Origin of the sequence: Aeromonas sp. 603079 (genome assembly GCF_049172135.1) — a bacterium.
Lineage (GTDB): Bacteria > Pseudomonadota > Gammaproteobacteria > Enterobacterales > Aeromonadaceae > Aeromonas > Aeromonas veronii.
Genome location: NZ_JAAKPX010000011.1, coordinates 1 through 57,671, shown reverse-complemented (window position 1 = coordinate 57,671; position 57,671 = coordinate 1). Strand labels below are relative to the sequence as shown.

44 protein-coding genes and 2 pseudogenes (1 of these 46 running past the window's edge) are annotated in these 57,671 nt (G+C 56.5%); 26 read left to right on the top strand and 20 right to left on the bottom strand.

What is annotated here, in order from left to right; translation table 11 throughout:
* Positions 1-405 (top strand): annotated as a pseudogene (locus G5287_RS09910) (IS5 family transposase); its annotated part reaches 447 nt to the left of the window's first position; the annotation flags it as partial.
* A 220-nt stretch (positions 406-625) separates the two neighbouring features.
* Positions 626-1,804 (top strand): acyltransferase family protein, encoded by a 1,179-nt coding sequence (locus G5287_RS09905; RefSeq protein ID WP_216953306.1) that lies wholly within the window; start codon positions 626-628, stop codon positions 1,802-1,804.
* 63 nt (positions 1,805-1,867) lie between these two features.
* On the opposite strand, the pseudogene G5287_RS09900 reads toward G5287_RS09905, so the two are convergent.
* Both G5287_RS09900 and G5287_RS09895 read right to left on the bottom strand, forming a co-directional pair.
* Positions 1,868-2,502, bottom strand: a pseudogene (locus G5287_RS09900) (integrase core domain-containing protein); the annotation flags it as partial.
* 175 nt (positions 2,503-2,677) lie between these two features.
* Complete coding sequence (locus G5287_RS09895; protein WP_421231224.1) at positions 2,678-4,033, bottom strand: 8-oxoguanine deaminase; 1,356 nt, start codon at positions 4,031-4,033, stop codon at positions 2,678-2,680.
* 1,264 nt (positions 4,034-5,297) lie between these two features.
* On the opposite strand from G5287_RS09895, the gene G5287_RS09890 reads away from it, so the two are divergent.
* Positions 5,298-6,944, top strand: a complete 1,647-nt coding sequence (locus G5287_RS09890; protein ID WP_421208739.1) for an AAA family ATPase — start codon at positions 5,298-5,300, stop codon at positions 6,942-6,944.
* Positions 6,941-8,110, top strand: a complete 1,170-nt coding sequence (locus G5287_RS09885; RefSeq protein ID WP_421231223.1) for a hypothetical protein — start codon at positions 6,941-6,943, stop codon at positions 8,108-8,110. The genes G5287_RS09890 and G5287_RS09885 overlap by 4 nt, the downstream gene beginning before the upstream one ends.
* Positions 8,111-8,276: 166 nt before the next feature.
* On the opposite strand, the gene G5287_RS09880 is transcribed toward G5287_RS09885, so the two are convergent.
* On the bottom strand, positions 8,277-8,918 hold the full coding sequence (locus tag G5287_RS09880; RefSeq protein ID WP_043849439.1) for a hypothetical protein: 642 nt from the start codon (positions 8,916-8,918) through the stop codon (positions 8,277-8,279).
* 118 nt (positions 8,919-9,036) lie between these two features.
* Entirely contained in the window at positions 9,037-10,413 is a 1,377-nt protein-coding gene (cysS, locus tag G5287_RS09875) for a cysteine--tRNA ligase (RefSeq protein ID WP_421231222.1), read from the bottom strand.
* A 212-nt stretch (positions 10,414-10,625) separates the two neighbouring features.
* Here cysS and G5287_RS09870 point away from each other — a divergent pair, with 212 nt between their 5' ends.
* From G5287_RS09870 to G5287_RS09855, 4 genes are all read left to right on the top strand, one after another.
* Positions 10,626-11,123: a peptidylprolyl isomerase gene (locus G5287_RS09870; RefSeq protein WP_005337417.1), complete on the top strand. Its 498-nt coding sequence runs from the start codon at positions 10,626-10,628 to the stop codon at positions 11,121-11,123.
* A complete protein-coding gene (locus G5287_RS09865) occupies positions 11,113-11,910 on the top strand; it encodes a DUF4269 domain-containing protein (RefSeq protein WP_421208742.1) in 798 nt (265 codons plus the stop codon). The genes G5287_RS09870 and G5287_RS09865 overlap by 11 nt, the downstream gene beginning before the upstream one ends.
* On the top strand, positions 11,907-12,662 hold the full coding sequence (lpxH, locus tag G5287_RS09860) for a UDP-2,3-diacylglucosamine diphosphatase (RefSeq protein ID WP_421231221.1): 756 nt from the start codon (positions 11,907-11,909) through the stop codon (positions 12,660-12,662). The genes G5287_RS09865 and lpxH overlap by 4 nt, the downstream gene beginning before the upstream one ends.
* Before the next feature lie 299 nt (positions 12,663-12,961).
* A complete protein-coding gene (locus G5287_RS09855) occupies positions 12,962-16,384 on the top strand; it encodes an ImpA family metalloprotease (protein WP_421231220.1) in 3,423 nt (1,140 codons plus the stop codon).
* 177 nt (positions 16,385-16,561) lie between these two features.
* Here the strand turns inward: G5287_RS09855 and nrfD are convergent, their stop codons facing one another.
* The 4 genes from nrfD to pdsA all read right to left on the bottom strand — a co-directional run bounded on the left by nrfD (position 16,562) and on the right by pdsA (position 19,635).
* Complete coding sequence (gene nrfD, locus G5287_RS09850; protein WP_323912213.1) at positions 16,562-17,515, bottom strand: cytochrome c nitrite reductase subunit NrfD; 954 nt, start codon at positions 17,513-17,515, stop codon at positions 16,562-16,564.
* 69 nt (positions 17,516-17,584) lie between these two features.
* Complete coding sequence (gene netC, locus G5287_RS09845; RefSeq protein ID WP_323912211.1) at positions 17,585-18,253, bottom strand: Nrf-like electron transfer protein NetC; 669 nt, start codon at positions 18,251-18,253, stop codon at positions 17,585-17,587.
* The gene (gene nrfB, locus G5287_RS09840; protein ID WP_005346804.1) at positions 18,250-18,870 is read right to left on the bottom strand and encodes a cytochrome c nitrite reductase pentaheme subunit; all 621 of its coding nucleotides are present in this window, start codon (positions 18,868-18,870) and stop codon (positions 18,250-18,252) included. The genes netC and nrfB overlap by 4 nt, the downstream gene beginning before the upstream one ends.
* A 153-nt stretch (positions 18,871-19,023) precedes the next feature.
* A complete protein-coding gene (gene pdsA / locus G5287_RS09835) occupies positions 19,024-19,635 on the bottom strand; it encodes a periplasmic diheme shuttle PdsA (protein ID WP_216953317.1) in 612 nt (203 codons plus the stop codon).
* Between the two features lie 246 nt (positions 19,636-19,881).
* Between pdsA and G5287_RS09830 the strand changes: the two genes are divergently transcribed.
* Genes G5287_RS09830 through G5287_RS09820 form a run of 3 tightly spaced genes read left to right on the top strand, consistent with a single transcriptional unit; the run spans position 19,882 to position 24,993 of the window.
* Positions 19,882-21,966, top strand: coding sequence for an OmcA/MtrC family decaheme c-type cytochrome (locus G5287_RS09830; RefSeq protein WP_421171940.1), 2,085 nt, complete (start codon positions 19,882-19,884; stop codon positions 21,964-21,966).
* A 55-nt stretch (positions 21,967-22,021) separates the two neighbouring features.
* Positions 22,022-22,996 (top strand): DmsE family decaheme c-type cytochrome, encoded by a 975-nt coding sequence (locus G5287_RS09825; RefSeq protein ID WP_216978493.1) that lies wholly within the window; start codon positions 22,022-22,024, stop codon positions 22,994-22,996.
* Positions 22,997-23,007: 11 nt separating this feature from the next.
* Positions 23,008-24,993 (top strand): MtrB/PioB family decaheme-associated outer membrane protein, encoded by a 1,986-nt coding sequence (locus tag G5287_RS09820; protein WP_216978494.1) that lies wholly within the window; start codon positions 23,008-23,010, stop codon positions 24,991-24,993.
* Between the two features lie 391 nt (positions 24,994-25,384).
* Here the strand turns inward: G5287_RS09820 and G5287_RS09815 are convergent, their stop codons facing one another.
* The 8 genes from G5287_RS09815 to G5287_RS09780 all read right to left on the bottom strand — a co-directional run bounded on the left by G5287_RS09815 (position 25,385) and on the right by G5287_RS09780 (position 31,723).
* Positions 25,385-26,140: a substrate-binding periplasmic protein gene (locus G5287_RS09815; RefSeq protein WP_216953321.1), complete on the bottom strand. Its 756-nt coding sequence runs from the start codon at positions 26,138-26,140 to the stop codon at positions 25,385-25,387.
* 127 nt (positions 26,141-26,267) lie between these two features.
* A complete protein-coding gene (locus tag G5287_RS09810; RefSeq protein WP_216953322.1) occupies positions 26,268-27,023 on the bottom strand; it encodes a substrate-binding periplasmic protein in 756 nt (251 codons plus the stop codon).
* A 120-nt stretch (positions 27,024-27,143) separates the two neighbouring features.
* Entirely contained in the window at positions 27,144-27,890 is a 747-nt protein-coding gene (locus tag G5287_RS09805) for a substrate-binding periplasmic protein (RefSeq protein WP_421231219.1), read from the bottom strand.
* Between the two features lie 71 nt (positions 27,891-27,961).
* Positions 27,962-28,480, bottom strand: a complete 519-nt coding sequence (locus G5287_RS09800) for a GDYXXLXY domain-containing protein (protein WP_227342433.1) — start codon at positions 28,478-28,480, stop codon at positions 27,962-27,964.
* A complete protein-coding gene (locus G5287_RS09795) occupies positions 28,477-29,481 on the bottom strand; it encodes a DUF4401 domain-containing protein (RefSeq protein WP_421208748.1) in 1,005 nt (334 codons plus the stop codon). Before G5287_RS09795 ends, G5287_RS09800 begins: the two co-directional genes overlap by 4 nt.
* Entirely contained in the window at positions 29,474-30,412 is a 939-nt protein-coding gene (locus G5287_RS09790; RefSeq protein WP_421231218.1) for a DUF2157 domain-containing protein, read from the bottom strand. Before G5287_RS09790 ends, G5287_RS09795 begins: the two co-directional genes overlap by 8 nt.
* A gap of 164 nt (positions 30,413-30,576) precedes the next feature.
* Positions 30,577-31,134 carry a TMEM165/GDT1 family protein gene (locus G5287_RS09785; protein WP_005337386.1) on the bottom strand — a complete coding sequence of 186 codons (558 nt, stop codon included), beginning with the start codon at positions 31,132-31,134 and terminating at the stop codon, positions 30,577-30,579.
* A gap of 259 nt (positions 31,135-31,393) precedes the next feature.
* Complete coding sequence (locus G5287_RS09780; RefSeq protein WP_421171944.1) at positions 31,394-31,723, bottom strand: translation initiation factor; 330 nt, start codon at positions 31,721-31,723, stop codon at positions 31,394-31,396.
* Positions 31,724-31,842: 119 nt separating this feature from the next.
* Between G5287_RS09780 and G5287_RS09775 the strand changes: the two genes are divergently transcribed.
* From G5287_RS09775 to G5287_RS09765, 3 genes are all read left to right on the top strand, one after another.
* Positions 31,843-32,070 (top strand): FeoA family protein, encoded by a 228-nt coding sequence (locus G5287_RS09775; RefSeq protein WP_005337384.1) that lies wholly within the window; start codon positions 31,843-31,845, stop codon positions 32,068-32,070.
* Between the two features lie 128 nt (positions 32,071-32,198).
* Complete coding sequence (gene feoB / locus G5287_RS09770) at positions 32,199-34,472, top strand: Fe(2+) transporter permease subunit FeoB (protein ID WP_266135580.1); 2,274 nt, start codon at positions 32,199-32,201, stop codon at positions 34,470-34,472.
* A complete protein-coding gene (locus G5287_RS09765; RefSeq protein WP_005350974.1) occupies positions 34,469-34,708 on the top strand; it encodes a FeoC-like transcriptional regulator in 240 nt (79 codons plus the stop codon). Before feoB ends, G5287_RS09765 begins: the two co-directional genes overlap by 4 nt.
* A gap of 99 nt (positions 34,709-34,807) precedes the next feature.
* On the opposite strand, the gene G5287_RS09760 is transcribed toward G5287_RS09765, so the two are convergent.
* Positions 34,808-35,458, bottom strand: coding sequence for a DUF2913 family protein (locus G5287_RS09760; protein WP_421171945.1), 651 nt, complete (start codon positions 35,456-35,458; stop codon positions 34,808-34,810).
* A 98-nt stretch (positions 35,459-35,556) separates the two neighbouring features.
* Positions 35,557-36,852: a DEAD/DEAH box helicase gene (locus G5287_RS09755; RefSeq protein ID WP_421231217.1), complete on the bottom strand. Its 1,296-nt coding sequence runs from the start codon at positions 36,850-36,852 to the stop codon at positions 35,557-35,559.
* Positions 36,853-37,133: 281 nt separating this feature from the next.
* Between G5287_RS09755 and G5287_RS09750 the strand changes: the two genes are divergently transcribed.
* From G5287_RS09750 to G5287_RS09730, 5 genes are all read left to right on the top strand, one after another.
* Positions 37,134-37,760 (top strand): O-methyltransferase, encoded by a 627-nt coding sequence (locus tag G5287_RS09750; RefSeq protein WP_323071141.1) that lies wholly within the window; start codon positions 37,134-37,136, stop codon positions 37,758-37,760.
* 32 nt (positions 37,761-37,792) lie between these two features.
* Positions 37,793-38,188 carry a nuclear transport factor 2 family protein gene (locus tag G5287_RS09745; protein ID WP_041208475.1) on the top strand — a complete coding sequence of 132 codons (396 nt, stop codon included), beginning with the start codon at positions 37,793-37,795 and terminating at the stop codon, positions 38,186-38,188.
* Positions 38,189-38,458: 270 nt separating this feature from the next.
* Entirely contained in the window at positions 38,459-39,232 is a 774-nt protein-coding gene (locus G5287_RS09740) for an amino acid ABC transporter substrate-binding protein (RefSeq protein ID WP_263084026.1), read from the top strand.
* A 57-nt stretch (positions 39,233-39,289) separates the two neighbouring features.
* Positions 39,290-39,946 (top strand): amino acid ABC transporter permease, encoded by a 657-nt coding sequence (locus G5287_RS09735; protein WP_421231216.1) that lies wholly within the window; start codon positions 39,290-39,292, stop codon positions 39,944-39,946.
* The gene (locus G5287_RS09730; protein ID WP_421231215.1) at positions 39,943-40,704 is read left to right on the top strand and encodes an amino acid ABC transporter ATP-binding protein; all 762 of its coding nucleotides are present in this window, start codon (positions 39,943-39,945) and stop codon (positions 40,702-40,704) included. The genes G5287_RS09735 and G5287_RS09730 overlap by 4 nt, the downstream gene beginning before the upstream one ends.
* A 135-nt stretch (positions 40,705-40,839) precedes the next feature.
* Here the strand turns inward: G5287_RS09730 and G5287_RS09725 are convergent, their stop codons facing one another.
* Both G5287_RS09725 and gltB read right to left on the bottom strand, forming a co-directional pair.
* Complete coding sequence (locus tag G5287_RS09725; RefSeq protein ID WP_005346752.1) at positions 40,840-42,255, bottom strand: FAD-dependent oxidoreductase; 1,416 nt, start codon at positions 42,253-42,255, stop codon at positions 40,840-40,842.
* 12 nt (positions 42,256-42,267) lie between these two features.
* Entirely contained in the window at positions 42,268-46,725 is a 4,458-nt protein-coding gene (gene gltB / locus G5287_RS09720; protein WP_421231214.1) for a glutamate synthase large subunit, read from the bottom strand.
* Between the two features lie 611 nt (positions 46,726-47,336).
* On the opposite strand from gltB, the gene G5287_RS09715 reads away from it, so the two are divergent.
* The 7 genes from G5287_RS09715 to G5287_RS09685 form a co-directional block, all read left to right on the top strand.
* A complete protein-coding gene (locus G5287_RS09715) occupies positions 47,337-48,266 on the top strand; it encodes a TIGR01212 family radical SAM protein (RefSeq protein WP_216953332.1) in 930 nt (309 codons plus the stop codon).
* Positions 48,267-48,617: 351 nt separating this feature from the next.
* Positions 48,618-50,762: a type I secretion system permease/ATPase gene (locus G5287_RS09710; protein ID WP_266135586.1), complete on the top strand. Its 2,145-nt coding sequence runs from the start codon at positions 48,618-48,620 to the stop codon at positions 50,760-50,762.
* The gene (locus tag G5287_RS09705) at positions 50,755-52,188 is read left to right on the top strand and encodes an HlyD family type I secretion periplasmic adaptor subunit (protein WP_266135587.1); all 1,434 of its coding nucleotides are present in this window, start codon (positions 50,755-50,757) and stop codon (positions 52,186-52,188) included. The genes G5287_RS09710 and G5287_RS09705 overlap by 8 nt, the downstream gene beginning before the upstream one ends.
* A gap of 37 nt (positions 52,189-52,225) precedes the next feature.
* Positions 52,226-53,551 carry a TolC family outer membrane protein gene (locus G5287_RS09700; RefSeq protein WP_216953335.1) on the top strand — a complete coding sequence of 442 codons (1,326 nt, stop codon included), beginning with the start codon at positions 52,226-52,228 and terminating at the stop codon, positions 53,549-53,551.
* 138 nt (positions 53,552-53,689) lie between these two features.
* The gene (locus G5287_RS09695; protein WP_254204305.1) at positions 53,690-54,442 is read left to right on the top strand and encodes a transglutaminase-like cysteine peptidase; all 753 of its coding nucleotides are present in this window, start codon (positions 53,690-53,692) and stop codon (positions 54,440-54,442) included.
* 3 nt (positions 54,443-54,445) lie between these two features.
* Positions 54,446-56,371, top strand: coding sequence for an EAL domain-containing protein (locus G5287_RS09690; RefSeq protein ID WP_216953336.1), 1,926 nt, complete (start codon positions 54,446-54,448; stop codon positions 56,369-56,371).
* A 269-nt stretch (positions 56,372-56,640) separates the two neighbouring features.
* Positions 56,641-57,671 (top strand): retention module-containing protein (locus tag G5287_RS09685; protein WP_421231213.1); only part of this gene is annotated, 1,031 nt, incomplete at its 3' end.

Below are 57,671 nucleotides of genomic sequence, written 5' to 3'. Positions count from 1 at the left end.
ATCTGGCGGTAGATCCGGTGAGCCACGATATCGTGGCGGCGGAAGTCTCGCTGGGACATGTTTATGCGGATGGCGCCGACGACAGTAAAGCCAGCCATCAGCTTATCTAGCGCACAGGGGGCGACAGCCTGTATCCTGACTAGCGAAAGCACGGCGTTATGGAAAAGGGACACCCGAGAAATGATGCTGTGTTGTGATGCGCAAGGAAGGGCTAGCGGACTGGAAGAAGATATCGGGGTATCACCGTCGCTCGCTGGCCGAGACGGTGATGTATCGGTTCAAGCAGTTGTTGGCGGGGAAAATCAGTCTGCGTAACTAAACGGCCAAGTGGGAGAAGTCATGGCGTATGTAAGCGCCATAAACAAACTCAATACCCTGGGTCTACCTGTCAGAAAACCCCGAGTGTTGCGGTCACCAGGGGCCGGGGAAGTCATGACTTGCTGGGGGATTTGGGCAACAACGCCGATTACTACAACTGGCGGCATCCACATCAACACAATTACGGGGTCACGCCAGCAAAAGCCGAGGATCCGCCTAATCAAGAGTCCGGATTTAGTTGACCACTACAGACTGTGCTTGAGTTCATGTTACAATTTGTCAATCTTTCACTATCTACGTCAACCATATGCAAAACCAGAAAAGCAATAGGATTGATTTCGCAAACACTCTAAGAGGCTTTGCTGCATTAGCTGTAGTTATTTCACATTACTATGGCGTTTTTTGGTCAAGCCGTGCAGCTGTAGAGGTGTTAACAAATGCGCCAATGCTTCCCTTTGAAACGCATGCAATTCCTATTTATGTTTCATTATTAAACGCCTTTTCATTATTTAATTGGGGGGCATATGGTGTAGCATTATTTTTTATCATTAGTGGCTTCGTAATTCCATTTTCTTTGCAAAAAACAAGTTGGTTTGGTTTTACTATCAATCGAATGCTGCGAATTGTGCCAACATATATTGTAGGTTTTAGTATTACGTTGGTTGCCATTTTAATTAGCTCGCATTATTTTTCAAGGGAGTGGCCATTCACTACTCAAGAGGTATTGATTCATTACATACCTGGTATTAGAGATGTCTTATGGTCAAGAGGTATTGATGGAATAGTGTGGACGCTAGAGATAGAAATGAAGTTTTATTTTGTCTGTGCGTTATTGATTGTGCTATTTCGAAAGCAATCAACCATGGTTTTTTTAGCCCCGATATTTATCTTCATAGCATCGATTGTTATTAATAAGTATATTCCCGGTTGGGGTAATACGGATGCAAGGTTGTGGCAATTGGCAATGACCTTTATGACAGTGTCGCAATATATTATATATATGTTCATTGGGGTGGTGTTTCACTATGTCCAACGTGGTCGTATTGAAAGAGACAAAGCATATCTTTTAATTGGAGTGATTTTTTGCCTTTTCTGTTTGCAATGGTATATTGGCCCCGCAGCTGCCGGAATAACGGTAGCATGGAGCTATGCATTTGCATTGCTGACCTTCATTTTTGCATTTACGTATCAGGATTTTTTCAGGTCAAACAAGTTCTTCGATTTCCTGGCAGATATAAGCTACCCACTTTATGTGATACATGGTGTCGCTGGCTATGTAGCGCTTAGAATCTTACTCGATCTTGGCATGAAAGCTTGGGTTTCACTGTTGATTGTGACTGGTGGGTGCATATTTTTATCTTGGGTTTTACATAAGCTAGTGGAAAAGCCATCCCAACGAGTTGGTAAAAAATTGGCTGGCTACTTTATTATCAAAAAAAATGACTGTAGAGTTAATAATGAAGTGGCCGTTAGTCATTTAAATTAAGTCTATTAAGCTGCTGTACAGATCTAGTTATCACCTGACACCGGCCTCAAGCCGGTGTCTTGTTTACGCTACTTTAGAGCGCACTTCCTTCGGTATCAATTTCAGACCCTTCTTGAACATGCTGTAGGGCGTCAGTCCCTCCATCATCCTGCCCTGATGCGGCCGCTGGGTGTTGTAGTGCGCCAGGTAGCTACCCAGGTCTGTCTGCATCTGCTCTACCGACTCATACCAGGTCGTCCTCCCCTTGATACGGAAGTGTTCATCCAGCAGTGTGCGATGCAGCCGTTCGATAAAGCCGTTGCTCTGCGGCCTGCGTACCTTGGTTGTCCGGTGCTCAATCCCCTCCAGTTGCAGGAACAGCTCGTAGGGATGATGGTCTGGGCGCCCACAGAACTCGCGCCCGTTATCCGACAGGATGGTATAGACCCGTGCCTCGTGGGCCTCGAAAAACGACTGTACCGTTTCATTGAGCACATAGACCGAGGTCACCGGCAGCTTGCTGGTGTAGAGCCGTCCCCAGGCGTGGCGGCTGTAGCAGTCCAGCACGGTTTGCAGATACACCTGCCAACCCCTTGGATCGCGCCGACGAAGAAGGTGCCGACAGCCACCAGTTCTCCGGTGTAGTGGACCTCAATCTGACGTTCTCGAAACTCTGGGCTGAGACGCTCGAACAGGCGAAGTTACTCGTCATTGAGCTCTTTGGCGAGCTCTGGCAGGCTGAGTTTTTCTCGTTGCAGGTCTACGGTGACTCCAGATAACACAGTAGGGGGCTCTGTTTTGTTATCCGGTTTGAAGCCATATGACCACTCCCTTTTGTGGACAACTGTCAGGTAATACCAACTCCATACAGCCAGGGAGTGGCACCAGAGTCGGCTAGCCATGCACCAGCGCGGCGGCGGCCACCTTGTGACGGGCAATAAGCTGCTCGATATCCAGCCCCTCGATGGCACCATCCACCACCCGCCACTTGCCACCCACCATCACCCGATCGGCCCGCTCGGCGCCGCACAAGATCAGGGCCGCGATGGGGTCGTGACTGCCGCTAAAGCGCAGGTCGTCGAGCTTGAACAGCGCCAGATCTGCCTGCTTGCCGGGCAGCAGCTCACCGAGATCGCCGCGCCCGAGCAGCCGGGCCGAACCTACGGTCGCCCACTCCAGCACCTTGCGCGGAGTGATGCGCTCGGCGCCGTAGCGCAGCCGCTGCAGATAGAGCGCCTGACGGGCCTCCTGCATCAGGTTCGAGGCATCGTTGGAGGCCGAGCCATCCACCCCGAGCCCCACCGGCGCACCAGCCGCCTCCAGATCCAGGGTCGGGCAGATGCCGGAGGCGAGCCGCATATTGGAGACCGGACAGTGGCACACCCCGGTGCCCGCCGCCCCCAGCCGCGCAATCTCGTCCGGATTGAAGTGGATGCCGTGGGCCAGCCAGGTGCGATCGCCAAGCCAGCCCACCTTTTCGAGATAATCGACGGTGCGCAGGCCAAAGCGTGCAAGGCAGAACGCCTCCTCATCCAGCGTCTCCGCCAGATGGGTGTGCAGCCGCACATCGAGCTCGGCCGCGAGTCTGGCGCTCTCCACCATGATCTCCTCGGTCACCGAGAAGGGGGAGCAAGGGGCCAGCGCAATCTGGATCTGCGCCCCGGCGCCGCGCTCGTGATACTGGCGCACCAGCCGCAGACTGTCATCGAGGATCTGCTGCTGCCCCTGCACCGTGTGGCGCGGCGGCAAGCCCCCCTCATCCTCGCCAAGGCTCATGGAGCCGCGGGTCAGCATGGCGCGCATCCCCAGCTCACGCACCGCCGCCACCTGAATATCGATGGACTCCTCCATCCCGCGCGGGAAGAGGTAGTGGTGATCGGCCGCCGTGGTGCAACCCGAGAGCAGCAGCTCCGCCATCGCCACCTTGCTCGCCAGCGCCAGCGCGTCCGGCGTCAATCTGGCCCACACCGGATAGAGGGTCTTGAGCCAGGGGAAGAGCGGCTGATTGACCACCGGCCCCCAGGCACGGGTCAGGGTCTGGTAGAAGTGGTGGTGGGTATTGATAAGGCCCGGCAGCACCACATGGTCGCGGGCATCGAACAGCTGATCACACGGCCGGGCAGGCTGCTGGCCTGCCGCCAGCACTTCGCTGATCAGGCCGTTCTCAATCACCAGCCCGCCGCGGCCATCGACCGTTTCGGGGGTAAAGGTGGCAAGGGGGTTTTTAATCCAGATACGGGTAGCGGACATGGCCGACTCCTCCATCAGTGACACATAGGGGTGAGCCAGCTCAGTTATACCCTGTCTGCTGATCCAGAGGCGGCGGTCAGCGACCGCGGCCAACCCAGTCTAGGCATACGGCGCAAAAAGTCTGTGATCGCCGTTTTAAATCAAGGTGATAGCAACGGATTGCCCAAGGCGACCAACCGCACAAGGTTTACCCCGCAATTAATCAATCAGTAATTAACAAAAGCTTGTGCCAGCGCAAAAAAACCTCTGGTTTCTGATAGTTGCGTGATGGCCGCCATAGTTAAGCGCTCAATGAATCCGTAAGATATTTGGTGGCGCCTGTTGGCCCCTTTTCCCAAACCAAGGTCAACGGCGCAATGTGGCAGCGACAGTCAGGGGCGGTAGCGTCTTTCACGGAGACCAGCCGGTCTCCCGCCCCTGCGCCAGGGTAACCGTCCCCTCTCCCCTTGCGGGAGAGGGCTAGGGTGAGGGGTCGCCAACCCCGTTGGCATGACTTCGCCAGCAGGCTCGGTAGGGTCGATTAGCGAAGCGTAATCGTCCGCGGTAACTCTCTCCTTGCGGGAGAAGCGTAGGGTGCAATAAGCGCAGCGCATTGCACCAAGGTAACCGTCCCCTCTCCCCTTGCGGGAGAGGGCTAGGGTGAGGGGTCACCAACCCCGTTGGCATGACTTCGCCAGCAGGGTCGGTAGGGTCGATTAGCGTAATCGTCCGTGCTAACCGCTCCCCTTGCAGGTGAAGCCCATGGCGCAATCCGCAAAGCCTGACGCTGCAAGCAAACCCGCGTCGAATAGAGGTGCAATTCACTTCGTTCATTGCACCCTACGATAATGGCCAAACGGGCTCACCCCGGCGAACAACAGGGGGCAACAGCCAACCCGCAGCCCCGAGGCCGGTAAACAGACGTAGGGTGCGCCAAGCGCAGCGCATTGCACCGCGCTAACACTCCCCAGCCTATTCGGGGCACAGATCGGGCGGGTGGTTAGCTCGCAGCCACCCCCTCGCCCACCCCATGGTGAGAGCTAATTGTCGCACCTATGCAACAAGCGCCATCGACATAGTTGCATAGGTGAAAAAATAATGGCGGGTATAACGGCAAGCGGTGCCCATCCCTATCGGGAAACGGTTTTATATTGAAGGCCCGATAGTGAGTACTTCACCGTAATAACACCTTATTTCTCGAACGTCCGATTACGCTTAGCTAATCGAACCCACGGCCCTAATAAAACCACTCTATGTCGAAAGAACCATTATCAAGGAATATAAATTGAAGTTAATACACATATATGTAGAATCATATAAACACCTAAAGAATATTAATATTAGATTACATGGTGGATTCAAATGCGAGCATGTGGGCGGCGTTCTATCAATAGCAAGTTCACCAACCATAGATACCTATTATAAAGGTTCATCATTTCAAGCCATCATAGGCAAAAATGGTGTAGGAAAAACAAGTATTTTGGATTTAATTTCTTCTGACGGAACAGATCCAAATCAGCAACTATTCATGGTCTGGTATAACGATAAAAATGAATATGAGATCCATACTAGATACTATGCACCCAAAGATGTAAATGCCGATAAAAAATATAAAATTTTACATGAATATTTAGATGGCAATGTGCGCATTGCGAAAATAAATAACATTTCCGAGCCATTTTCATCATTAAATAAAAACATGGGCACTGTATCAACGCTTACTCCATCTATTTATAAAAGCACAAAAGCCAATAGACGTTATCAAAATAAAATATTGTCTAACTTTTTCTCATCATCTAGATATTATCAAAATGAATTAAGACCAAAATATAAAATCACACTATACAAACTGGACAGCCAAAAACTATCAAAAATCTTTTATAATATTGAAAGAGATAAGGCAACACACAAAATATTAAATGAATTACTCTTGAAGAAAAATTTAAACATTCATGACATAAAGAACACATTTATATCTTATGAGAATGATAATGGTATTTCAGTTAGAAATAACTTTATTCTAAGCATCAGCTCACAAATTGCAAAAAATAATCCCCAGTTAATTAATGGCAGTCAAGTTCAAATTGCAGCGATACTTCTAGCACATATATTCTCAACTCATGGCATTAGTTTAACAAGCATTGACCTATGGGAGAGAGAGTACATTGATAACATAGATAAATGGAGTGATGATGTCGGTAGATCAAATTCATTTCGACCAGAAAAAGAAAATACATATTTGACGCTAAAAAATAATATCACAGCAATAGATAATATTATTGTAAACCTGAGCAACTATGATAATAAAAATTATCATAACATTGATGAGTTTCCAGACAGAACGACTTTTATACACTCCGAGCCAAACCAGATTCAATATATAATGGAAGGTCTGGAACGTTCTAAATATCACTTGAATGATGCCTTTGAATACGGTTGGGATGGTTTGAGCTCTGGAGAACTTGCAAAAGCACTGCTGCTTGCAAATATATTCAGATATATTCAAAAGACTAAGGGTGTGACTAACCATATAATTTTAATGGACGAGATTGACATCTATCTACATCCAGAATGGCAACGAAAAATAATAAGTGAGATAATATCATTAATATCTACAGAGTCAGTTGCAGAGAAGTTTCAATTTATTATTACCAGCCACTCCCCCATAGTAATCAGTGATTTACTTCCAGAAAACATTGTTAGTTTGAGCAAGCGAGATAATGGTGTTGTTTTCATTAGTGACTCACCTGGCTATGCAACACAGATCACAGATCTATATCTTCAAGGTCTGCATATTTCGTCTACTTATGGTGAAATAACGAATGACACACTAACTAGATTACTTAACAAAAACACACGAACTCAAGATGACATAGACATTATATCTAGAATATCGAGCAACAACATTAGAAGTCTTTTGGAGCGGATATGATACATATTAATGCCAATCTAAACCGTAATCTCATAAATGAGATCGAGCAACATGTTAGACTTAATGTTATCCCTCATGTCAGAGCATTTTCCGAACAGATACCAGAAAATCATAGGAATATATTTAACGAGTTATTTAGCAATGACAACATCATGTCTTTAATTAATGCATCTCCAACTGAATTAGAGAATATTGCAGATCACGTTTATACGACACTGCCGCAGCTTGCAGAACGATACCACCCTTATAGATACTACTCGCAAATAAATGAAAATCTAACTGGCATAGAAGATATTGACGTCAGAGGAAATGAAGAACTTATTATTTTAAAAGCTACTCGGGTTCTTGGCGAAATTACTAATCTTAATCAAGGCAATCAAGAAAACCCATTCAGCTATGTCAAAGATAACTTATCAGCAAATGCTCTTGGGAAAAAACTCACTGCTCTTAAAAGGGTACAAAACTTTAAGAGGTCACGATATAAAATAACTAAAAAATATATAGAAAATTTGTCACCATGGCTTCAATCCCCATTTAGTATGTTTGACTATGACACTTTCAGAGGTATATTTAACGAGAGAATTATTGAATCTTACAATCTAACACCATGTCCATTCTGTGCATATGATTCTGTTGAAATTGTTAGAACTGCAAGAAAAACTTATATTCCAGCACTGGATCATTTCCTACCAAAATCAAAATATCCATTTCTAGCATTATCAATTAATAACTTACTTCCATCATGCTATCGCTGCAACTCTTCTTTCAAAAAAGAATCTGATATGCTTGAACACTTCCACCCTAAGAGAGATTCAGTGGAGCAAATAGATATATTTCAATTCAGTGTATTACCTGACACTCCATTCAACTCACCAGAATCGTCAAGAATAACTGTAGTTATTAATAATAATTGCCCTAAGTTATTGAAGAATTCAGTTATTTTTGAACTTGAAGGAGTTTACAATCTAAAAAATATTAAGAAAAAATTCTTGGATATGAGGGAACGTATTGAACTATATAAAAGTATGGGTGGTACACACATTGATGATATTTTAAGTAACCCAGAAAGAATCCGCTTACTATTAAATGTTGATTTAAATGCTAGCCCTCAAGATATTCCATTGCAAAAATTTAAAATTGAAGCTCTAAAAAGCTTGCGTCCTTAATCTAACAAGCCATGCGAATACGACTTTTTTAGTATCTCTATTTCCCCAGGGGCGAGGGGATCAGACCGAAGGATGCCGAGGCTTCGGCAAACCCAAAAAAAACCGCAGCCTTGAGCTGCGGTTTTTATTTACATTCCCCAAACACGCTTCTATTCCAACCAAAACCCTATTTCCCCAACCCCTTGCACTGCTCTCCCCCTGCGGCGGGATAGGCGGTGAGCGTCTCATAGAGAGCGGCGCGCAGGCTGCCGGATTGGCAGAAATCGCAGCTGCCGCCAGCGTCGATATCGGTGATGCGGGCGCCCTGCGGCCCATCCAGTACCAGATAGGTGCTGACAAAACGGTAGGTGCCGCTGGGGGCGTCGAGCGGGGTGCCCGGCTCGCCAAAGGTGAAGCGCACCTTGACCTCGCTGCGATCCCGGCTGCCGGCGATGGCGCGCGAGGAGAGGATCTCCGAGCCCAGCAGGTTATCCCAGGCGTTGGGCAGGAAGGGGTTACCCTCGACAAAGGGGGGCTTCTCGTCGGGGGCCTCGCGAGTGGCTATTTCGCGCGCCTTTGAGGCGGCATTGAGCAGGCAGAGCAGCTCGGGGGAGACGATAGTGGGCAGCGCGCCGCCAAGATCGCTCTGATAGAGGCCACTCGGTTTGACTTGGCGCTCCCAGTCGAGAAACTGGGCCACCTTGGCCTTGGCGCGGGCACTGGCGGCCGGATCGAGTTTGCCGCTGGTGGTGGTGCCCGCATGGGCCGGGGCGATCAGGGCCGCCGCAGAGAGGGCCAGTGCCAGCACGGGCCAGCTGGATATCTTCATGGTGCCATCTTCCTTATGTTTGCTTGCATGGGCCGCGCCCTGAACAAAGCGCCGGGCCCTGAAAAAAAGAGCGCAGCCCAAGGGCTGCGCTCTGCGTCAGGTCGTCAACCGGCAGCCCTTAGGCACGGCGCCAGCTGGTCTTGCCGGCGCTGTCTTCCAGCACGATGCCCATCTCGGTGAGACGGTTGCGGGCGGCATCGGCAGCCGCCCAGTTCTTGTCGGCACGGGCCTGATTGCGCTCGGCGATCAGGCGCTCGATCTCGGCAACCTCTTCATCCGCTTCGTCACCCTTCAAGAAAGCCTCGGGGTCTTGCTGCAGGATGCCGAGCACGGCGCCCAGCTCGCGCAGACGGGCACCGAGGCCAGCGGCAACAGTGATGTCTTCCGCTTTCTGGCGGTTGATCTCGCGCACCAGATCGAACAGGGCGGAGTAGGCTTCCGGGGTGTTGAAGTCGTCGTCCATCGCTTCCTTGAAGCGCGCCACCTGCTCGTCACCACCGGCAGCGGCGGCCACCGGCAGATCGCGCAGGGCGGTGTACATCCGCTCCAGCGCGGCGCGGGCTTGCTTCAGGTTATCTTCCGAGTAGTTGAGCTGGCTGCGGTAGTGGCCAGACATCAGGAAGTAACGGACGGTTTCGGCGTCGTAGTGGGCCAGTACGTCGCGGATGGTGAAGAAGTTGCCAAGGGATTTGGACATCTTCTCTTTATCCACCATCACCATGCCGCTGTGCATCCAGGTGTTGACGTAATCGCCACCGTGGGCGCAGCAGGACTGGGCGATCTCGTTCTCGTGGTGCGGGAACTGCAGATCGGAGCCACCGCCGTGGATGTCGAAGTGGTTGCCAAGGTGCTTGGAGTTCATGGCGGAGCACTCGATGTGCCAGCCAGGACGGCCCGGGCCCCAGGGGCTTTCCCAGGTCGGTTCGCCCGGCTTGGACATCTTCCACAGCACGAAGTCCAAGGGGTTGCGCTTGGCATCGACCACGTCAACGCGGGCACCGGCTTGCAGCTGCTCCAGATCCTGACCGGAGAGCTTGCCGTAGTCGGCGTAGGAGTCGACGATAAACATCACATCGCCGTTATCCGCCACGTAGGCGTGCTCTTTTTCCAGCAGGGATTGCACCAGCTCGATGATCTCTTCGATGTGCTGGGTGGCGCGCGGTTCGATATCCGGGCGCACCATGCCGAGGGCGTCGAAGTCGGCGTGCATGTCGCCGATCAGACGCTCGGTCAGCTCGTCGCAGGTGACGCGGGTTTCAGCGGCACGCTTGATGATCTTGTCATCCACGTCGGTGATGTTGCGCACGTAGGTGAGGTCATAACCGGCGTAACGCAGGTAGCGAGCGACCACATCAAAGGCGACGAAGGTGCGGCCGTGGCCGATATGACAGTGATCGTAGATGGTGACACCACACACATACATGCCCACCTTGCCCGGGTGGATAGGTTTGAATTCTTCTTTTTGACGAGTGAGTGTGTTGTATATCTTCAGCATCTTCTAACCACTGCCTGTGAGTAAAATGGTTGGTCATAATACCCCGTTCAGGGGCAGAAAACGAGGCAGAAAACGTGGCCAATCCCGCCTGCCAGCACGGTTACGGCGCCAGAGAGACTATGCCGCCAGCCCCTGATGGGCTAGAATTGCCACCACTTTATGCCATACACCTGCGGGCACTTCGTCGTCCGCATCAAATGAAAGGACATATCATGGTCACTCTGCACACCAATCACGGCGACATCACCCTCACCCTGAACGCTGAAAAAGCCCCGGAAACCGTGGCCAACTTCCTGCAATACTGCCGTGACGGTCACTACGACAACACCATTTTCCACCGCGTCATCGACGGCTTCATGATCCAGGGCGGCGGCTATGCCCCGGGCTTTGAAGAGAAAGACACTCGCGCTCCCATCAAGAACGAAGCGGCCAACGGTCTCTCCAACAAGATCGGCACCATCGCCATGGCCCGCACCATGGAGCCGCACTCTGCCAGCGCCCAGTTCTTCATCAACGTGAACAACAACGACTTCCTCGACTTCAAATCCGCTACCACCCAGGGTTTCGGCTACTGCGTATTCGGTGAAGTGACTGCCGGTATGGACGTGGTCAACAAGATCAAGGGCGTCAAGACCGGTAACTACGGCCGCATCCACCAAGACGTGCCGGTAGAAGACGTGGTGATCACCAAGGTGACCCTTGCTGACTGATCTCTGCCGACTCGGCACTGACAAAACTGCGGCCCCGGCCGCAGTTTTTCCATCTGCCTCCTCCACTGCCAGCCCAAACTGGCGCCGCCTCGACTATCTGGCCCACGGAAACCCGCGCCAGCGCTCGGCCCATGTCCTGCTCACCGCCGGTGTGTGGGATGAGCTGGCAGCGCAGTGCGCCGATCTGGCGCTGGTGAGCACGCTGGCCATCGGCCTCGATCGGCCCGGCAGCGATCTCGATATTCTCTGCCAGCATGCTGATCCCGCCGAGTTTGCCGCTACTTTTGCAGAGCAAGGCTGGCAGGCGAGCGACAAAGGCGACAATGTCTGGCTGCTGGAGCGCACCTTTTCCTGCCTCGAGCAGAAGAGTATCGATAGCGATTGCTACAAGAGCGATGCCTGCTGGCTACTGGAGCTCTATGTCACCCCAGCTCCCATCGAGATGCAGAACGGCTGGCGCCACCTCACCTTGATGGCGGCCCTGCTAGAGCGTTTTGGTGATGCCTTCTACCGTGACGTGCTACGTCTGCGCCTTGAAGAGGGGCTAAAAGGGGAGGCGGCCATGTGCCGGTTGCTGGGGCTGGAGGGCGCTCCTTATGAAGCGCTGCTGACGCTGGAGGGATGCAATCTGGCCGAGCTGTCATGGCAGCCGCCATCCCGTGACGATATCCATACCTCAACTAGCGCGATGGCGCCCGCAGCACACGATCCGTCCCCTGTTGTGTCTACTATCTCTGCCACCCCTGTTTGCCCTGTTTCGACCGAGAGCCCGATCCCCACATCATGAGCACCCTCTTTATCAGTGACATTCACCTCTCTGCCCAGCGGCCCGATATGACCGCGGCACTGGTGCGCTTTCTCGAGCACGACGCCCCCGGCGCCGATGCCCTCTATGTGCTGGGGGATATCTTCGAATTCTGGATTGGCGATGATGACCCCAATCCGCTCCATCAACAGATGGCCGATGCCTTTTTGGCCCTGAGCCAGCAGAACGTGCCCATCTACTTTATCCACGGCAACCGTGACTTTCTGCTGGGCCAGCAGTTTGCCAAGCGCGCGGGGATGACCCTGCTGGGGGACCCCTGCGTGATCGACCTCTATGGGGAGCGGGTGGTGCTGAGCCACGGCGATCTGCTCTGCACCCTGGATCTGGGGTATCAGAAGTTTCGTCGTATCACCCAGCTCAAATGGCTGCGCTGGCTCTTTTTGCGACTGCCGCTTGCCCGCCGTCAGGCCATCGCCAGCAAGATGCGCGGCCAAAGCCAGATGGAAAATGCCCACAAGAGCCAGATCATCATGGATGTAACGCCCGCGGCGGTGGACGACACCCTGCGCGCCCACGACTGCCGGATGATGATCCACGGCCACACCCACAGACCCGCCATCCACGACTTCATCCTCGATGGCCACCCCGCGCGGCGTATCGTGCTGGGGGACTGGTTCGAGCAAGGCTCGGTGCTGGTCTGTCGCCCCGGCGAGCAGCAGCTGGAGATGCGGGCGCTGGCAACGATCGACCCCGCCGCTCATCCATCCGTCTGACATCCCCCCTGCGAGGGTTGCAGGCAAAACCTGCGGCCCAGCATCCCCTGTTAACCCGGTGAAGCGACTCATTACGGTGAGCTCAGGCTGGTATGGCCTGTGCTGATGGGGTGCTCGCCCCATCCCTATCGGTTCTGCTGCGCTAGCAACACCAAATACGGCAAACGCCGGCCAAAAAACACATCCAACATGCTGAAAATAAAGATAATTAACCATTCAATCAGCGTTGAAATAAACGAAACCGCTCATTAGACTACCGACTCCTCCCACCCGTCGTAACACAAGGAACGTATCAGACAATGAAAAAGACGGTTCTCACTCCCTTACTGGCGCTGTTGATCACAGGCTGTGGCGGCGGTGATGGCGAACAGGAAGAGACCCCTGTCACCCCCAACTATTTCGAGGCATCCAGCCAGAGCAGCGCGGGCGGACAGTTGAACCCCACCAGCCTGCGGTTGGCGGCGGGTGAACAGGGGCGCTTCTCGGTACAGGCTGACAGCGGTTACCTCCTGACCGGGATAAGCGGATGTGATGGCACCCTGGACGGCCTCACCTATACCACTGGCCCCATGAGCAGCGATTGCCAGATCTCGGCCAGCTTCACGCAGGAGAGTGCCGCCGTCTATTTCAACGCCACCACCCAAGCTTCTCAGGGGGGCGTACTCAGCCCCGACGCCCTGCGTCTGAACGCCGGTGAACAGGGCCGTTTCACCGTGCAGCCCGAGAGTGGCTTCGTGCTGGCGCAGATCGCTGGGTGTGAGGGCACACTGACGGGCAACACCTATACCACAGCACCCATGCGCGCCGATTGTCAGATCTCGGCTCGCTTTATCAGCGATGCCGCCAATGCGATTGCCCGGGAAGATCATACCCTTGCCAGCGAGCAATCCCTGATCGCCCATGCCCGTGCGGCGATTGCCGACAGTGAGACGCACCGCACTGAGCTGGTTCGCAGCCTCTATCAGGGAATGGCACAGATCAGCTGGAACCCGAGCCACGACTCCATCACCTTTTCCAGCTTCCAACCGGAGAGCACGGTGACCCTGCTCCCCTCCAACATCAATGGCAAGGGGGAGAGCGAGATCCGGGGGCTGGTGATGGTCTCCGAGCAAGCCGATTACCGTCAGGCAGCCATGGGGGCGAACCTGTTTTCCGTTGACCGCACAGCGCAGAGCGAGGCGCTGCTCAAGGGGCTGATTGGCTGGCTGACCCGGGGCAAGGATAGCGATGGCCTGCGCATCCTCACCGCCCAGATGCCAAGCCGCACCGATAGCTGGTATTTTCCCCATAACGAAGGCGTGCGGGACTGGCTCAAGGCGATCTATCCCGACAAGCACAGCATCAACCCGGCCAATACCTGCGATTATCAGGCGTTGAGTGACTGCATCGATACCATGGCGCCGGAGCTTATCGTGATCAGCGATATCGACCGCCAGGGGCTGGGGTATCAGGGGATCGCACAGGGGATTGCCAAGGCCAAAGCGGCCGGGATCCCGCTGCTGCTCTCCAACTATCGGCGCGATGCCAGCCCGCTGCTAAGCCCCCTCTATCTCGATATGGGGCTGGTTACCTGGGGCAACTACTGGTCAAAACTCAGAGCCAGCGATCTGGCAGTGAACACCATCATGGCACCCGACGCCCAGCTGATGGCGGTCGATACCCTGCTTGGCAACCTTCTGGATCGCAACTTCACTACCCAGTGGCTCGATAGCTGCGGCGGCAACTTTATCAATTGCGGTGGCTCGGAGAGCTTCAACCAGCAGTTCAAGCTGGGTGCCGACTGGCTGAGAAATGGGGCCATCACCCTCGACAAGGCCGGGATCAGTCCCTTTGCCCGTGACGGCGTGACACTGTTGCCCGCCACCCTGCTGCTGGCCGACAAATACCGTGCCGCCATCGACTACCCGATTGCCTGGGATGAGCATCAATCCTGGCAGCAGGCGATGTTTGCCGACTGGCTGGTGAGCTATGCCCGCACCCGTACCCCGGCCCAGCCCGATCTGGGGGAGTACGTCACCGATCGCAACAAGGTGGTGAAGGGACAAGCGGCTCACTACGCCTATCCCGCAACGCTCACCGACAGTCGGCGCATTGCGGTTCCCTACAGCGGGCAGTGGACCACCACCGGCTGGTATGCCCTGCCGGGACAAACCATCACCCTGAGACGCACCGATAACGCCGATGTGTCCGCTACCGTCCGACTCAACTACCACAGGCCCAATACCAATCGCGCCTATGAGCAGAAGATCTATCGAGCCCCGCTGGAGCTGGCCACCGGGCGGCTGATCTTGGCCAAGGGGGGCAGTGTCACCTTCACCTCGCCCTATGGCGGCCCTATCTACCTCTATCTGGAAGGGGCGGCTGCATCGCTGGCCGTCCAGGTGAGCGCCACGGGCGTCACCCGTCATCCGGCCATCATGGATTTCAGTGATGAGCAGCAGATACGAGAGTTCAACGAGCGGCTGGAACAAACCGAGCTGCCCCATATCGATCTGCGGGCCGATGGCGCCGAACAGCATCTGCGCCGGGATCGCTTCACCAAGGCGGTTGGTGGCGTCATCCCCGACACCAATGCCCTGCTCGACAGCATCGCCCGGGATCACATCAATGGTGTCTACACCCTGGCGGGCCTGAAAATTCAGGGCAAGGGGCTCGATGAGTCGCTGCCTGCGGATGTTAAAAACGCCTGCGTGGCACTGTTGGGGGAGGGGTGTCTCGATGAATCGCTCCATACCCGCACCATCATCCAGCATGCCAACTATGACCAGAATGCCCATTGCGGCAGCGGTTGCAGCGGCAACCCGTGGGACTCTTCCGGCAGCATCAGCCCGACCGGCTGGCTCGACAATCACGAGCTGGGCCACAACCTGCAGACCAACCGGTTGAACGTGCAGTACGCTGCGGCAGGCGATGCCGACAACTGGAGTGGCTACGGGAGCCGGGCGGGGGAAAACTCCAACAACATCTTCCCTTATGTGGTGAAGTGGCGCGCCCATTATCTGAGGGATGGCAACACGGCGCCCATCAAGGATGGGCACATGAATCACAAGGATCTCTTCTATGTGTTCATGTCTGATGCGGCGCAGGTAAGGGACAGGAGTGGCAACCGCCTCGTGCTCGGGGCCAACTGCAAGGTGCTCGATACCGGCGAGAGTCGCTACGAAGCCCCCTGGAAGAGCAATGCCTACGCCGTCCACAACGGCTATCGCATGGCGTTTTATATCCAGATGGCATTGCGCGCCCACGGTATGATCCTGACTGATGGCACCCGGCTGAACGATGGCTTCACTCTCTTCACCCTGCTCTATCAGCATTCACGGATCTTCGGCGCGGCAGCCGACAGTGAAGTGCAGTGGAATGCCAGCAAGGATAGGCTCGGCTTTAGCCTGTTCCCCTACTCGGGGCATGCGGTCTATGGCGGCAAACGGGTGCGCGACATACCGGGCAATGACTTTATGCTGGTTGCACTCAGTCGGCTCACCGGTTGGGACTGGCGCAATCATTTCGATCTGCTCGGCCTGCGTTACTCAAGCCTCGCGGTCGCTCAGGTGCAGGCCAACCAGCGTTATGGCAGCCTGCCGATGGGGATGTATGTGCTGGAGGATGACCTGCCCCCAGCCAACATGAGCGAAGGCGTCACATTCCTGCCGCTCTCTGAAAGCGACGGATCCACCCTCTGGCCCCGCAACAGTGGCTCGCCAAGCGCCTGCCCAACACCCTGAATCCGGTCATCACGATAACCACAACAAGCGCCCGGCTGGGCGCTTGTTGTTTATCCGGCCTTTGGCCCCATGGTGGATGCCGAGAAGGTTGGGGAGTCTGCGTGGAGAAGAACGAGCCGAAAATGTGTAAGCCTGTATAAGGACTAAACACATCTCTGGCCCATCCACGCAGCAATGTTACAGCACCGTCATCTGACCGGCATAGAGGATGAAGTAGCGCAGCAGCAAGATCCCCACCAGGCTCAGGCTGCAGACCAGCACCAGGTGGGAGTGCTGGTGCTGGCGAGCTGGCGAGCTGAACAGCCCCAACAGTTGGGGAAGCAGGATGCCTATGCCAATCACGCCAAACCAGAAGACCTGCGACCAGAAGCCGCCGCCTATGGCCGCCCACATCGCTGCCTCCCGCTGGCCGCCACCGAAGTAGAGGCCGGTGAAGAAGCAGACCAGCAAGAAGATCTCGATAGCCACCATGGGACGCTCGAAGCGGTGCACAAAGCTCACCCCCTTGCTATGGCTGCTCTCCTTGAACAGAGTCACCGCCAGCAAGATGGTGGAGGCTACCCCCGAGCTGATACCGGATACCAGAAACAGCGCCGGCAGGATCGGGTTGTTGAGCATGGGGTAGGTCTTGAGCGCCGAGAGCAGGAAGCCGGTATAGGCCCCCAGCAGTACGGCCAGCAACAACAACAGGGGAGTAAGCAGTCGCTCAAGCTGTGCCACCTTGCCTATCAGGGTATCGATGAAGGCGAACCTGTCCGCCAGCAGGTGTCGCCGCAACCCCTCGATCTCGGCTCTGAAGACCACCGCCAGCCAGGCAAACAACACCGTCATATAGACCTGAAACAGCATGACCCCCATCGACATCACGGAATCGAACTGATAGTGGAACATCAGCTTCCAGAAGGTCCAGGGACGAGCCAGGTGGAAGATGAGGATCAGCAGCCCCAGTATCACGCTGAGCGGGGCCAGAATGGCGGTCGCCCTGATGATGCCGTTCTCGCTGCCGGCCCCGCGCTGGCGCAACAGCACCGAGAGGGTGACTGAACCGGCGGAGATCCCCAGCAGAAAGAGGTAGATGGCGATGGGACCATCCCAGACCAGTGAGTCGAAGTGAAATGCGTTATGCCACATGGTACACACCTCCCGTTTCGCTACTCACCATCTGCAGAGGGATACCGCCATGATGCGGGTTATGTGGACTCATGATTTTATCTCCCCTTTTGGTACCCGATACATCTTGGGCGAGGTGCCGAGGAACTGTTTGTAGCGATAGGTGGTTTCATGCACCAGCCGTCTGGCGATCGGGCTGTGAGGATCATCCAGATTGCCGAACACCAGCGCCTTGGTAGGGCAGGCTTCGACACAGGCGGGTTGCTTGCCGTTGGCCAGATTGGTTTTGCGGCAAAAGTCGCACTTGTCGGCAATGCGGGTGACCGGGTTGATAAAGCGTACCTGATAAGGGCAGGCCGCCAGACAGTAGCGGCAGCCGACACAGAGATCGGGGTTAATGTCGACGATGCCATCCTCGGCCCGGATATGGGATGCACCCGTCGGGCAGACATGCACACAGGGGGCGTTATCACAGTGCTGGCAGGACTTGCGGAAAAACCGGTACTCCTGATCCGGATATTCACCCACAGGGCCGGAGCGCAGGATCTGCAGGCGGGCTACCCCTTGTGGCACCTGATTGACTTCCCGGCAGGCATCCATGCAGGCGGTACAACCGATGCAGGCTGTCTCATCGTGGATCATGCCGTAGCGCACCCCCCCGATGGTCATGCTGTTGGCCAGGGCGCGGGGCGACCCCGTCATCAGGATCAAGGCGCTGGCACTCATCCCCACCATAAACTCGCGACGGGTCGTGCTCATGCGCCCTCCTTGGCCGCGGCTTGCTGCCTGGCCTCATGCTGCTTGCTGTGGCAGTCGACGCACAGCTTGATGCGGGCCTTCTCGGGGATGCCGACCATGGGCTCTTTGGCCGGGTGCAACTGATGGCAGCTGGTGCAGGTCACGCGAGTCGCATGCACGTCGTGAGCCCACAGCGCCTTGCGCAGATCATCGGGCTCATGGCAGCTCATGCAGACGCCGTTTTGCTGGCTGAGCGGGAAGGCATCGTCGCCAAAGCGCATCACGTCGACAATGCCGCCACGCTGTTTGCGGTGCTGGGCTGACGGGTTGCCGTGACAGTTGGTACAGGTCACCGCTTCATTGGTATTGGGGTTGGTGACGCTGGCATGCTTGCCATGCATCCCCTCGTTTCCGTCGTGGCACTTGTCACACTTGGCGAAACGGGCGGCCGCTTTTTTCTCGGCTGCGGCTTTCTTCGCGGCTTTGGCCTGGCGTGCGGCCAGTGCATCGGCGGCACTGCTATCGGCCACAGTGCTGACGGCAGCAGACGCTGGTTCGACGGCGGTCGCTGCGAGGGCAAACTCGCTTGCACCCAGACAGATCGTGGCAAGCAAGGCCCACTGCATTATTTTTTTCATACTGGACTCCGGATCAAAGAGGTTCAGCGGCGTTATCCACCCCCTGACAAGAAAAAGAGCGACAAATACCTCCCAAAATGCCAGAAACGGGCAAGAGTCCCCCACCCACGACAGAGTGGGGGCTTGATCAATGGATAAACCTGACCGCTTTGGTTATTGCTGGCTGGCGTAGTACTCGGCCAACGCCTGGAGATCGGCATCACTCATGGCAATGATGGCGTTATTCATCTTCTCGTCATTGCTGCGCTTGCCGGCCTTGAACTCTTGCAGGGCCATCAGTATGTAACCTTTTGGCTGACCGGAGAGGATGGAGGCTTCATCGTCGGCAACGGAGCCACCTTCGGAGTGACACTTCTTGCAACCAGACTCTTCATGCAGTTTTTGTCCTGCTTTGGCCAGTGCGGCATCGAACGGCTGCTTCATCGGCTGGTAGGGCAGTTCGGCATAGTAAGCTGCCAATTCGTCGATCTGATCGTCGCTAAGACCCTTAACAATGTCGGTCATGTTTCCCTGTTTGCTGGTGTCACCGGTGACATGATTAACGGTCTTAGCAGGGCGGCCATCTAGGTAGCTTCGCATCTGCTCCGCAAGATTAGATTCTGCTATTCCGGCGATTGTCGGAATATCTGTATGTGAGCTGATCCCCTGATTACCGTGACATGCGTTACATGTTTTGGCCATCTCGTCGACCCCGGCAAAGGCTGGCCCAATTGAACCAATCAACAGAGATAACCCCACCACTTCCCATTTCATGCTTCGCTTCATTTTGCACTCCTCTTGACATAAAAATCGCAAAAGACAGCTTATACCGTTTTTTTATTCGAAAAAGTGGGCTTAGTCCCGCTTTTGAGACTTCTGTCAACGTCGAGAGCCACATAAACCTTATAATTCGGGGGGGAATGGTTTTTGACCAAGGCGGGGCTCAAAAGGCTCCAATGTTGCATGTTTTTGGGACTTTTCTGAGACAGCTCATACATGAAATAAAAAATCCGATAAAAAAGGATAAACAAGATGAAATACTGGAAAGCGCTGGTGGCAGCTGCAATGGTGCTCACCCTCTCGGCCTGTGGTGGCGGGGGGGATGGCAGTGACAAGAGTGAGCCACCCACCCCTCCTCCAGGAACCCCTGGATCTCTGATTATCTCGGCGTCGACACCGGTTCTCACCCCGGATGGTCAGCTCTCGGTACAGTTCAACGTGACGGACAAACAGGGCTCGGGTTACGACCTGGGCGCTACGATCCCCTCATTCACCCTCAACAAGGTGATCCCCGGCCGCGATGCCACACGTGAAGACCCGGCCATCTGGAAGAGTTTTATCTACCGTTCCGGCAAAGCCACCAGTGAAAACAGCGGCAAGCTGGAGTCACTGGGCAATGGGCAATATCGCTACACCTTTGCTATTAACCCCACCACAGTGCCGGATCCCTATCCTGCTGATTCACAGAGCAACAATGGCGTGATTAGTTGGGATGAAACGGCGACTCATCGTGTGGGTATCTTTTTTGGTGGCAGTAACAATGTCCCCGTCACCAACTATGTGCTGGACTGGGTGCCGGCTGGGACGCGCGCCGCTTTGACCCGGGATATCGTGGATCAGAGCAGTTGTAACAGTTGTCACATGAAGCAAGCGATCAAACACGCGGATCGCGCTGACCCCAAACTCTGTGTCACCTGTCACAACGAGAGCAATCCGGCCATTGCTACCCGCCGCTCTCTGACGACCATAGTGCACAAGTACCATGGCAATCTGGATAGTACGGATACCAAGACGGTCAGCCACTTCCCGCAAGACTCGCGCAACTGCGATACCTGTCACAAGGACGCCACGCCAGCCACCCTCAATGCCGGTAACTGGCAACATGCCCAGGAAAAAGCGTGTGGTGCCTGTCATGCCGATTCAACCAGCTCCACAGGTTTTGATGCTCACATCACTGGCAAGATAAACAGTGGCGCAGTCTGCACCCAGTGCCATGGCGCTGATCCGGCCAGCAGCAAGTCCCCCTACATGGTCCACCTGGGTTACATGGCCAACGAGGCGATTGGACGCGACAAGCTGCAGTTCACGTTCGATGACGTTCGCTATGCCGCTCCCAATATCGAGATCGAACTGACCGTCACCGTCGACGGTACGCCGGCCGAGAGCGTTAATGACGTGCTGAAATATGTCAAAGATGGCAATCCGGCCATTCTGGTCAATTGGGATCAGGGCCAGGGATTCGAGCTGGCCACCACCAACCCGCAGACTTTCGCCACTGGCAACAAGATCGAGTTCAGCAAGTGTGTCAGCCAGGGCACAGGTCGCTTCCTGTGCAGCAAAGAGACAGGCAACGAGGTCAACGGCACCCTGGCCGCGACCATCGCCGATCTGAGAGTCTGTGTGGCGCGTAAAGCCGATCGCAACGGGGCGTTTGCCGCAGGGGATCTGCTGCCTTGCAGCAGCACTGCCAGCGCACTCTCCCTGATCGCCATCAATCCGGTCAACGCCTACTTCCGTGCCGAAGGGGGCATCGACAGCAGCTATCTGCTCAAGGCCGGTGCGGATCTCGCTTCCTGCAACAGTTGTCACAAGGATCTGGCAGTCCACATGAGCAATCATGCGGCCAAGGATATGAGCCAGTGCACCAGTTGCCACAACGCGACCCGTACCTCGTTCTATGCGGGGGTGCCGGGGGACCTGAAATATCACGTCCACTCCTTCCACGCGCTGGGCGCCAAACATGGGGGAAGTGCTACCTTCCCGGGCGATATCAGCAACTGCGAGTCCTGTCATACCCAGGGGCAATACAACCTGCCCAACCAGCAGAACGCGCGCCCCTCTCTGGTCGCCACCACGGCTGACAACAAACAGCCCAAATACTTCAGCCCGGTGCTGGTGGTCTGCTCCAGCTGCCACCTCAAATCACCGCTGGGGTTGGTCAAGCCGGATAGCCCGGTGGCAGGGGATGAGTGGGCTACCCACATGAAGAATAACGGCGCCGTCTTTGGTGCAGAGACGATCGAAGCCGCAACCGGTGTTGAACAGTGTGCCTCTTGCCATGCCGTCGGGCAGGAGCAGGGTGTCGACAAGGTTCACAAGGTCTACGACTTCCGTTGATGAAATCCTGCGGTCAGGGGGTAACCCCTGGCCCTTCGCCGTTGAAGGAAACAAGATGAAAAAGACCATCACGCAGTGGTTATTGGCTGGCATGCTGGCCCTGAGCTGCCTGTCAGCCTGGGCCAAGAGCGATGCCGCGCAACCCGCTGGCGATGCAGATCCGCGACTCCAGATTGAATCGGCTCTGGACAAGAAATTTGACCAGGGAAAATACTCCCCGAAGGGAGCTGATACCTGCCTCAAGTGCCACGATTCAGATTCACGCAAACCCGCGACCGGCATATTCCACAGTGTGCACGGCAATCTGGGCAACCAGAATGGCCCCATGGCCGACCGGCAGTGTGAAGCTTGTCATGGTCCGGCAGGCAACCACACGCGCAATCCTCGCAAAGGAGAGAAACGGGAGCCGATGATCACCTTTGGTCCCGATTCACCTGTGCCGGTCGAGAAGCAGAACAGTGTCTGTCTCTCCTGTCATACCGATACCAACCGGATGGGCTGGCATGCCAGTGTTCATGCGGTCGAGGATCTCTCCTGTACCAGCTGCCACACATTGCACCAGGCCAAGGATCCGGTGATGGACAGCAAGAAACAGGTCGAGACCTGCACCAGCTGCCATGCCGCAGAGAAATCGGATCTGCACAAGCGCACCAGTCATCCCATCCTGAATGGCGAAATGCCCTGCTCCAGCTGCCACAACCCGCATCAGTCACAAAATGAGGCCAGCCTGAAACAGCCAACCGTCAACGAGAGCTGTTACGAGTGCCATGCCGAGAAGCGGGGCCCCTTCCTGTGGGAGCACGAACCGGTGACCGAGGATTGCTCTCTATGCCACAGCCCCCACGGTTCCATCAATCAGGCGCTGCTCAACAAGCGCGTGCCCCAGTTGTGTCAGGAGTGTCACAGCGCCCCCCATGCCAACGTGTCCATCACCGAGGGGGATCTCAAGGTGCGCGGCGGCAGTTGCCTGAACTGTCATAACCAGATCCACGGGACCAACCATCCGAATGGGCAGTCCCTGCGACGTTGAGGAGAGAAGTCATGAAACATTCAACACTTTGGCTCTCCTTGCTGACCATCTTCTCGGCCCATGCCACCGAGGAGCCGCTGGCTGTCGAGGATTACTCTCTGCAATCGGCCAGGGAGGCCAAAACCGCGCGCTGGCGCTGCGCATCCTGTGAAAGCGAGAGTGGCTGGTTTGGTGAGGTGGGGCTGGGGACAGGCTACATCAACGATGATGGCGCGACCCGTTTTCGCAACTGGGTGCCCGCCGCCAACGATACCGGCATGCAGGGGATCTTTAACGCTGACCTGCAGTATCGGGGAGAGGGATCCCGTTATGGCGCACTCGAGGCCAGGGATCTTGGAATGCGCCGTTTCAGCATGTCACTGGAGCAAGGGTTCTATGATGGCGCGCGCGCCAAAATTGGCTACTCCGAAACCCCCTTTTACTGGAACAGCCATGGCAAGAGTGTCTATCGCTCTGACGATGCGCCTATGGCGGCTGGTGCGCTGGCCGAATTTGACAAGGAGGTGGTCCGCAAGAAGCTGACTATGGGGCTTGCCTATACCCCCAAGAGCCCATGGCGCCCTTATGCCGATTTCTCTTATGAGAAAAAAGAGGCAACGCTGGCCACTTATCAGTCCAGCATCCCGGGGATAGGCAGCATGCCGGGCTTTGTACCCAAGCTGGTCGATGGCAGCAGTACCACCCTGGTCAAGAGTGGCATCAGCTACCTGGGTGAAGGCTGGCTGGTTGATCTGGCCTACAACGGCTCACTCTATCGCAACGAGGAGACCGCATTCTATTTCGGTTCGGCCAGCGACCCCTATGCCAATGAGCGGGCTTACGAACCCGACAACAGCTTCCATCAGGTCAGTTTATCCGGCCAGTACAACTGGAACCGGCAGAGTCTGAGCGGTCGCATTCTCAGCAGCCGAACAACGTCGGATGGCAATCTAGCCGCCTTCCGGCAGGTGCCGATCACCCAGAGCGATTTCCACGGTGAGATCGATACCATCCAGACCAATGCCAAATGGGTGGGGCGTTTTGGCCGGGATTTGACTCTGCGGGCCGGGGGCGAATACCGGGATCGGCAGGACAACTCGGACAAGCAGGTTGTTATTGGCAAACAACGGCAGCCGGGGGATCGTTCTCACAGTAAAGCCAATCTGGAAGCGGATTACCGCCTGAGTCGATCGGTCAAGGTAACCGGGGGTTACCAGTATCGTGCCGATGAACGGGAGTACGCGGATCGTCGCAAGACGGATGAGCAGACATTGTTCCTCAAGAGTCGCTATCGCCCGGTGGGTGATCTGCAACTGGGGGGGAAACTCTCCTGGAGCACCCGGGATGGCTCTGAGTGGAAGAATAACAATACCAATGTCAGCCCGACCTTGCGTCAGTTCTATCTGGCCAATCGTGACAGGTTCGAGCTGCGTGGCGATCTGCAGTATGCCTTCAGCGAGCAGTTAAGCTCCTCGCTGGAAGGGTGGTGGGCACGGGCAAACTATCCGGAGCCTGACATCGGACTCAGTGAAGGGGAGGATTACGGTATCGATCTGACCCTTAACCAGCAGTTTGATGAGAATCTCAGTGGCCATCTCTTCAGCAATGTACAGTGGATCACCTCAAGCCAGAACCATGCTTACACCGGTGCCCCGGACTGGGATCCCTATTCGACCCGGGTTCGTGACCAAATCACTACTCTGGGAGTGGGTCTAAGCCAGAAGAAGGCGTTTGATTTGGCGCTGGAACTGGGGGTGGATTACAGCTTCTCCTATGGCCGTGGCCAGACAGATGCCAGCAAGGGTTATGACTACCCCGACCTGACCAGCAAGCAACACCGTCTGGAAGGCTATGCCCTCTATCAGCTCGACGAGAAGCAGTCACTGCGCTGGGATATGCGCTACGAGTTCTACCACGATGTGGACTACCTCTACACCGGTGAGGAGTACAGCATGGGTCATGTTAACCAGAACTATAACGGTTACTTCACCGCTATCTCCTGGCTCTACAAGTTCTAACGCCGCAAGTGCCACAAGGGGAGCCTGGCTCCCCTTTTTCATGCCCGGCACAGACACCCGAATGCGGATAGCAATTGATGCCTGGATGCCGCGAGGCATGTTGCTATCTAATTGATTTTCTATATTTCAGATCTTCCCAGCAGCTGGGTTGCGTGGCGGCACTGCGACGTTAGGCCGCTGATCTTGTGTGGCGCCGAACGGGCCGATCGGTTGATGGTGGGCGACAAGTGGCGGGTGTGAATGGCGCCGTCGTGGGGCTCGATATCGAACAGCTTATCGCCCTTCACAAGGTGGCTGCTGCTGTGCTGGTACGTGGCCAGGTGAGAGCAAACGGTAAAAAGCGAAGGGGTCCGCAGCGGGCCCCTTGTTGTTGGCGCTTTTCGCTGCGCCGCTATTTGGCGGCGGGGGCAGGGAAGTATTTGCTGTGCAGCAGCGGGTATTCACTGCTCGCCAGCACCTGGGTCAAGCCGGTCTGGAACTCTTTGACCAGTTCGTCGCTTACCGGATGGCTGAAGGCGAAGCAGAACTGCTCCGAGCTAAGTACCCACTGCTCCTTGAAGCGGGCGGGGTCGAGTTTTTGCTCCACGATCAGCTGTTCCATGGTGGTTTTGTTGGTGGAGACCAGATCGATCCGACCTGAGGTGAGCATCTTCAGCGCTTGTGCCAGCCGATTGGCTGCCATCAGCTTGGTCTCGTCAAAGCCGTTGTTGAGTAGCAACTGTTCTCCCACATCAGCCCGTACCGCCCCGATATTGAATGCTTTGGCATCATCGAGCTTGGTGATAGTGATATTGCGCTCGGCCAACCCTACCAGCACGATTTCGGCGTAACCAATGGGACAGGCCCATTTGAACAGAGGATCCCGCGCCTGGGTGCGGGCGGTGGAGAAGAGTACCGCATTGGGCTTTTGGGTCAGCAGGTAGTAACCGCGCGCCCAAGGCATGATGGTGATGGGCTGCGCTGGGGTATTGGTCTTTTTCCATACCAGTTGCAGCAGTTCGACCGCGAGGCCGGTGGGGGCGCCACTTGCATCGGCGTAGTTGTAGGGTTTGTACTCTTCGGTAATGTAGTGAAGCTTGGCCAGCTCGGGGCTGGCGTTGGCAAAGGAGGTAACAAGCAGTGTGGCCAACCCGATCCATGGTTTCATTTCTCTATCCTGCTCAAGGGAATACCTATGCTCAATTGTGACCAAGCCGGATGATTTCGCCAAGGCGGGTTTGCAGTTTGGCAAAAAGTGCAGGAGGCCGCCGGCATGTTGTGCTGTGTTGCGAGGGTCAGAGAGACTGGCGCAGTGGCAGGTATTTGGCTTGCAGTTGCGAAAATTGAGGGGAGGCCCGGGCACGATCCAGAGCTTGTTGAAAGCGGCTTATATCCCTGTCTGGCACCTGACGGCTAAAGGCATAGCAGAGTGGCTTGCTGTCGAGCACAAAGGCCACATTGAAGTCATTCAGATCCATGTTGAGGTCCTTGAGGGTTTGATAGCCGACCAGCTTGTTGGTAGCAAAGAGATGGGTACGGCCCGAGGCGAGCATTTTGGCCGCCTGGCTGAGACGGTTTGCCTCGACAAGGTTGCTTTCATCCAGACCCCGCTCCTGCAACAGCTGACTCGATACGGTCGAGCGCACCACCGCAATCTTGTATTGTTTCATTTGTTCGGCAGAGACAAGGGTCAGCTTGTCAGCTGCGCGGCCAAGAAGCACAAAGTCCGAGTTGTCGATGGGGCAGGCCCACTTGAAAAGCGCTTCCCGTTCGGGTGTCCGTGCGGTGGCAAACAGCACCACATTGTGCTTGCTGCTTAGTTCTTTGTAGCCGCGGGCCCACGGCAGAATGCGTATTGGTTGGGGGGAAAGGTCACTATATTGCCAGATCATCTGCAGCAGTTCGACGGCAAGGCCGGTGGGCTGACCCTCTGCGTCACTGAAGTTAAAAGGCGGGGAGATTTCGGTGCAGTATTCGAGCTTGTCCAGATCTGCACGGGCAAAGCTGGCCCACAGAAGGAGTAGGATGTGGGAGAGATGCCATTTCCGCATGGAAGAGATCCTTCACTATATCGACAATGCCAAACAGTGTGACGGCTCGAGTTCGCAATAGCCAGCTCCTTGAGGGCAACCATAGTGCGACTGAGGGACCATCCCAGCCGCAGCCGAGAGTCAGCGCACCGGCAGGTATTTGGCCTGCAATTTGCGAAACTCCTCCGAGGCGAGGGCGCGGGTCAGGCCCTGCTGAAAGAGGGTGATCTCGCTGTCAGGCACCTGACGGCTGAAGGCGTAGCAGAGCTGCTCGGCGCTCAGCACCATGGCCACGTTGAAGTCATCGCTGCTCAGCTTCAGTTCGCGGACGGCGTCATATCCCGCCAGCTTGCTGGTGGCGAGCAGGTCGGCGCGGCCGGAGAGCAGCATCTTCAACCCCTGCGACAGGCGGTTGGCCGGGATGATGTTGTTGTCATCCATGCCGTTGTTGAGCAGCAGCTGTTCGGCTGCATCCGAGCGCACCGCGCTGATCTTGTATTGGCTCATCTGATCGAAGGCGGTCAGGGTGATGTTCCGCGCTTTGCGGCCCAGCAGTATGTATTCCGAGTAGCCGATGGGGCAGACCCACTTGAAGAGATCCTCCCGCGCCTGGGTGCGGGCGGTGGAGAAGAGCACCACGTTGGGCTTCTGGGTTAGCAAGTAATAACCTCGCGCCCAGGGCAGGATGCGCACCGGCTGGGGCGTCACGCCGCTGTGTTGCCAGATCATCTGCAGCAGATCGACCGCAAGCCCGGTGGGCTGGCCTTGCGGATCGCTGTAGTTGTAGGGGGGGGACTCTTCGGTGAGGTACTCGAGCTTGCCCAGATCAGCCCGGGCCGTCGAGGCCCAGCAGAGCAGCAACAGATGACAGATCAGCCATATCCTCATTGGGAACATCCTTAGCGATCAACCTTCCCTTGAGTGTGACCATGAACAGAGTAAATAGCCACTCACGGCCGTTACCAGCGGGCGCGGGTCTGCCCGATGGGCTGGTAGGCCTCATCCCGCAGCCCCACCAGCAGGGTCTTGCCATCGGCTTGCAGCCGGAACTCGCCGTAGCGGGCTGTTTCGTACTGCTCCCCCGTGCCCTCTTCAAAGAAGTAGGCATCGGGGCCGATCTGCCACTGCCGCTCGCTCTGGTGTACCTGCAATAGCCGCTCATCGCTGGCGAGCCGATCCGGTTTGCCATCGACCACCAGAGTGGCTACCTGATGGGCATCGAGGCGGATCACCAGGGTGTCGCTGCCCTTGTCTTGAGTCGCACGGGCGTCGCGGCTGGTCAGCTCGCGGGCAATTTCATAGTTGAGCCGCATGTAATCCCCCTGCATCAGAGAGCGGGGATCGACCGGAGCGAGCCGCAGCAGCACCACTTCGCCGCTGCTCATGGCGTGCTCATAGCGCCAGACGGTGGCATTGATGCCTGCCAGGATGGCGAGGCCGCTCAGCAACAGGGCGAGTTGTCGGGTGACGGGTTTCATGAGTCGCTCCTTGCCGCAAAGGTGGTGAGCAGCTGGCGGGCACCCAGCAGCAGGATGCCGGAGCCCAGCAACAGCCAGGATTTGGTCATCAGGGTGAGCCCCAGGTCGTAGTAATAGAGCGAGCCATAGCCGAGCAGCAGCAGGGCCGAGAGGGTCATCAGCCCCAGACTGCCGGCATAAAACCCGAGGATCAGCACCAGTGCGCCTGCCCCCATGCCGGGGATGATGGCGCTGATCAGCACCAGCGGCAGGCCAAACAGCAGGGGGAGCTTGAGCTTCACCATCACCGCCAGCAGCAGGGCGGCGCAGATCAGGGGATTGAGCCAGAGCGGCAGGCGGGACAGCCCCAGTTCGTCCAGCACGCTGCTGCCGCCATCCCACAGTGGGTGGTGCAGGCGGCCCAGCACCAGCAGGGAGAGGGCGAGCCCCAGCGTGATGGAGTGGTAGAGTTGGTGACGGGCGGGATCCCTATCTGCCCGCAGCCAGCAGAAGGTGATGGCCGCCATCACCAGCGGCAGCGCCAGCAGTTGCAGCCCGATGCAAGCGAGGCCAAGGGTGAGCAGCAGGGCCGCCGCCACGCTGTGAAACAGCCGCACCAGCCAGTGATCGAACAGCACGGCGATGGCAAGGGACAGCAGGCACAACCCAAACCAGAGCAGGGCATGATGGAGATCAAGCTGATCGAGCAGGCCATAGAGCAGCCAGGCATCGGCCGCCAGGGTGAGGGCCAGCACGAACTGATCCCAGAGATCGCCGCTTTGGCTGCGATTGAGGGCGTAGGCCCCCGCCAGCAGCACGGCCCCCAGCAGCAGGGCGCTGTTGGCCTCGCGGGTCAGCTGTTCGAAGGTGAGAAACAGGAAAAAGAGCAGGAACAGGGCGGCAATCCACCCCACCAGCCCCAGCATAAAGCGGCTCGACCAGTGGGGCTGGGTATCACTGGGCTGATCCCCTTCCACCAGATTGGCCTGTTGCAGTGCTTGCCAAAGGGTCAGATCACTCATGAGACCTCCGTTGTTGTTGCAGCCAGCGGGCGGCGGTGACAGAAAGGCCGATGGCAATCAGGCTCAGCAGCAAGAAGCCGTTGATGTCGGGCTCCATCCACTTGCCCAGCGCCGCGAAGATGACGGCAATCAGGCTGAGGCACCCCATGGCGAGTCCGGCGATAAATCTGTGGTGCCACAGGGCATAGGCCGCAGCGAGCCAGCCAAGCCAGAGCGGCCACACCAGCGGGGAGGCGACATCAAACAGCGCCAGCAGGGTGAGCAGGGTGGCCCCCAGACCGGCAGCAAGGCCCGCCAGCCAGCTTGGCATCAGGCGCCAGCGGTTTGGCGCCAGCAGAAGCAGAGCCCAGAGGACAGCGTTGAGAAGGGTAAGGCACCAGCCCAATCCCTCTTCATCGAAGGTAAAGAAGAACGTGAACAAACCGAGCCGCCAGTAGAGCACCAGCGCCAGCTGGCCGAGCAGCCAGCTTAAGGTCCAGAGCAGGGGACTTTGGCCAAACGCCGCCAGCGGCACCAGCATCAGCGCCCAGGTGGCGAACAGTTGCCAGGGATCGGCGCCGGTCTGGTAGGTCTGACCCACCAGCGCCAGCAGGGCACCGATATTGAGGGCGATGGCGAGCAGCAGCGCCTGACGGGGGGTATCCCCAAGGGGTTTGCGCCACAGCAGAAGCAGCATGGCGAGCAGCGGCGCCTCCAGCAGGGCGAGGCGGGAGACCCGGCCCAACTCCTGCCAGTTGAAGGCAACGAAGAAGATGAGGCCAGCCCCGATGCAGAGGGCGCCGAGCCAGAGCAGCAGCCGGTCAAACAGCCACTGCCAGCGCGCCGGATGGGGGGGAAGATCGGCGAGGGTCAGGGCGTCCGCCAGCTTCTCTGGCGCCAGCCGTCCCTGTTTGACCCATTCGAGAAGCGTCTCTCTTGATACGTTGTGCATGGGGGGACTCCACGAGGTTTGCCCCATTATGGCATGAGGTCCCCGCAACCGTGCACTGCCCCTTGGCTGTAGGGCAGGTGGTTGCGACAGCGGGTTACGCACTAGACAAAGCAGCAAACAAAAAAGCCCTCCGAGGTGGAGGGCTTGGTCAGCGGAAAAGGCGATCAGGCAAAGATCAGGGTGCTCACCCCGAGGCCGACGAAGAGGATGGCGCAGGCGATGCGGATCCCCTTGAGCGGCAGCTTGTCTGCCCCCAGCTTGCCGATCAGCACCACCGGCACGTTGGCCAGCATCATGCCGAGGGTGGTGCCGGTAATGACCTGTACCAGCGAATCATATTTGGCGGCCAGCAGCACGGTGGCGATCTGGGTCTTGTCGCCAATCTCGGCGATGAAGAAGAGCACGAAGGTGGCCATAAAGGGGCCGTATTTATCCAGCGAGCTCTCCTCGTCATCCATCTTGTCCGGCACCAAAATCCAGATAGCCATGGCGATAAAGGCGATGGCGACCAGCCAGGTCATTATCTTGGGATCGAGCCAGCGGCTGATGAACTCACCAATCCAGGCAGCGCCCGCATGGTTGAGCAAGGTAGCCGCCAGCATGCCGGCGATGATGGGCCAGGGCTTGCGAAAACGGCAGATGAGCAGCAACGCCAACAGCTGGGTTTTATCGCCGATCTCGGCAATAGCGACGCTGAGGGTTGAGGTTAACAAGGCTTCCATAAAAATGACCGGGGGACGGAATTGTTATAAACCAAAGACAAGCCTGCGCCATCCGTCCCCGGTATTGGCACTGGCCCGTCAAAGGTCTTGTCAAATCCATGGCTGGCATGGATCACCCTGACCATGGTGATTTGGCACCAAGTATGTTGATCAGGGTCGCAAACCGGTATTCATGCAATGGATGGCACCGGCGTGCGAGACTACTCCCCCTCGATGGGAGCGGGCATTCTAGGGAAAAACCGCATGAGTGACAAGGGGATCAGCCACCCACCAGCTTGACGCTGAAACCGGCTTTCTCCAGCTCGGTTTTGATCAGGTCCCGTTTATCCCCCTGGATCTCGATCACTCCCTCCTTGATACCGCCTCCGGTGCCGCACTTTTTCTTGAGCAGGGTGGCCAGGGATTTTTGCTGATCGGCGGGTACGCCATGAATGGTGATCACCCCGGCGCCCTTGCGCCCTTTGGTCTCGCGGCGCATGCGCACGGTGCCGTCAGTGGGGAAGGGGGAGGCGGATTGGGGAGCGCTCTGCTCCTTGATTTGACCGCCATCTGTGCTGTAAACAAGGCGGCTGTTGCTGTCGTGACTCATGAGGTTACTTTACGGGTTAGCTAAGCGGAGTTTGATTTTACTCAAATAAAAGTTGAAGACACAGCTTATAATGCCCCAAGTAAAAGAGAATTATTATTGTTTAACTTCAGGAGTCAGTCATGGTACTCACGCAGTTGTCACCGGGACAGAGTGCTCGCATCAAGAATATGAATCAGCTCGCCCGGCCGCTGCGCCGCAAACTGATGGTGATGGGCCTGTTGCCCCAGACTGAAGTCATTTATCTGCGCTCCGCCCCCCTGGGGGACCCGCTCCAGATCCAGTGCCAGGGGATCTGTCTCTCCATGCAAAAGAGTCTGGCCCAGCAAATAGAAGTCGAGCCGGTATAACCCCCTGTTCGGCTACCGCTTCGGTCAAGAAAGTCACCGGGAGCGGTTCAGAGACAAGAAGTCGAACCTGCAAAGCAGCTTGCCACTCGCACGCGGTGGGTTCAGAAGAAAATAGAGGTAGAGCTGGTATGAATTATTCCCTGGTAACGGTAGGTAACCCCAATAGCGGTAAGACCTCCCTGTTCAACGCCCTGACCGGCGCCCGCCAGCAGGTAGGCAACTGGAGTGGCGTCACCGTAGACAAGAAGATGGGTGAGTTCAGCGCGGGTGAGCATCACTTCAAGCTGATGGATCTGCCCGGCATCTATAGCCTGGCGGGTCAGGATGGCAGTCTGGACGAGCAGATCGCCAGCCGCTTTGCCCAGGGCCAACAACCCGACCTGCTGCTCAACGTCATCGACGCCGCCAATCTGGAGCGCTCCCTCTACCTCACGCTGCAACTGCGCGAACTGGGCCTGCCCATGGTGGTGGTGCTCAACAAGCTGGATATCCTGCAAAAGCGCCGCATCGTCATCGACGATAGCAAGCTCGGCAAATCCCTCGGTTGCCCTGTAGTGGCCCTCTCTGCCCACAACAGCAAGCAGGTTGCCGCCTTCAAGCAGCAGATCCGGCAGTTTATCGGTCAGCCGCAAGCAGCCTTGCAACTCGATTACGGCCAAGAGCTTGAAACCGATCTGGCGGAGCTGGAGACCCTGCTCGCCCCGCATCACCTCACTACCCGTGGCCGCGCCCTGCGCCTGCTGGAAGAGGATGCGGTGATGCAGGAGACCCTGCTGCCCGGTCAGCAGGCGGCCGCCGCCAATGTGGTAGCTCGCGCTCATCAAGGGCAGGATATCGACCTGCAACTGGCAGATATCCGCTACGGCCATATCCACCAGTGGGTACAACAGGCTCGCCAGCAGAAGGGCAAGCTCACCGAGGCCCAGAGTGAGTGGCTGGATCGGGTGCTGCTCAATCGCTGGATTGGCATCCCCTTCTTCCTGTTTGTCATGTACCTGATGTTCATGTTCGCCATCAAGGTGGGCAGCGCCTTTATCGACTTCTTCGACATCATGGGCGGCGCCCTGTTTGTCGATGGGGTGCACCACCTGCTGGGGCTGATCAATGCCCCCGAATGGTTGGGCGCCATTCTGGCTGACGGCTTCGGGGTTGGTTTGCAGACCGTGGCCACCTTTATTCCGGTGATTGGTTGCCTCTATCTGTTCCTCGCGGTACTGGAGAGCTCCGGCTATCTGGCCCGCGCCGCCTTCGTGGTGGATGCCCTGATGCGCCGCCTCGGCCTGCCGGGCAAGGCGTTCGTGCCGATGCTGATGGGCTTTGGCTGTACCGTCCCCTCGGTGATGGCGACCCGTACCCTCAACTCCGAGCGGGAGCGGCTGATGACCTCCGCCATGGCCCCCTTCATGTCGTGCGGTGCCCGTCTGCCGGTTTACGCCCTGTTTGCGGTGGCCTTCTTCCCTGAATCAGGCCAGAACCTGGTGTTCGGTCTCTACCTCATCGGTATTCTGGTGGCGGTGCTCACTGGCCTGCTGCTGCGCAATACCCTGCTGCCGGGCAAGAGCGACTCCATGGTGATGGAGATGCCGGATTACGAGTGGCCGCGTCCTGTCAACGTTGCCATCAAGACCTGGCAGAAGCTCAAATCCTTCGTCTTTGGCGCCGGTAAAACCATCGTGCTGGTGGTTGCCGTGCTGAGCGTGCTTAACTCCCTGGGTACCGATGGCAGCTTTGGCCATCAGGAGCAGGAGAGCTCGGTCCTTAGCAAGATCAGCCAAGCGGTGACCCCGGTGCTGCACCCCATCGGTGTGCGCGATGACAACTGGCAGGCTACGGTCGGTATCGTCACCGGTATCTTCGCCAAAGAGGCGGTGGTCGGTACCCTCAACAGCCTCTACGCCGGTGGTGGCGCAGATGAAGAGGAGGCGAGCGAGTTCTCGCTGGTGGCCAGCTTCCATGAGGCGATCGATGCCGTGGCAGCCAATCTGGCGGAGATCAACCCGAGCGACCCTATGGGGCTTGATGTTGGCAACCTCGACGACCAGAAAGCTGCCGCCGAGGCGCAGGAAGTGGATGTCTCCACCTACGGCAACATGCAGACCCACTTCGATGGGGCGGCTGGTGCCTTTGCCTACCTCTTGTTCGTGCTGCTCTACATGCCTTGCGCCGCCGCCATGGGTGCCCTGGTGCGGGAAACCGGTCGCCAGTGGGCCCTCTTTACCGCGGCCTGGTGCAACTATATGGCCTTTATGTGCGCGACCCTCTTCTATCAGGTGGCCACCTTCGCCGCTCATCCGGAGCAGAGCCTGTTCTGGATCGTCAGCTATGGCCTCTCTCTGGTACTGCTCTGGTGGGCCGGTCGCCGTCACGGTGACATCGTCGCCCGCAAGGTGGTGACCTTATGATCCTGCGCGAGCTGGGGGATTACCTCGCCGCGCAGCAGAAGGTGAGCCGGCGTGATCTGGCTCGCCACTTCCACACCTCGGAAGATGCGGTGGAGGCCATGCTCGGCGTCTGGATGCGCAAGGGGCGGGTCATCAAGCGCGAGAGTCGGGTCTGTGGTGGCAGTTGCTGCGGCAAGAGCGAGGAGGTGATGTTCGAGTGGTGTGACGCGGGCCAGATTGGCATCAAGATCCGCTAAACGACTACCCAACCTCATCACCAAACATCGAACAATAAAAAACGGCAGGCCCTGCTTTAAATGAGGGTCTGCCGTTTTTATTGCTGCACACTGGCGGGATCAGGCGCTCTGGCGAGCCTCGCTCAGCAGTGCCAGCGCCGGTTGGGCGTTGTTCGGCATCAGCCGGTAGGCTTTGTGGTGTTTGACCAGGGTGGTCTTCTTGTTGCCCTGGCTCAGCAGCAGGCCGTGCTTGAAGGCCGCCTCGGCCAGCACCTGCTCATCACCGCGCACATAGAGGGTGAGGGGTTTGACAAGCTCACCGTCCTCGATATGGCCTTCATATTCGCTATGGCTTACCACCAGACTCGCTTGACCGCCCGATTGCAGGCGCAGCTTGGCGTTCACCTCGCTCTCGGTCAGCACCAGCCAGCCTGCCGCCGTCAGATCCTCCAGCAGGGCCGCCAGCTTGGCTCCCAATTGCTGCGGATTGGTCATGGCGCACTGGTATTGGAAGGCGATGCGCTCCAGCAATCCCTTGAGATCGGCGCCCGCACCCAGCGTGCGGCCAAGCTGCACCCAAGCTTTCAAATCTTCCATCACCAGACGGGAGAAGCGCTTCTCCTTGAGGGAGTCGGCCATCCAGGTGCAGAGAAAGTGGCTCTCTTGCGCCGGAGTGCGCTTGCCCGCCTTTTGCTCGGCGGTGCGGGCCAGTTCGGCCAGGCTCTGGGTGGCCATCTCGAGCAGGGCCTGATTGTAGGTCGGAGAGGTCATAAGCAATCCTTGAGTTGACCACCAGGGGTCAACACCGATGACAGAGATGGCAAAGGCGCCAGTGGCGCCTTTGCGGTTCAATAGAGCAACTGTCCGCCTTATTTCGGCTGGCGGGGCTTCTTGGCGGCGGCCAGACGCTTGAGGCGCTGACCCTGCAGCTTGGCTTCGGCCATCACCTGGGCCACGGCGTTATCTTCACGCTGCGGACGCTTGCCGAAGCGGCGACGCTCCTGCAGCTGTTTGATCAGCTCGTCACGGCTGCTCACCTCATAGCCCGGTACCATGATGCGGCGGATCTTCTGGCCGATCAGGGCCTCGATCTCCAGCAGGGTACGCTCCTCTTCACGGCTGACGAAGGAGATGGCCATGCCGCGCTTGCCGGCACGACCGGTACGGCCGATGCGGTGCACGTAATCTTCCGCCAGGAACGGCAGATCATAGTTGACCACGTACTCCAGATCCGGAATGTCCAGACCACGGGCTGCCACCTCGGTGGCGACCAGTACCCGTATCTTGCCTTCCATGAATTCGCGCAGGGCGCGGCGACGGTTGCCCTGGGCCTTCTCGCCATGGACAACGGCGGACTTGATGCCGTCGAGGTTCAGCTCCTCGACCAGCACATCACAGCTCTCGCGGGTACTGGCGAACACCAGCACCTGCTGCCAGTTCTGCTTGCCAATCAGCTCGGAGAGCAGCTCGCGCTTGCGCTTCTGCTCGACCGGATAGACGGTGTGGCTGACGGTGTCGGCGGTGGAGTTCTGCTTGTTGACGCTGACGATCTGCGGTCTGTCCAGCATCAGGTTGGCCAGCTTCTTCACCGCGTCGGAGAAGGTGGCGGAGAAGAGCAGGTTTTGACGGGTCTTGTTGACCGCTTGCAGGATCTTCTGCACATCGGCACTGAAGCCCATGTCGAGGATGCGATCTGCTTCATCCATCACCAGACACTCCACGGTGGAGAGGCTGAGGTTGCAGGCGGTGAGGTGCTCCAGTAGACGGCCCGGGGTGGCCACAATGATGTGAGCGCCCGCTTTGAGCTTCTTGGCCTGCACGTCCTGCTTGCCACCGCCGACGATGGTGATGGTGGTGACATCGAGATACTTGGCGAAGTCATTGATGTTGCTCGCCACCTGAGCCGCCAGCTCGCGGGTCGGGGTCAGGATCAGCACCCGGGCGTTGGAAGGCTGGACCGGCGCCGGATTGTCTACCAGACGCTGCAAGATGGGCAGGGCGAAGGCGGCGGTCTTGCCGGTACCGGTCTGGGCGCTGGCCAGCACATCGCGGCCACGGCGAATGGCCGGGATCGCCTGCTGCTGCACAGGGGTCATCTCCTGATAACCGCACTCCGAGACTGCGCGCAAAATCTCGGGGGCAAAATCGAATGCTTCAAATCTCATATCGGTTTCCTGTGATCCAACTGGATTGTGTTCGGCTTGACAAGCCGGCATGGGCGAACGGTCGCGGATTGCCACTGGTGGCCGACCCTGATAAAGCATCAGCGCAGCCTGAAAATGGCGGGCGCGAAGTGTAACAGATAGGCGCAGCAAATTCTGCCTCAATTGGCCAGAGTTTTTTATCGGTTTTTTTAACCGGCGCAAGGTTTTGGTCGCCGCCATTTGACTCCAAAAATGCCAGCCGTAAGGATAGTGGCTATTGATAGTCATGAAAGGAGAGGGCGATGACCGGGTGCGAGCGCGGTTTGCCACTGCAGACGGCGAGGGCCAATACCCCCCTTGAGCGTCTGAAGCAGGCGCTGGAGCAGTTTGGCGAGCAGCACGACCTGGCGCAGACGGATCGCGCCGACAAGATGCTCAACATTACCCGCGATACCGGCGAGTTGCTGGCGGTTTTGGTGCAGACCCGCGGGGCGCAGGCGGTGCTCGAGATCGGCACCTCCAACGGTTACTCCACCCTCTGGCTGGCCGAGGCGGTGGCCCGGCTCGATGGTCATGTCACGACCATCGAACGGGATGAGAGCAAGCGGGCACTGGCGCAGGCCAATTTCGAACAAGCCGGTCTTGCCGGGCGGATCACCCAGCTGGCCGGGGAGGCGGGAGCGCTGTTGCCCACCCTGCCATCGGCGGGCTTCCCGCTCATCTTTCTTGATTCCGATCGCCGGCAATACCGGGTGTGGTGGCCGCAGTTGCAGCGTCTCTTGCCCCCGCGCGGCTTGCTGGTGGTCGATAATGCCATCTCTCATCGGGAGGAGCTGGCGGAATGGATGGCTGAAGTGGCGCAGGATCCCCGTTTTGTCACCTCGCTGGTGCCGGTGGGCAAGGGGGAGTGGCTGGTGGTGAGAGTGTGAGCAACCTGAACATGAAGAGGGAGGTGGCAGTGATGAAACCGGTGGCAGTGGTGGAAGCTTACTGGCAGGCAATGCAGAGCAATGATTTTGCCAGAGCGGCGCGATGGCTGGGGGATGAGTTTGTCTGTGACTGGCCGCAATCGGGGGAGCGGATCCTCGGGCGCTGCAACTTTGTCGAGATCAATCGCCGTTATCCGGCCGCCGGGCCGTGGAGTTTCACCATAGTCCGCCTGCTGGCACAAGGAGACGAGGTGGTGAGCGAAGTGCAGATCACCGATGGGGTCGTGCATGCCCGGGCCATCACCTTTCATCGGGTCGAGGGCGATCGCATTGTGCAGCAGACCGAATATTGGCCGGAACAGTATGAGGCCCCCGCCTGGCGCCGTCCCTGGGTGAGCAAGCTAACCCGCACGCCAGAACTCGTCTAAAAAGAGCGCCGCCGGTCACTCTGATGGCTGGCGGTGTTTGCCATGTTCAAGCCATCCCACCCTCGTTATCCATTATTTCGCTAAATATCACCATATTTCATGGTTTGGACATGGGATATGGCGCGATATGTTTTGCCTAAGCCAGCTCGATATTTGCAAGGCATACATCTGAGTTTTTAGATATTTGCATCATCCATGCAAGAGACGGTTTCATTAATATGGTTGTCGTTGGCGACTCATGGGAAATAAAAATATAACGAGGTAAATAATATGAACAAGTGGCACACTCTCTTTTTACTGGCATCCCTTCCGTTGACCTTGGTGACTTCTGCCGAGGCACAATCCTCCCTTGCGGCGATTCAGCATAGTGGCGTGATCAAGATTGGTACCGAAGGGGCTTATCCTCCGTTCACCTATCACGACAAGAGCGGCAAGCTGGTCGGCTTTGATGTGGAGATTGGCGAGCTGATTGCAAAAGGCCTTGGGGTGAAGCCGGAGTTTGTCGAAGGCAAGTGGGATGGTCTCATCGCCGGGGTGGATGCCAAGCGCTACGATCTGGTGCTCAACGAAGTGGCCATCACCCCGGAGCGGCTGAAAAAGTATGATTTTTCAGATCCCTACATCACCTCCAAAGCGGTGATCGTGGTGCACAGCGATAATCACAGCATCAACAGCTTTGCGGATCTGAAGGGTAAGAAATCATCCCAGTCCCTGACTAGCAACTTTGCTCAGCTGGCGAAATCCTCGGGCGCCGAGGTGGTCGCCACCGAGGGCTTCAACCAGTCACTACAGCTGGTGCTGACCGGGCGAGTGGATGCCACCATCAATGACAGCCTCTCGTTCCTCGACTTCAAGAAACAGAAACCGGATGCCAAATTGAGGGTGGCGGCGACCGAGGCGAAGGGGGATCAATCGGCAGTGTTGCTCGCCAAGGGACAGCCGGAATTGCTGGCCGCTATCAATCAGGCACTGCGCACTGCCAAACAGGATGGTAGCTACCAGAAAATATCTCTTAAGTATTTTGGTACTGATGTCTCGCAATAATATTGCCGGAAAATAATAACTAGCGAGGTAATTAACGTGCCAGCCTGGTTGCAGTTAATGATCGACTCTTTTTGGCCCCTGCTTAGAGCGGGGCTTATTTTTACCGTGCCACTGACCCTGATCACCTTTGTCTTGGGAATATTGCTCGGCTTGCTGGTGGCGCTGGCCAGATTATATGGCCCGACACCATTGGTGGCACTGGTTCGTTTTTATGTCTGGCTTATTCGTGGTACGCCGCTGCTGGTGCAGCTCTTTCTGATTTTCTATGGCTTGCCGAGTGCTGGCATTGTGCTGGATGCCTTCACCGCCGCGGTGATCGGGTTCACCCTCAACATCGGCGCCTACAGCTCTGAGATCATCCGTGCCACTCTGGCGGCGATCCCGAAAGGGCAGTGGGAGGCGGCCTATTCGATTGGCATGAACTGGCCCCAGGTGATGTGGCGGGTGATCCTGCCGCAGGCGGCGCGCATTGCGGTGCCACCGCTTTCCAACACCTTTATTTCGCTGGTGAAGGACACCTCGTTGGCGGCGGCAGTGACCGTGCCTGAGCTGTTTCAGGCGGCCCAGCGGCTCGCCTCTGTCACCTATGAGCCGCTGATCCTTTACATAGAGACGGCCATCATCTACCTGCTGTTTAGCTCGGTGCTCTCCACCTTGCAAGACCGGCTGGAGCGCAAGTTGACCCACAAAGAGACCCGGGAGGTCGCCCTATGATCCGGTTGCGTGGTATCGAGAAGCAGTTTGGCGGGCAGCGGGTGCTCAAGGGGATCGATCTTGCCATGGTGGCGGGCAGTGTGACCGCCCTGATTGGCCCCTCGGGCAGTGGCAAGAGCACCCTGTTGCGCTGTGTCAATGTGCTGGAGCGGCCGGATGCGGGGCACTTGGTGTTGGGGGGGAGCGAACTCGATTTTTCTCACCATCTGCCTCGCCAGAGCGTGCAGGCATTGCGCCAGCAGACCGGCATGGTATTCCAGAATTTCCAACTGTTCCCGCACATGACGGTGCTGGAAAACGTGATTGAGGGGCTGGTGACCGTGTTGAAGTGGCCAAGAGCGAAAGCGGAGGTGCGCGGCTTGCAACTGCTCGACAAGGTGGGGCTCAGGCACAAGGCCGAGGCGGTGCCTGCCACCCTCTCCGGTGGCCAGCAGCAGCGGGTTGCCATTGCGAGGGCGCTGGCGCCATCGCCCAAGGTACTGCTCTGTGATGAACCCACCTCGGCGCTGGATCCCGAGCTTGCCCAGGAGGTGGTGACGGTGCTGCGCCAGCTGGCCTGCGAGGGAACCACCATGCTAATCGCCACCCACGATCTGCGGCTGGCCGCCCAGATAGCGCAGCAGGTGATCTTTCTGGAGGCGGGTGAGGTGGTGGAAGCAGGCAGTGCACGCCAGATGTTCACCACTCCCAAGCGGGCGCGTACCTTCGAGTACATCTCCACCCTCACCGAGCGGTTGCCGGAGAGCTGGAGCATCTAGCCGCTCCCCGGACGAGGTGGGTGGAGTGATAGGTGACAAGCTGCCAGCGAGAACTCCGAGCCTTGAATCCCGAGCCTCAAAAGAAGAGCCCCGCATTTGCGGGGCTCTGTTTTGGGTTGACTGCGGAATTGCAGGTTAGACCGCCAGATAGTCCATGATCCCTTCGGCCGCCTTGCGCCCTTCGTAGATGGCGGTCACCACCAGATCGGAGCCGCGTACCGCGTCGCCACCGGCGAACACCTTGGGGTTGCTGGTCTGGAAGGCATATTCCGCCTGCTCGCGCGCCTTGATGCGATCCCGGTTGTCGAGCTCGATGCCGAACTCCGCCATCCAGGGCTGGGGGTTGGGCTGGAAGCCAAACGCCATCACCACCGCATCGGCGGCCAACACCTGCTCTGAGCCCTCGATGACCACCGGATTGCGGCGGCCATTGGCATCGGGTTCACCCAGCTCGGTGCTCACTACTTTGATGCCGACGGTGCGACCACTGGCATCCAGCTCGACCGCTACCGGTTGCAGGTTGAACATGAACTCAACCCCCTCCTCGCGGGCGTTTTTCACCTCCCGCTTGGAGCCCGGCATGTTCTCCTCGTCGCGGCGATAGGCGCAGATCACCTTGGCGGCCCCCTGACGGATAGCGGTACGCACGCAGTCCATGGCGGTATCGCCACCGCCCAGCACCACCACCTGCTTGCCGGCGAAGTCGATGTAGTCGGCTTGTGCCTTCTCGAACCCCAGCAAGCGGTTGGCGTTGGCGATGAGGTAGGGCAGGGCATCATAGACGCCCGGCGCCTCTTCGTTGGCAAAGCCGCCCTTCATGTACTTGTAGGTACCGACCCCGAGGAAGACCGCATCGAACTCGCCGAGCAGATCGGCGAAGGTGATGTCCTTGCCCACTTCGGTCTCGAGACGAAACTCCACGCCCATCCCCTGGAAGATCTCGCGGCGACGTTGCATCACCTCTTTTTCCAGCTTGAAGGAGGGGATACCGAAAGTGAGCAGGCCACCGATCTCCGGATACTTGTCAAACACCACCGGGGTGACGCCATTGCGTGCCAGCACATCGGCACAGGCGAGGCCTGCAGGGCCGGCACCGATGACGGCGACCCGCTTGCCGGTCTTGACCACGTTCGAGAGATCCGGCTTCCAGCCCATCTCGAACGCCTTGTCGGTGATGTATTTTTCGATGTTGCCGATGGTCACCGCGCCGAAGCGATCGTTGAGGGTGCAGGAGCCCTCACAGAGGCGATCCTGCGGGCAGACCCGACCGCACACTTCCGGCAGGCTGTTGGTCTGGTGGGAGAGCTCTACCGCCTCCAGAATGCGCCCCTCTTTGGCCAGCTTCAGCCAGTTGGGGATGTAGTTGTGGACCGGACACTTCCACTCGCAGTAGGGGTTGCCGCACTCGAGGCAGCGATCCGCCTGCATCTGTACCTGCGGCTGATTGAAGGACTCGTAGATCTCCACAAACTGGATTTTGCGGATCTTGAGCGGCTTCTTGGGCGGGTCGACCCGCTGGACATCGATAAACTGAAATACGTTCTGGCTCATAGGGTTCCCTCCTTATTGCGCCTGGATTCTGAGTTCTGCACTGGAACGGCTGGTGTGACCCAGCAGCGATTTCACGTCGCTGGACTTGGGTTTGATCAGCCTGAACTTGGGCACATAGGAGTCGAAGTTAGCCAGGATCTCCTCGGCGCGCGAGCTGCCGGTCTCATTGAGGTGCGCCGTGATGATGCCGCGCAGGTGCTCCTGATGGATGGCGAGATCCGCCACGTCCAGCAGTTCCACCAGCTCGGGGTTGGTGCGCTTGGCGAAGTTGCCGCACTCGTCGAGCACGTAGGCAAAGCCGCCGGTCATGCCCGCCGCAAAGTTGACGCCGGTCTGACCCAGTACGGTGACGATGCCGCCGGTCATGTATTCACAACCGTTGTCGCCAATCCCCTCGACCACCGCCAGTGCGCCGGAGTTGCGCACTGCGAAACGCTCGCCGGCAGTGCCCGCGGCGTAGAGTTTGCCGCCGGTGGCACCGTAGAGGCAGGTGTTGCCGATGATGGCCGCTTCATGGGATTTGAACGCCACGCCGACATGGGGCTTGATCACCAGCTTGCCGCCGGTCATCCCCTTGCCCACATAGTCGTTGGCATCGCCAGTGAGGATCATCTCAAGGCCACCCGCGTTCCAGACGCCGAAGCTCTGGCCTGCGGTGCCGTTGAAGTGCACTTTGACCGGATCGGCCGCCATCCCCTGGTTGCCGTGCCGCTTGACGATTTCGCCGGACAGACGCGCACCCACCGAGCGGTCGGTGTTGCGAATGTCGTAGCGGAACTCGCCACCGCTTGAGGTTTCCACCGCTTCCAGCAGATCCTCCACCATCTTGAGGTTGAGCGGCCCCTTGTCGAAGGTGGGGTTGTGCTGCTGGCTGAACAGGCTGGAGCCTGCCGGAGCAACCGGACGGGCCAGAATGCCGGAGAGATCCAGCTTGGCCTGACGGGCGGTGAGGCCGGGCAGGGCTTCCAGCAGATCGGTGCGGCCAATCAGGTCGGTCAGCTGGGTGACACCGAGCTGGGCCATCAGCTCGCGGGTCTCCTCGGCGATGAACTTGAAGTAGTTCATCACCATCTCCGGCAGGCCGGTGAAGTGCTCGCGACGCAGCTTCTCATCCTGAGTGGCAACGCCGGTGGCGCAGTTGTTCAGGTGGCAGATCCGCAGGTATTTGCAACCGAGCGCCACCATGGGACCGGTGCCAAAACCGAAGCTCTCGGCGCCGAGGATGGCCGCTTTGATGATGTCCAGACCGGTCTTGAGGCCGCCATCCACCTGCAGTCGCACCTTGTGGCGCAGGCCGTTGGCGACCAGCGCCTGCTGGGTTTCAGCCAGACCCAGCTCCCACGGGGAGCCGGCATATTTGACCGAGGTGAGGGGGCTGGCACCGGTACCGCCGTCATAACCGGAGATGGTGATGAAGTCGGCATAGGCCTTCGCCACGCCGCAGGCGATGGTGCCAACGCCGGGTTCGGAGACCAGTTTCACCGACACCAGACAGCTCGGGTTGATCTGCTTGATGTCGAAGATGAGCTGGGCCAGATCCTCGATGGAGTAGATGTCGTGGTGCGGCGGCGGTGAAATCAGGGTCACGCCGGGCACGGAATAACGCAGCTGGGCGATCTGGGCGGTGACCTTATCACCGGGCAGCTGGCCCCCTTCACCGGGCTTGGCGCCTTGAGCCACCTTGATCTGCACTACATCGGCGTTCATCAGGTAGTGGGGGGTGACACCGAATCGGCCGGAAGCCACCTGCTTGATGCGGGAGTTCTTCTCGGTACCGAAACGCTTGGGATCTTCGCCACCTTCGCCGGAGTTGCTCTGACCACCGAGGCGGTTCATGGCGACAGCCAGTGCCTCGTGGGCTTCAGGGCCGAGGGCGCCGATGGACATGGCGGCGGAGTCGAAGCGGGGGAACAGCTTGTCGGCTGGCTCAACCTGATCCAGCGCGACCGGATTGTCGACCTTCTTCAGCGCCAGCAGATCGCGCAGGGTGGCAACCGGGCGCTCGTTCACCAGACGGGCGTACTCCTTGTAATCGGCATAGTTGCCGGAGCGCACCGCGGTTTGCAGGGTCTGCACCACATCCGGGTTGTAGGTGTGGTACTCGCCGCCGTGGACGAACTTGAGCAGACCACCGTGGGGGAGGGGCTTGCGGGTCAGCCAGGCCTGACGGGCCAGATTGTGCTGATCCTGCTGGATATCGGCAAAATCGGCACCCTGAATACGGCTCGATACGCCGCGGAAGCAGGTATCGACCACCGACTTGGCCAGACCGACCGCTTCAAACAGCTGGGAGCAGCGGTAGCTGGCGACCGTGCTGATGCCCATCTTGGACATCACCTTGTAGAGCCCCTTGTTGATGCCGTTGCGATAGTTGACCATCGCCTGGCGCAGGGACATGGTGAGCACGCCCTCTTCAACCTGTTTGGCCAGGGTTTCGTAGGCGAGATAGGGGTAGATGGCGGTCGCGCCAAAGCCCAGCAGCACCGAGAAGTGGTGCGGGTCACGGCAGCTTGCAGTTTCCACCAGAATGTTGGCGTCGCAGCGCAGGTTGTTGTCCACCAGGGTACGCTGTACTGCACCCACCGCCATGGCGGCAGGGATCGGCAGGGTGTCGGCGCTGATGTCGCGATCCGACAGCACCAGTAGTACGGTGCCACTCTTGGCTGCGGCTTTGGCCTCATCGCAGATGCGCACGATGGCCGCTTCCAGCCCCTCTTCTGGCTTGAAGTTGAGGCTGATCACCTGATGACGGTAGTACTCACCTTCCAGTGCCAGCAGCTGGTGGAAGTCGGAGTAGAGCAGGATCGGCGACTGGAACAGCACCCGGTGGGCGTGGCCGAAGGTCTCGTTGAAGACGTTCTGCTCGCGACCGATACAGGTGGCCAGCGACATCACGTGGTTCTCCCGCAGCGGGTCGATGGGCGGGTTGGTCACCTGGGCAAACATCTGGCGGAAGTAGTCATAAAGGGTGCGCGGACCGGAGGAGAGCACCGCCATCGGGGTGTCATCCCCCATGGAGCCGACCGCTTCCTGACCGTTCTCACCCAGTACCCGGATGATCTGATCCAGCTCCTCGAAGGAGTAGCCAAACAGCTTCTGATAGGTTTTCAGCTGGTCGTCGGAGAACTCGCGGCTACCGGTCTGGCTATCGTCCATCTGCTCGAAGGGGACCAGTCGGCGGCAATGTTTATCCATCCATTGTTTGTAGGTGTGGCGGGTCTTGAGATCGTCATCGATCTCGAAGCTGGTCCACACCTTGCCGTTGCTGGTATCCACCACGAACAGCTCGCCCGGGCCGACCCGGCCCTTCTCCAGCACTTCGTCCGGGGTGTAGTCCCAGGTGCCGACCTCGGAGGCGAGGGTGATGAACTTGTCCTTGGTGATGACGTAGCGGGCCGGACGCAGACCGTTGCGATCAAGTGCGCAGGTGGCGTAGCGACCGTCGGTCATGACGATACCAGCGGGGCCATCCCACGGCTCCATGTGCATGGAGTTGAAGTCGTAGAAGGCGCGCAGGTCGTCATCCATGTTCGGGTGCTTTTGCCATGCAGGCGGGATCAACAGGCGCATGGCGCGGAACAGGTCCATACCACCGGCGAGGAAGAGATCCAGCATGTTGTCGAGGCTGGAGGAGTCAGAGCCGGTGGTGTTGACGAAGGGAGCCGCTTCCTGCAAATCGGGAATGAGCGGCGTCGCAAATTTGTAGCTGCGCGCTTTGGCCCACTGGCGGTTACCGGCGATGGTGTTGATCTCGCCGTTGTGGGCCAGATAGCGGAACGGCTGGGCCAGCGGCCAGCGCGGGCTGGTGTTGGTGGAGAAACGTTGGTGGAAGACGCAGATGGCCGCCTGCATACGGATGTCGGCGAGATCCAGATAGAAGCGCGGCAAGTCCACCGGCATGCACAGCCCTTTATAGACGGTGACCAGGTTGGAGAGGCTGACCACATAGAAGTAGTCGTCGTTGACGCGCTTTTCGATGCGGCGACGCACGATATAGAGACGGCGCTCGAGATCCTTGTCGACCCAGCCGGGCGGGGCGTTGACAAAGACCTGTTCAATGCTGGGCAGGGAGGCTTTGGCGATGGTACCCAGTACGTTGGTATCGACGGGCACCTTGCGCCAGCCGACCAGACTCAGGGTCTCTTTTTCCAGCTCTTCGTCGATGATGTCGCGGGTCTGCTGGGCCAATACGGGGTCAGGGTTGAGAAACAGCATGCCGACCGCATAGTTGCGGCCAAGGTGCCATCCCTTCTCCTCGGCGACAGCTCTGAAGAAGCTGTCCGGTTTTTGCAGCAGCAGACCGCAACCATCGCCGGTCTTGCCATCGGCGGAGATCCCGCCGCGGTGCTGCATGCGAGCCAATGCTGACATCGCGAGACGGACAAGCTTGTGGCTGGCTTCCCCTTCCATGTGGGCCAATAGGCCGAAGCCACAGTTATCCCTCTCCAGCTTTGGATCATATAGTGACATTGCATTTCTCCCTTGCTCGGCCTTGTATCGCACAGTCATCACCTGACTGCATAAATTGCGATTGGCTCTTGTGGTTCCGTCTGCCTGACGTGGCGAATCTCCAAACTAATGGGATTTTCTGGCGAGGTCAATCGCAGGTCAGGTTTGTCTTCATGGTTACATTCGCATAACAAAATGTCGGGTTAGGGGGATTTGCTCGCAGTTATGTAGTTTTTATTCTGTATAGTTTGATTTTGTTGGTTAAATATATCGTCATTGACGGGCTCAATGGTGTGCTCGGCGACGATGGGCGAATGTAGTAATTTTACCAACCCGATGTGGCTGACAGCGGAAGGGATCACATTTTCAATATCCCATGCTTGCAATTGTGTGCTGTCGGGTCTCTTTGAATTTTTCATTGTTCAACAGTGGGTTATCAGGTCTCATTTTCATATGGATGTTTACTGTTTGAATCGTCAAAGAACAGTAAAAATCCTTTTTTTGCGCTTTTTCTCTATATTTATTCAAAATTGGTCGGGTATTTATATGTTTTACTCTCTCCGCTAGCTTGATCCAGCTCAGCCCCTGTTTTGCGCAAGCTCGTACAATGGCGCTCCTTTAGCGGAGGTGTCATGCAGTTACACGAACTCGTCAATACATTCGGTCAGGATCTCAAGCAGCGTCATGGTCAGAAGATCCACAAACTCTCCATCCACGGGGCCTTCACCTGCCCGAACCGTGACGGCACCCTGGGCCGTGGTGGCTGCACCTTCTGCAACGTTTCCTCTTTTGCCGACGAGTCGGCTCAGCAACTCTCAGTGGTGCAACAACTGCTGGCTCGCCGGGACGAAGTCACCCGTGCCAAGCGCTATCTTGCCTATTTTCAGGCCTATACCAGCACCTATGCCGAGGTCGAATATCTGCAGCGGATGTATGAAGAGGCGCTGTCGGTGAGCGATATGGTGGGGCTCTGTGTGGGCACTCGCCCCGATTGCGTGCCGGATGCGGTGCTGGATCTGTTGGCGGGCTATCAGGCCCGGGGCTACGAGGTGTGGCTGGAGCTCGGGCTGCAAAGCGCCAACGACAAGACTCTGCAACGGATCAACCGCGGCCACGGTTATGCCGCCTATGAGGATGCGGTAAGACGTGCCCATCAGCGCGGCATCAAGGTATGTGCTCATCTGATCGTCGGCCTGCCGGGCGAGGTGTCGATGGACAGCCTCGATACCCTGCATCGTATCGTTGGGACCGGTGTTGAGGGGATCAAGCTGCATCCGCTTCATGTGGTAGAGGGCAGTACTCTTGGCAAAGCGTGGCAAGCGGGGCGGCTTGAGGTATTGACGCTGGAGCAGTATGTGGAAGCCGCTGTCGCCATGATCCAGCACACACCACCCGAGGTGGTGTATCACCGGATTTCGGCATCGGCGCGCCGCCCAACCCTGCTTGCTCCCGCCTGGTGCGAGAATCGCTGGACTGCGATGGCGGACATTGCACGAGCACTCTCCTTGAGTGGCCCTCAGGGTCATGCACTGGGAAGACCCTTCATACTTCCTGACCTATAATTGAGTTCGTAATTATTATTTTCACGTAAAACATAGGGTTATATAAAAAGTTCATACCATAAACTATAGTTTTGGTACCTGCAGGTTGATATAGTGATGCGCCACAATAAATGCCATTATCAATTAACACCTCCATTTACCTGAGGGAGGCGTCGGCATGATGCCCACAGGCTGGTTTTACCAATCATCATGCAAGGAAAATTGGTGGTGAGTGTCACGATGTATCCGGATAGGTTTATTCCCTGATCAGGCTCATCTGTGGGAGGGGGCTCGTTTTTAGAGTCGCTATAGCAGGAAAATATGAGTGATACCCCTCTCGTATCGACCTTATTAATGCAGTGACGGGATGCTATGCAAGCAGAAACAAGTCGTATCGATGAGTTATTGGAGTGTCTGGTCTTCTTGACCCGCTTTTATGGTGTGCCCAACAGCCAGGATGCCCTGACGACCGGGTTGCCACTGGTCTCCGGACGACTGACTACAGCACTCTTTTGTCGTGCTGCCGAGCGGGGCGGGCTATCTGCCCGTGAAGTGATCCAGCCGCTTGATCAGATCTCTCCCTTGCTGCTGCCCTGCGTATTGCAGATGCGTAACGGTGGCGCCTGTATTTTGCTGGAGTGGAACGAAGATCGCAGCCAGGGGAAAGTGATTTTCCCGCAGGCAGGTGATGCCGCCCAATGGCTGACTGCTGCCCAGCTGGGTGATGAGTATTTGGGGCGTCTCTTTTACGTTAAGAAGCAGTTCAAATTTGACGAGCGCTCTCCCAAGGTGCTGGAGACCCGTGATGGCCACTGGTTCTGGAGCACTTTGTTTGAATCTCGCGGAATCTATCGCGATGTGCTGATCGCCTCCATTCTGATCAACCTGTTTGCCATCGCTAGCCCCCTCTTTACCATGAACGTCTATGACAAGATTGTGCCCAATCTGGCATTTGATTCGCTCTGGGTGCTGGCGGTCGGGGCCATGGTGGTCTTTACCTTCGATTTTGTGATGCGGCAGTTGCGCAGTTACTTTATCGATATCGCTGGCAAAAAGTCTGATGTGCTGTTGTCCGCCAAGATTTTCGCCAAGGTGATGGGCATGCGGATGGAGTCTCGTCCCGCTTCCACCGGCGCTTTCGCCAAACATCTGCAGGAATTTGAATCGGTGCGGGAGTTTTTCACTTCCGCGACGGTTTCTACTCTTATCGATCTGCCTTTTGCCGTCTTCTTCCTTTTTATTATCTGGATGTTTGCCGGTGTGATGGTGGTGGTCCCCATCGTCGCCATGCTGATCCTGATCGCCTACAGCTTCTATATTCAAGAGCCGCTCAAAAAGTCCATCGAAGAGGGTTCCCGGCTGGCCTCTCAGAAAAATGCCAACCTGATCGAAAGTATTTCCGGGCTGGAAACGGTCAAAATCTTTGGCGCCGAGAGTCTGTTCCAGCACCGTTGGGAGCAGGCTGTTTCCCATATTTCCACCTGGGGTGTACAAACACGGCGAATTACCAACTCCATGTCGTCACTGGCCAGTTATATCCAGCAGGTGGTGACGGTCGGTCTGGTGATTGTCGGTGTTTACCAGATCTCCGAAGGCTTAGTCACCATGGGGGGGATGATTGCTGCCGTGATGCTCTCCAGCCGTGCCATTGCGCCCATGGTGCAACTCTCAGTGTTGTCGACCCGTTATAACCAGGCCAAGTCTGCACTGGATATTCTGGAAAAAATCATGCAAACCCCGGGTGAGCAGGAGGAAGGCAAGCAATATATCCATCATCCGGTGATTGCCGGTCGAATTGAATTCGAAAATGTTTCGTTCAAATATCCAGGAATGGAAACCAGCACCCTGCACCATATCAATTTGCGTATTCAGCCGGGTGAAAAGGTGGCAATTATCGGCCGGATTGGGGCGGGTAAAACGACCCTCGAGAAGTTGTTGATGGGGCTGTATCGGCCGACTGACGGTTCGGTCCGGATCGATGGTTTCGAAATAGACCAGTTGCCTCCCTCGGTGATTCGTCGCAATATCGGTTGTGTTCCCCAAGATGTCATTCTCTTTTTTGGTTCGGTGCGAGACAACATCATGCTGGGTAATCCGCTGGTGGATGACGTGAGAGTCTTGCGTGCTGCCAAGCGGGCGGGCGTCACCAATTTTACCAACCGTGATCCCAACGGATTGGATCGGCAGATAGGTGAGGGTGGCCGTCAGCTTTCCGGTGGCCAGCGTCAGTCGATCCTGCTGGCACGCGCCCTGCTCAATGATCCCCCCATTCTGGTGATGGATGAGCCTACCTCCAACATGGACAACCAGTCCGAGATGCAGGTCAAACAGGAGCTCGCCAGACTGGGCCCGGAAACCACCTTGATCCTCATCACCCACAAGACCTCGATGCTGGATGTGGCCTCGCGAGTTATCGTCATCGAGCAGGGACAGATTGTGGCAGATGGTCCCAAAGAGGTGGTGTTGCAGCAGTTGAAGGAAGGCAAGGTGCGCGTGCAGGAGGTGTCCCATGGTTAAGGGGCTCATGAACTGGTTAAAACGCAGCAAAAATGCGCCTTCCGGTGATGTATTGCCGGCACCCGAGCATCTGGAGTTTGTCGATGACGGCGCGGCAGCTGTGTTGCTTACTACCCCAACCGGTGCCCGCATCCTGTTATGGTGCTGTTTCCTCTTTTTCATGAGTGCCATCGTCTGGGCTGCCTGGGCCGAGCTGGATGAAGTCACCGTGGGTCAGGGCAAGGTGATCCCATCCCGCCAACTACAGGTGATCCAGAATCTGGAAGGGGGGATAGTCAAAGAGATCTTCGTCAAAGAGGGGGATATCGTCGAGAAGGGACAGCCGCTGCTGCGCATCGATGACACCCGTTTCCGCTCCGATTTTCGAGAGCGTGAGCAGGAGCTGGTCACTCTGAAAGGAGATATTGCACGGTTACGGGCCGAAATGGCCAGTGTTGAGGTTAAAAATGATCCCGCACTGGGGTGGCGTGAACAGGTAGTGGTGGGAGAAGCGCCAATTCAGTTCCCGGATGGCTATGAAACCGTCTTTCCCGAATATGCCAACCGTGAACGCTCGGTACAACGGGATCGCCTTAATAACCTGAAGAACCAGCTCTATATTCTTGGTCAACAGATCGAGCAGAAAGAGCAGGAACTGATTGAACTGAATGCCAAGATCCGCACAGTAAATCGCAGTGTGGATCTGGCCAGACAAGAGCTCAATATTAGCCGTCCACTGGCAAAAGAGGGTATAGTGCCTCAAGTGGAGCTAATTAAGCTGGAGCGGCAGGTCAACGAGATGCAGGGGGAGCTGGAGAGCAACCGTCTGCTGATACCAAAACTCAATTCGGTGTTGCGTGAGACTATTTCCAAGCGCAATGACATAGCGCTGAAATTCCGTGCTGACTCCCAGACGGAACTGAATGAGAAGCAGGGGCGACTTGGCCAGTTGTCAGAAGGGCAGGTTGGCTTGCGAGATAGGGTTGATCGGACCAGCGTGATTGCTCCGCTCAAGGGCACCATCAAGAAACTCAAGATCAACACCCTGGGCGGCGTGGTGCAGCCCGGCATGGATTTGATGGAGATAGTGCCGCTGGAGGACACCTTGTTGGTTGAAGCCAAGGTGTCGCCGAAAGATATCGCCTTCCTGCGACCGGGGCTGGATGCCATCGTCAAGATCACTGCCTACGACTTTACAATCTATGGAGGATTGCATGGCAAGGTTGAACAGATAAGTGCGGACTCGATCCAGGATGAGGAGGGGAACTCCTTTTATCTGGTTCGGGTGCGTACCGAGAAGAGTTACTTGGGCGATGAGCTTAACGCACTTCCCATCATCCCCGGTATGTTAGCCAGTGCTGATATCATTACTGGTAAAAAAAGTGTCCTAGACTATTTACTTAAGCCGATTTTACGGGCTAAGCAGTCGGCACTGAGAGAACGATAAGCCAACAATCTAAAAACAAAACATGACTGGAGATAACATGAAAAAAACGATTGTTGCCATGCTGGTCAGTGGCATCACCCTGATCCCTAGTTTGGGTCAGGCCCAGACTCTGGAAGAGTCGGTGGCACAGACACTCGCTACGCATCCCAAGATCAAGGAAGCGTTTGATCTCTACCAGGCACGCCTCTATCAGCATGATGGCGCCAAGGGTGGCTATTATCCAACGATCGATCTGCGTGGCGGCGTAGGCTATGAAAAGACTGACAGCCCTTCTACCCGGGCTGCTGGTTCAAACAGCAATATTGATGACTCCATGACTCGCAAAGAGGCTGGGCTCAGTTTGCGGCAGATGTTGTTTGATGGCTTTGATGTCAGCAACAACGTCTCCCGAACTGAAGCTGAAGCCAACGCCCAGCGTCTGGCGATGATCTCCGAAGCAGAGAATACCGCGCTGCGAGTGGCTGAGGTCTACCTCAATATGCTGCGCCAGCAGGAGATCCTGGAACTCTCCAAACAGAACCTGGAAACCCACGAACAGATCCGTAGCGACATTCAGAAACGGACTGATTCAGGGCTTGGTTCTACTGCTGATCAGACCCAGATTGATGGTCGTGTTGCCAGGGCCTACGCCAACCAAGCCGCCGCTGAAAACAACTACCGTGATGCGGAAAGCGAGTTTATTCGGGTGGTTAACGAGGTACCAAAAGATCTCGTTCAACCGGTACCTAATGCCGAGTTGGTCCCGGCTAGTCTCGATACTGCCCTGAAAACGGCGACAGAAGTTCACCCGACCCTGCTCTCATCCCTGCAAGATATTGAAGCGGCCAAGTATCAGCATGAAGGTGCTAAATCCGGTTTCTACCCTAACGTCACTTTTGAAGTGGACCAAAACTGGAATGAGGATATTGATGCCGTTAAAGGTCGCAATGACGATCTGACAGCTATGGTGCGGATGCGTTACAACCTGTTCCGAGGTGGTTCTGACGTAGCCGAGAGCAATGCAACTTCGGCACTGTACTCTCAGGCGAAAGACATTCATCTGAATGCATTTCGTCAGGTAGAAGAGGGAACCCGTTTGGCATGGAATGCGAAAGAGTCGCTGGCCAAACAGAAAACCTTCCTTAAAGAGCATGTGGATGCAAGCTACGATACCGTTCAGGCATACAAGAAGCAGTTTGGCTTGGGTCAGCGAACCTTGCTGGACGTATTGAACACCGAAAACGAATTGTTCGAAGCGCGTCGCAGTTATATCACTGCTGAGTATGATGCATTGCTGGCGGACTATCGCATCCTCAATGCGACTGGAAGTCTGCTCAACGCATTTAGCGTCAAGCAACCCGCTGAATGGCAGCCCAGGCAATAACCGTTTGCCAATGATCCCGCCGGGATAATGATGAACGCCAACATGGTGACTGCAGCTGGCAGTCACCATGTTTGGCTAAAGCAGGTGGTTGCGCGGTTTTTGAGGAGTGCAGAAGCAATCATGCAGCAGGCATATGACGTGACACTCCAGCGTGGTACCGGAGGCAGATGGTATGATCTCCTCAATAAATGGAGATACCGATCTCTACGTACTCTGCGCCACTCCTTATGGATCCTGCTGTTACCCTTCTCACTTTTGCTCTGTGCCAGCCAGCCTCTGCCACAGGAAGACCTCAACTTGATCAAGCGGGCGGAGCAGACCTATGGCGCCAGAGCTGGCAAGCGTGTAACCAGTTGGCGCATGCTGGTGATGGAAACGAAGGGAAAGGCACTGAGCGAGACGAAAAAGCTCGAAAGAGTGAACAACTTTTTTAATCAAATGCGCTTTGTTGATGACATCAAGTTGTGGCGCAAGAAAGATTACTGGGCAACCCCGCTCGAGTTTCTGGGAGCTGCCGGAGGAGATTGCGAAGATTTCAGTATTGCCAAATATTCCACACTACTGGAATTGGGGATCCCGGATGAAAAAATGCGGATGGTTTATGTCAAGGCCCTTGATTACAACCAGTTCCACATGGTGGTGGCATATTATGAGACACCCTCTTCGGTTCCGGTTATTTTGGATAATTTGATAGGCTCTATTCGACCCGCTACCCAACGGCGAGATTTGGTACCTATCTATAGTTTTAACGGTAGTCACTTGTGGTTGATGAAGGCGCGAGGCCAAGGGGAGCTGGCTGGCCAATCATCTCGCTTGGGATTATGGAATGATTTACGCAATCGCATGACATCGGGGCGATTGGCTAGGCCTGTGGTGAATTTGGATGATTAACCTATGACGCTTTATAGACAGTTATTGGCCACCATGTTGCTGTTGTTTGGACTATTGTTTGCAGCTACTTATTGGGTGCAATTCAATTCGACACGAACTTATCTGGCACAACAGCAGGAAACAACGGTAATCAACACCGCTACGTCACTGGGACTGGCATTAACCCCTTATCTTGAAAATGGCGACAAGGTGGGAGCTGAGTCGGTGATTAAGGCCATATTTGATGGTGGTTATTACCGTATGGTTCGTCTTGACCTGCTTGCGTCGAAAGATGTGATTGAAGAAGAAAACAGCAGCCGTATTCAAGGTGTACCTGACTGGTTTATTGAACTTGGCTTGTTTCCGGAAGTATCCAATGAGTCAATTCTGACGTCTGGCTGGCTGCAACTTGGCAAGCTCAAGGTGGTGGGCCACCCAGGACAAGCCTATCACGAACTGTGGGCAGGGATGAGCGAACTGGCGACCTGGTTTGTGATTGGATTTTTGGTAACCACGATCTTGCTTATGCGTGCACTTAATTTCCTGTTAAAACCGCTCAAGCAGATTTGTGAGCAGGCCGTCGAGATTGAATTGCATCATTTTGGGCATACCATTCCAGAGCCCAAGACCTATGAATTGAAGCAGGTTGTACAAGCGATCAACATCTTATCCGGAAAGTTGGCGGTGCAATTCAAAGAGCAGGCCGACGAGGCGGAGAAACTGCGTGAACGAGTTTATGTGGATGCCGTTTCTGGCTTGGGTAATCGAGCCTATTTTGTTGGTCAGGTTAATGCCTGGATTGCAGAATCTGGCCAAGGGGGCATCATGTTGGTTGCGGTAGATATGCTCGATGATATCTACCGTGATGAAGGTTTTGCTGCCCGTGATAATATGGTCAAATCTATAGCACAAATCTTACGCGAACAGCTTAAGGGATGGGATGGTGCAGCTGTGGCGCGGATATCAGCGACCGAATATGCTCTGCTCTGCCCGACAGATGATTTGGGTCAGCTTAAGGAGTTGGCAGAAATTATCAATTCTCGTATTGCTGATCTGGTCGTGAACCCAATGGCGGAGGGTAATCCTCTCTCCGTCATTGGTATTGCAGGCCGTGATGGTAATGATGATCTCTCAGTCCTGTTGACTAAAGCGGATAATGCACTCGGCAAGGCGCGTAATGAACGCCGTGGTGCTGTTGTCATGGAAGGGGGAGCCGAGCAGGGGTTGATGGGGCGCTTGGCATGGCGTGATTTGGTTCAGGATGCTATTTCGCATCACCTCTGGCGATTCAAGGCTCAGCCAGCTTGCCGATTTGATAACGGGGCCAGGTTGCATGCCGAGTTGTTTGCATCTATCTCTCGCGATGGCACGGACTATTTTGCCGGTCAGTTTTTGCCTGCCATCGAACAGTTCAAATTGGGGGGCGATTTTGATCAGGCAATACTTGATGCATGTGTTCCCTTACTGCACAAACAAGCGGATCTAGTGCTGGCAATTAATATAACGGCAGGTTCGCTTTGTTCGGATGAGTTTTTGACCTGGCTGACGCACTATCTGGTCGAACATGGCGAATTGAAAGAACGGCTGTTATTCGAGATACCCGAGGCAGCCATTATGAAGCACAAAGATCATGTGGCCGCTTTGGTAGGCGCATTGCAGGTCCATGGTTTCCAGTGGGGGGTTGACCACTACGGCCGTCACTTCCAGTCACTGGGCTATCTGGAGGAGTTAGCGCCTGCCTATGTCAAGGTGGATCACGGTTATACCAGTCAGGTCATGGAGCCGGGTGCTGACACCTCATTCTTGGCTGCAGTGTGCCGAGCTGCGCACAATGCCGGTGTGACCACCATTGCAACCCGCGTCGAAGATCAACATCAAGTGGAACTGCTTTCCAAGTTGCATATCGATGGTTATCAGGGATTTGTGCATCCTGCTTTCCCCTTGTCTTGATTGATATGTGCACTGTAGAAATGGCCCCGAATGGGGTCATTTTTTATATCAATACAATATATTTTTTGATTTTTTTATTATCAAATTAATATGGGTGCTATTTGGTTCCATTTGTATCGTTATGATTTTGATGAAGAAAAAATAACCTTTCGATTTTATTCTCTATATCGGTTTGAGGGCAGTCAAACCTATAGATTATTGCAACGGAAAAGCACGTTATCTCCCTCTACGGTGTAGACATCAAGATCTGTCACGTTGGAGCAATGGATATGCGCACCCAAATCATCGACAAGTCCGTGGTTGTCTCAGCTATCGAAGGGAATGTGGAGATTGTGCTGGCTGATGGCAGCAGTCGCCCCCTGCAAAAGGGGGAAATACTCCAGCCCGGTGCCAAATTGACCATAGCGGAGGATGCCAAGCTTGTTCTTTCCCCCTATGACGATACACCAGCGCAGAATGTACCCACCGGTTCCGAATTAGCAGAACCGGGACAACCGCAAGGTGGTGCCAGCACGGAGGGCGCTCCTTCTGACATTGCTGCATTGCAAGAGTCAATTTTGCAAGGCGTTGACCCGACGCAAAACTTTGAGGCTTCAGCAGCAGGTGGTGCACCTGCTGCCGGTGGTGGCGGTGGTATTGGCGGGGTAGCAGGAGCAAGCGGCAATGGTGGCTTTGTCACCATTGATAGAACCGGTGATGCGACCATTGCCGAGGCCGGTTTTGATACCAATTATCAGGCTGAACCCATTATCAACACTGAGCAAGCGGCTGAACCACTGTTAGAACCGGAGCCACTAACTAATCTCTTGTTGGATGAGAGTGAAGTATCTTCGATGGATGAAGATAACCCTGTCAGTGGTGATCTTTTGGTCAACAGCTCCAACCCGGATGGTCCCTTGGCTCAATCCATCATCAGCTATAGCTGGGGTAGTAATATTGATGTTCCCGCAGGTGTTACATCGACCCTTACTGGCATTGGTACGCTGATCATCAACAGTGATGGCTCTTTCACCTTTACCCCCGCTCCTGACTATTCTGGTGCAGTTCCTACAGTGAGTTATCTGGTCACCGATAGTTCTGATGTTGTTACTTCGACCTTGACACTGATAGTGACGCCACAAGGTGACCTCGACTTCAACGTCGAGGCGCTGAATGCGGGTGCGACCGAAACGGATGGCACGGTACAGGTGCTGCTGACCAACACGGTGAGTATCAGCGATGGTGACGGGTCAGAGACCTGGACCAGCCTGGTGTATACCTTCAACAATTTGCCTGCGAATACCACTGCAGTGGGTGGCAC

Excerpts from the sequence above, each read along its gene's own strand:
- G5287_RS09870 (WP_005337417.1), top strand. The coding sequence starts at position 10,626 with ATGGTCACTCTGCACACCAATCACGGCGACATCACCCTCACCCTGAAC.
- G5287_RS09750 (WP_323071141.1), top strand. The coding sequence starts at position 37,134 with ATGACCGGGTGCGAGCGCGGTTTGCCACTGCAGACGGCGAGGGCCAAT.
- cysS (WP_421231222.1), bottom strand. The coding sequence starts at position 10,413 with ATGCTGAAGATATACAACACACTCACTCGTCAAAAAGAAGAATTCAAA.
- G5287_RS09815 (WP_216953321.1), bottom strand. The coding sequence starts at position 26,140 with ATGAAACCATGGATCGGGTTGGCCACACTGCTTGTTACCTCCTTTGCC.
- G5287_RS09710 (WP_266135586.1), top strand. The coding sequence starts at position 48,618 with ATGCAAGCAGAAACAAGTCGTATCGATGAGTTATTGGAGTGTCTGGTC.
- gltB (WP_421231214.1), bottom strand. The coding sequence starts at position 46,725 with ATGTCACTATATGATCCAAAGCTGGAGAGGGATAACTGTGGCTTCGGC.
- G5287_RS09885 (WP_421231223.1), top strand. The coding sequence starts at position 6,941 with ATGATACATATTAATGCCAATCTAAACCGTAATCTCATAAATGAGATC.
- G5287_RS09765 (WP_005350974.1), top strand. The coding sequence starts at position 34,469 with ATGATCCTGCGCGAGCTGGGGGATTACCTCGCCGCGCAGCAGAAGGTG.
- G5287_RS09775 (WP_005337384.1), top strand. The coding sequence starts at position 31,843 with ATGGTACTCACGCAGTTGTCACCGGGACAGAGTGCTCGCATCAAGAAT.
- G5287_RS09790 (WP_421231218.1), bottom strand. The coding sequence starts at position 30,412 with ATGCACAACGTATCAAGAGAGACGCTTCTCGAATGGGTCAAACAGGGA.
- pdsA (WP_216953317.1), bottom strand. The coding sequence starts at position 19,635 with ATGAAGCGAAGCATGAAATGGGAAGTGGTGGGGTTATCTCTGTTGATT.
- G5287_RS09725 (WP_005346752.1), bottom strand. The coding sequence starts at position 42,255 with ATGAGCCAGAACGTATTTCAGTTTATCGATGTCCAGCGGGTCGACCCG.
- G5287_RS09690 (WP_216953336.1), top strand. The coding sequence starts at position 54,446 with ATGACGCTTTATAGACAGTTATTGGCCACCATGTTGCTGTTGTTTGGA.
- G5287_RS09825 (WP_216978493.1), top strand. The coding sequence starts at position 22,022 with ATGAAAAAGACCATCACGCAGTGGTTATTGGCTGGCATGCTGGCCCTG.
- G5287_RS09700 (WP_216953335.1), top strand. The coding sequence starts at position 52,226 with ATGAAAAAAACGATTGTTGCCATGCTGGTCAGTGGCATCACCCTGATC.
- G5287_RS09830 (WP_421171940.1), top strand. The coding sequence starts at position 19,882 with ATGAAATACTGGAAAGCGCTGGTGGCAGCTGCAATGGTGCTCACCCTC.
- G5287_RS09855 (WP_421231220.1), top strand. The coding sequence starts at position 12,962 with ATGAAAAAGACGGTTCTCACTCCCTTACTGGCGCTGTTGATCACAGGC.
- G5287_RS09810 (WP_216953322.1), bottom strand. The coding sequence starts at position 27,023 with ATGCGGAAATGGCATCTCTCCCACATCCTACTCCTTCTGTGGGCCAGC.
- G5287_RS09755 (WP_421231217.1), bottom strand. The coding sequence starts at position 36,852 with ATGAGATTTGAAGCATTCGATTTTGCCCCCGAGATTTTGCGCGCAGTC.
- G5287_RS09895 (WP_421231224.1), bottom strand. The coding sequence starts at position 4,033 with ATGTCCGCTACCCGTATCTGGATTAAAAACCCCCTTGCCACCTTTACC.
- G5287_RS09745 (WP_041208475.1), top strand. The coding sequence starts at position 37,793 with ATGAAACCGGTGGCAGTGGTGGAAGCTTACTGGCAGGCAATGCAGAGC.
- nrfB (WP_005346804.1), bottom strand. The coding sequence starts at position 18,870 with ATGAAAAAAATAATGCAGTGGGCCTTGCTTGCCACGATCTGTCTGGGT.
- G5287_RS09730 (WP_421231215.1), top strand. The coding sequence starts at position 39,943 with ATGATCCGGTTGCGTGGTATCGAGAAGCAGTTTGGCGGGCAGCGGGTG.
- G5287_RS09715 (WP_216953332.1), top strand. The coding sequence starts at position 47,337 with ATGCAGTTACACGAACTCGTCAATACATTCGGTCAGGATCTCAAGCAG.
- lpxH (WP_421231221.1), top strand. The coding sequence starts at position 11,907 with ATGAGCACCCTCTTTATCAGTGACATTCACCTCTCTGCCCAGCGGCCC.
- G5287_RS09740 (WP_263084026.1), top strand. The coding sequence starts at position 38,459 with ATGAACAAGTGGCACACTCTCTTTTTACTGGCATCCCTTCCGTTGACC.
- G5287_RS09800 (WP_227342433.1), bottom strand. The coding sequence starts at position 28,480 with ATGAAACCCGTCACCCGACAACTCGCCCTGTTGCTGAGCGGCCTCGCC.
- nrfD (WP_323912213.1), bottom strand. The coding sequence starts at position 17,515 with ATGTGGCATAACGCATTTCACTTCGACTCACTGGTCTGGGATGGTCCC.
- G5287_RS09820 (WP_216978494.1), top strand. The coding sequence starts at position 23,008 with ATGAAACATTCAACACTTTGGCTCTCCTTGCTGACCATCTTCTCGGCC.
- G5287_RS09760 (WP_421171945.1), bottom strand. The coding sequence starts at position 35,458 with ATGACCTCTCCGACCTACAATCAGGCCCTGCTCGAGATGGCCACCCAG.
- G5287_RS09785 (WP_005337386.1), bottom strand. The coding sequence starts at position 31,134 with ATGGAAGCCTTGTTAACCTCAACCCTCAGCGTCGCTATTGCCGAGATC.
- netC (WP_323912211.1), bottom strand. The coding sequence starts at position 18,253 with ATGAGCACGACCCGTCGCGAGTTTATGGTGGGGATGAGTGCCAGCGCC.
- G5287_RS09805 (WP_421231219.1), bottom strand. The coding sequence starts at position 27,890 with ATGAGGATATGGCTGATCTGTCATCTGTTGCTGCTCTGCTGGGCCTCG.
- G5287_RS09780 (WP_421171944.1), bottom strand. The coding sequence starts at position 31,723 with ATGAGTCACGACAGCAACAGCCGCCTTGTTTACAGCACAGATGGCGGT.
- feoB (WP_266135580.1), top strand. The coding sequence starts at position 32,199 with ATGAATTATTCCCTGGTAACGGTAGGTAACCCCAATAGCGGTAAGACC.
- G5287_RS09880 (WP_043849439.1), bottom strand. The coding sequence starts at position 8,918 with ATGAAGATATCCAGCTGGCCCGTGCTGGCACTGGCCCTCTCTGCGGCG.
- G5287_RS09735 (WP_421231216.1), top strand. The coding sequence starts at position 39,290 with ATGATCGACTCTTTTTGGCCCCTGCTTAGAGCGGGGCTTATTTTTACC.
- G5287_RS09705 (WP_266135587.1), top strand. The coding sequence starts at position 50,755 with ATGGTTAAGGGGCTCATGAACTGGTTAAAACGCAGCAAAAATGCGCCT.
- G5287_RS09905 (WP_216953306.1), top strand. The coding sequence starts at position 626 with ATGCAAAACCAGAAAAGCAATAGGATTGATTTCGCAAACACTCTAAGA.
- G5287_RS09795 (WP_421208748.1), bottom strand. The coding sequence starts at position 29,481 with ATGAGTGATCTGACCCTTTGGCAAGCACTGCAACAGGCCAATCTGGTG.